This is a genomic window from Pseudoruminococcus sp., assembly GCF_047012705.1.
Lineage (GTDB): Bacteria > Bacillota > Clostridia > Oscillospirales > Acutalibacteraceae > Pseudoruminococcus.
Window position 1 is genome coordinate 1 of sequence record NZ_JBKXNW010000014.1, and the last position, 57,671, is coordinate 57,671.

The following is a 57,671-nucleotide window of genomic DNA, read 5'->3' on the forward strand; positions in this document are numbered from 1 at the left end:
TAAAGCTCTGTTCCTTAAACTTCATTTTTCATGTCATCCCTACAAACTGGAATTTGCCTTTTAGTTATCTGCCATTTTCTTTAATTCCATATGTAATACACAAGCAAATACTACTTCAATAATACATGCAGCAGCAGCAACCGTCGTGCCATTTAATGTGCATCCTAAAATCAAGGAAATAACCGGAATTGAAATTGCAACAACTGTATATCCCTTTGATTTATACAACCATGAATATGGAAACAAATGTGCTCCAAACACCATGGCGTATACCATAATCATCTTTTCCGGAACCGCACTAAACACCCACATAACGATTAATAAATAAATCATTTGATTTAAGGTAAAAATGAAGCCTAACTGTCCTAACGGGTTTTCTTTTGAAAAGATATCCACCTTTATTAGTTTACCAATTATCCAGGACAGCGGTAATAATGGGCATGAACAGCAAAATACCAATAAATTTTTCATATTCATATTGATATCCAAAATTGATACAAGCAATATCAGCAGCCATATAATCACTGATGTCATGATAAACGGTAATCCTTTTTTCTGCTGAATTGCAATTTCTTTTCTTAATTCATTCACAATTTTCTCCTCCACAAATTCCGATTTGTCTTTTTCTTTCTTAAAATGGGCAATCCCGATTGGAACTGCCCATATAGGGCGTTACTGTTTGGGTACAAAATTTACTCAAGGTTGATTTTGCCAATCTCTTTGTAATAAATATGTACTTGTTGACTGCGTTCGTTACCGTTTTTCGTAGCTTCGCAAATCTCAATTTTGTCAATTAAGTCAATCAACAAATCTCTTGATAACTCTGAAACGGGATTATTATAAGATTCGAGTTTTTTCAAAAATCCACAAATTGATTTAGAGCGATTTTCAAGATTAACCTTAATTTTAGATTGCTCAAAAATGACTTTATTGAGTTCTGCTTGCTCTCGTAAATAATCAGATTCCAACTTTTTGAAAGTTGCGAGATTTATGTTTCCAAGCACTTTATCTTCATACAAATTTTTGAGAATTGTGTCAATTTGCAAAATGCGTTTTTTCGCATTTTTAAGATTTTGAGAATTTGCACATTGTGCCGTTTTGGTGTCAATGTGCATTTTCTCTTTTGCGAGTTTTATAACAATCCCTTTGTTTTTAATGAGCTTGTTAATGTCGCTTTTGACACAATCAATAAGTTTGTTTTCATTGATATAGTGCGAGGTGCAACCTTGCGTTTTTCTTGCTTTTGAACAAGAATAAGAAGTTGTTCCGTGGTAACGGCGTTGTGCATACATTCGACTTTTGCAGTCGGCACATAATAACAAGTCAGAAAAAAGCACCGGTTCGCTGTAATCGTGTCTAACTGGTTTTCTGTCTAATCGTAATTTCTGTGCTTCAGCAAAAATCTCTCGACTTATAATCGGCTCTTGTCTGTCATGGAATATTACAAGACTGTCAACATCCGAACGCTTGAAGTTAATCATATCGCCGCAGTAATCTTGACAAGTCAAAATTTTTGCAACGGTATCTTTAGACCAACGATATGGATTTTGCTCCGGATTGAGTTTTGGCAATCCAATTGTCGATGGTATTTTAACTTTGTTCGCAAAAAGATAATTTGCAATACTTACCGGACCGTAACCTTTTAGGTACAAGTCAAATATTTTTTGCACAACGGCAGCTGTCGGCTCATCAATTAACCAATCGCCGTTTTCGGCTTTTTTGTAACCGTAAAGCGGACGAGTTGCCAATCGTATACCTGAGTTGCCTTTGCTCTTAACTACAGCTCTTTGCTTCCTTGACAAATCTTTGGCATACCATTCATTCATAATGTTTTTAAATGGGATAAAATCGTTTAATTCATCATTGACCGATGTGTCAAGGTTGTCTGCAATAGAAATAAAGCGGACACCTTTTTCCGGGAATAATACTTCTGTGTAGTACCCAACCTTAAGATAGTTTCTGCCCAATCTTGATAAGTCCTTTACTATAACTGTTTTGACTAAATCGTTTTCAACATCGGAAAGAAGTCTTTTAAAATCCGGTCTGTCAAAATTTGTTCCCGTAAAGCCATCGTCAACATAAATCTCTGTCGGCGTCAAGCTGTGTTTAAGTGCATAGTCCTGAAGGATTTGCTTTTGATGTATAATACTGTTGCTGTCGCCTTTTAACTCGTCATCAGACGATAGGCGGCAATACAGGGCTGTAAATCGTAAATTTTGTTTGTTTTCCTGCATATCTGTTATTCTCCTTTTACGCAGGCAACAATTGATTTACCTCCATAATACCACCTTGCAAAATCAAGTCAAGACTTCGTGAGGATTTTTTCCTCTATATATATTCCGTAAAAAACGGGTTTTCGCACCCCTAAAATCCAAAAAAATTTAAAAAATTTTTAATTTTCTTAATACTCTGTGATATCTTGCTCTATAAGTATGCGTAATTTGTGCAATGTGCGATTGAGCTTACGAGAATACGCCTGTCTTGAAATATTATGCTTGTTTCCAAGCTCTTCGAGTGAGGGGCGTTTATCAGGAGAAAAAAACACCTCATCAATAATCAGTCTTTCAAGGTCGGTCAATTCATCTAAAGCCACAAGCAAGCATTTGTGCAACTCCTGAGCTGATAAAGTTTTCACTATGTCAGATTCAGTATCAATATATACATCCGACTTATCGTTATAATCGCTCAGCGACTCAATTCGCTTTTTGTGTTTGTTCTTATCATAAGCTTTTTCGAAAAACATCCATTTTTCCTGTCGGGCAGTTTTTCGCTTATAAGCTTTAAGCAAAATGAGCTGATTATCACTTTTTAAATTTTTTGAATTTTCAAGGTGCGTGCTGTTCATCGTCATTAAAAAAACACTCCGTTCTTTTAACGACTGAACAGACAACTATTGATATAAACATATTATCACAATATATTAGCGTTTTCAAGATTTTTCTTCTACAAGAAAAATCTTTTTTTAATTTTACCCTGTTCTAAAATCAGAAAAAATTTAAAAAATGAAAAAATTTTTTAAAAGCAGGGGTGCGAAATTGCAAAAATTACGGAATATATATAGAGGGTATTTTTGCTATTAGACCTTAGAGGGAAAATATCCCCGCAGGTCTAATAGCAAGCACTGCGGTGTGTCGGACATTTCGACACAAACCGCCAATTTTTCAAATCCGTAAAATTTGAAAAATTGCTTGTTAAGGGATACCCCTAAAACCCCGTTTTTTAGAAAATTAAAATTTTACAGAAAGGCATTTTTATGAAAAACATTGAAAACAAAACTATCAGAATCAGCGTAAGAGTTTCTGAAGAAGAATTGAAAATTATAGAAAAACGAGCTTCGCTCACTAATGAAAAATCGCTAAGTTCGTTTTTGCGAAAACAGGCAATAAAAGGATTTGTCATCAATGTGAATTTTTCAGAATTTGACGATTTGCGAAAAAACATTACTGCAATAGGAACTAACATAAATCAGATTGCAAAACGGGTGAATTCAACAAATCGCTTTTACGATGAGGACATCGAATACATTAAGAAGGTGCAAAAAGAAATATGGCAATCACTAAACTCGGTTCAGTCAAAACTACGCTCTCTGTAGCAATTGACTACATTCTAAATCCGGAAAAAACAGAAAATCAAAAATATGTGTACTGCTACGGTTGTACCGAGGATGGCAAATCGGCAGAACAGGAATTTTTGGCAATCAGAGAATTTGGAACAGGCAAAGGTGATGTTCTCGCTCAACATATTAAGCAATCGTTTAAAGGACAGGAAGTTACACCTGAACAAGCACTTGAAATTGGAATAAAAACCGCCGAACGCTTGCTTGAAAATAAATATCAGTACATAGTAGCGACACATACGGATAAGGACAACATACACAACCACATCATTTTTAATAATATTAATTTTGAGAATTTCCGTACTTTTGAATGGCAGCAAAATCGTGGCGGTAAGTCTTGGAAAAAACTCCGTGAAATAAATGATGATGTATGCAGAGAATACAATTTATCTGTAATTGAAAAACCTATCAATCCGGGCAAATGTTACTACGAATGGCAACAGGATTATTTGGGTAAATCTTGGAAGTCAAAATTAAGATGTGTGATTGATGAAACAATAATGCAATCGACATCTTTTGAAGATTTTTTAGAACAGCTTAAAAAGAAAAATGTTGAGTGTATTTATACTCCCGAAAATGTCATAAAGATAAAATTTCGCTTGCAGGGACAACAGCGTTTTTCAAGAGGTCGCACTCTCGGTTGGTATTATGACGAACCTCAATTACGCAAACGCATTGAGCAGTATCAATTCTTAAAAACCGGTAAAAGCGGAAAAATATACAGAACCCGAATTATTGATACAAGCACAGATGTATTTCAGACTTCCAAAGGATTATTGCATTGGGCAAATATTAAGAATATGCAAGAGGTTTCAAAGCTCATAAATTTTTTGTCTGAAAACAATATGAGAAGTGAGTCGGATATAGAAAACAGAGCTGCAGAAAAATACAATGACAGAATGGTTATTGTTTCCAAACTTAACAGAACTCAAAACCAAATTAACGATATTGCAGATGTAATAAAGCTCATAAGGACATATGAGAAGTACAAGCCTTATCACAAAAATCTGATGACTGCAAAAAATCAAAAACAATACAAAAAAGAAAACATCACCGCACTTGCAAAGTACGATGATGCAGTTGCTAAATTATTAAGTTTGTATCCCGACAGAAAATTGCCGACAATTTCAACTCTTGAAGAAAAACGAAAAAAATTAACTTCCGATGTTCAGCAGATGAATGAAGAATACAAGGCAATTATTGATGAGCTTAAAAAGATTGAATATGCCCGTCAAAGCATTAACGATTATCTCAGAAACAATGACAGGTCACAAAATAAAAGCTTGGAATAATTATTATTTATATTTTTCTTCTTCACGGTCAATCTCTTCCATAAATAATTGCATTGCATAATTATATGCCTTGTTAAGATTTAACCCTTTGTCTTTGACCCAATTCTGCAATTTTTCCTTTTCGCCCTTCGGCACATAAATATGGATTATGTCATATAAGTCCTTCGGCTTTACCGTAGAATTTTTAGGATAAACTCTCTTCTTTGCACATTCCTCACAGATTTTCTGACTGCCGGATTTTAAAATGAAGGATTTTCCGCAGTTCGGGCATATCTGTTCCGTGCCGACTCTTCGTGCCGTTCCTGCTTTTTGTTTTTCCTTGTGTGCCTGAATCCGTTCGAGCTTCTTTATTTCTCTGCACTCAGGACAATATTTAGCGTGTTTAGCGGTGGTTTCAAATTTATTTCCGCATCGTTCGCAGGTAAATTCTTTAATTGTAACCATCAGACCAATCCCTTTCGCTATACTTTTGCTACTACTATTATTTTATCAAGTATAAACGAATTGTCAATACAAATTGAAAAAAATGCCGTTTTTGAACAAAAAATTTAAAATTACACTTGACATTACCCCTAAATGAAGTATAATATAATCAGAAATAGTTTAGGAAATGATTTCAAGTGTGAAAAGTTAAGGAGGTAAAACAAAGATGAAAACAGTAAGAGTAGTTGAATATATCGACCTTGAGGGAGAAAATCACACCGATGAATTTGAAGAATCAGCCGATGCGGTTAAATTTTTTATGAGGATTACATCGGAAAAGCTCGTAAAAAGAGCTGCGTTATATGACAAAGTAATTGAAAATTAACTTGTGCCCCAACGGGGCATAAGTTGCAAAATACAAATATTTTTAAAGGAGTTAAAATTATGATTCGCAATGAAGTAAAACTTATCGGCAGACTTACCGCCGACCCTGAACTCAAATACACAAAAGAAACAAACAAAGCTCTGTGCAATGTAGTGTTAGCTGTAAACAGTATTTACAGTAATGAAGCAGAGTATTTGCACCTTGTCTTTTGGAACAAGACGGCTGAAAATCTTTGCAAATATAAAGGCAAAGGTGATTTGATTGCTGTTACAGGATACCTTAAAACGAGGAGCTACATCGACAAAGAGAATATTGTCAGAAATATTGTAGAAGTCATTGTTGAACAAGTTGACTATCTCGGTTACACCAAAAGAGGAGTTGACAAAAGCGAACCAATACCGAAGCTTGACCCTGACCACAAGAAACAGGAAGAGTATCAGATGATACACGATGCACTGTGTGCTGACGAAGATTTACCGTTTTAAGGAGTGATATAAATGAAATTTAAATACAAGGTCGAAATTGTTATTGATGAAGAAAAGGTTATCAATGACGATATTTACGACCCTAAAGAAATGTATGAATTCATCAGGAATATGTTTAAACGCTTTGACTTAGCTGAAATTAAAACCGATAAACCCTATCACTTGATTTTTGCAGATAAAGGCAGAAACAGAGATTATGGAGCATTGGGAAAAGCAATGCTTGATTTGTATTACTCAGACTGGTTTTTAAACTACGCAAAAAAACTTTTTTGGCACAATAATGTTAATGAAAGCGTTGAAGATGTTCTTAAGCAACTTGGGAATAAAACTTGAGGTGATTCTCAATGAAGAAAGCACTTGAATCACCTGAAAACAAGAAATGTATTAAAGCAATAAATTTTGATTTAGAAACCAAAAGAGTGAAAGAGATTTTTCATTCAAATAGTCCTTATATTTACTTAAAAGCCTATCAACTGGTATCTAAATTTTTAAAAAGCAACGATTTTAAGCATAGACAATTTTCAGGATACATTTCAAGTAAGAAAATGTCAGATGCTGAAATTCTGAATATTGCGTATAAACTCAACGATGAGTTACCTTGGTTCAGTAAATGTGTCAAAAAGTTTGATGTTACCGATGTTGGAGAACAACACGATTTGATGTACATATTTCAAAAGCCTGAAAAATCAAAGTTGCAGTCTAAATCGGTTGAAACTAAAGAAAACAAAACTAAAGGAAAAGCTCCAATTTCCCGCAAACAAATTAAGAATAACGCTAAAATAATCACCCAAAAGAATACAGTCAGCAAAGAAAAACAAACAGATAAATCAAGATAACGGAGGTATAAATTATGTGCAAAATCATTTCAATAGCTAATCAGAAGGGCGGAGTCGGTAAGACAACAACAGCTTTTAATATAGCAACCGCTCTCGCCCTCAAAAACAACAAAGTGCTTGCAATAGACTTTGACCCACAGGCGGATTTATCCAAATATGCCGATTTCGACAATACAGACGGCAATCCTACAATGAGTGACCTTCTCATCGGCAAGGTAGGTATGAGTAAGGCAGTCGAAATTAAAGACTGCATCAGACATAACGAGGTTAATAATCTTGATTACATACCTTGTGATATTAACCTTGCAAATGCAGACTTATTCCTTGCAGGAGTTTTGTCAAGAGAAACAATACTCAAGCGTATCCTGAACGATGATACAGTTAAACAGTATGATTATGTAATCATTGACTGCAATCCCTCATTAGGGGTGTTGCTGATGAACGCATTGACTGCCAGCTCAGGAGTAATTATACCCGTACAGGTACAGGATTTTGCCTTTGGCGGTCTTAAAACGCTTACAGGAGTTATTACACAGATACAGGAAACAATCAATCCGGATTTAGAGATCCTCGGTGTGCTGCCGACAATGGTTGACCGTACCAACGCAAGCAAGCGTGTTGTTGAACAGCTTGAAAGTATCTACAATGATACTCTTTTCGGCATTCAGATACACCGTGCTACACAAGCAGTTGAAAGCACAAAACAGCACAAAGCATTATGCTTGATTAAGGGCAGCAAGCTCGGAGAGGAATACATAGCTTGTGCCGATGAATTGTCGAAAAGAATCGGTGCGTAAATTACGGAGGAATAACAATGACAGGCTTTAATTTTGGGGCTATGCTCTCACAAAATAATCAGATAAAGCAAATACCGCTTGATATGCTTGTACCGTTTCACAATCATCAGTTTTCTCTTTACGACGGCGAACGCAGGGATGATATGGTTGAATCAATCCGCAAAAACGGAGTAATGACACCTATTGTTTGCAGACCAAATCCTGATGGAACAGATACATACGAAATCTTAATCGGTCATAACCGGTGGAATTGCTCTAAAATAGCAGGTCTTGAAACAATACCGGCCATTATTAAAGAGCAACTCACAGAAGAGGAAGCTCAAACTTATGTTGATGAAAGCAACCTTATTCAGAGAGGTTTCAATGACCTCAAAGTATCTGAACAGGCAAGAATTATTGCAAGACGATATTCTGAAATGTTTTCTCAGGGAAAGAGAAATGACATCATCAATGAAATTCGTGTGCTTAACGGCGAAGAAACTTCTTCCGGCAACAGCCGTGAAAAGGTTGCAGATGAGTACGGATTAAGTCGGAATACTATTGCAAGACTTGTGCGAATAAGCAAGTTATCTGACGGTATTCTCGGTTGGATTGATAAAGGTCAGCTTGCCGTCAGAGCAGGTGTAGAATTATCGTATTTACTGGCAGAGGAACAGGAAGAATTATTTGAGATAAACTCGGCTGACGATGATATGCTGATGAAAATATCCGAAGCTCAGGCAAGAGATTTACGAGTTTTGTCTGCTGACGGTGTACTTGATGGAGATGAAGTGATGAAAGTTTTATCCGTCAAAAAGAAAAAGCCCGACAAAAAAGTATCTATTGCCCCAACACTTTACAAAAAATACTTTGCAGGTCTTAGCAATGAGGAAATTCAACAAATAGTTGAACAAGCTCTTGAAATGTTTTACAGCGATAGAAAGGAGCATACATAATGAGTAATGTTTGGGATAAATATAAATCAACGGTCAGAACACATATCAGTGTTCCGGAAAGTAGGACTTTAATTACTGAAAATCAATGGAAAGCAAAGCACTTTATAAAGATTGACGAACAGAGTGGTAAGTATTTATGGGTTAATGCTAATTGTCCGTCTAAAAAGCTGTACTTGTGGGACGAGGAAGTTCGCCATATGACTGAGCAGGAGCTTGCAAAATACCGAGCAGACGAAAAAAGTAAGCGTATAGCTCAGAGAAAAGCTCTTCTAAAGCGAAAAGAGGCGAAAAAACAAGAAGAATTACAGTTGTTCAAAAAAGAGTTCAAAAAAGAAATTACTCAGAATATTATACAAAAGACTTTCAGCGTTCCGTATAAATCCGAAATTATCTATGACGAAATAGTCATAGATACCGAAACAACAGGTCTTAATCCTTATGACGATGAGCTGTTACAGGTGTCAATCATTGATGGTCAGGGCAACACTCTTTTCAACAGCTATATTAAGCCGCTTTATACAGATAATTGGAATAAAGCTATGGCGGTTAATAACATAACCCCCGAAACGGTTGCCACTGCACAGAATATTCTTGAAGTGAAGCAGAAAATCAGTCGTATTATCAATTCTGCTCATACTATCATAGGGTTCAATGTATATTTTGATTTAGGATTTCTTTCCAATATAGGGATTAAAAATGAAAACGCTGCTATAGTAGATGTTATGGAGGATTTTGCTTATATATACGGAGAATGGAGCGAGCAATATGGCTGTCACGAATGGCAAAGACTCACTAAATGTGCAGAATATTACGGATATGATTGGGGAACAGACATTGCTCACGATAGTTTATCTGATTGCAGAGCTACTTTGTATTGCTACAAAAAAATGAAAGAACAAAAGGAACTGGAATCTTAATGTTACAAAGAAGTATCCGTAATGGTTGTAACGGATAAGTATAAGAGTATAGCCGATGCAGAGAAACACTATCCAAAATTGTTAGGAGGTAATAATTATGACAATTGAATTTTTTGAAAAAATGTGCGATATAGATTCCGATAAAACATATGTGAGCAAAGCAAAGCTCAATGGCACAGAGCTTCCGTTGTATGCAGTTGAAGAAAAAATCAATATTTGTAACGAAAAGGAATACAAATACTACAGCTACAATCAGAGAACCAATAACTACAGTATGAGAAGCTTGTTGTGGGACGAAGCTGAATATATTGAATTTTTGTATAATCACAGGACAGATGAGCTTCAGAAGCTGATTGACTCAGGAAAGCTGTACAGAACAGTAATGCAGAGAGTACACAAGGCAAACAAACTTATTGACAGCACATTGCACGAATGGGAATCACAGGACGAAGAAATTATTCTTGCAAAAAAGTCAGGAAACAACGAAAAATATCGCAAGCTCCTTAACTGCTTGCGAATGACAGCACAAACAGAAATTTACAGGGAATATTTGTTCAGATGAGGAGTGTAAGAAATGTTAGTTATAATTACCGACATTGTATTCTCACTTTAATTTTCATTTACAACAGATTTTTCGGTTGATATGAAATAATGAAAGGAAAAACTCTATGAAGTTTGAAATTAAAAATAATAAAATTTATAGAAAGGGTGAAGAAATCAAACCCGATACAAGCGGTACAAATGGAAAGGTTGTAAGCGGAATGTCGGCACACGGCTTATGGTTTTCAGCTTCAACAAGTACCGAAAAAATTACAATTTATAAAAAGGACATCATTGACCTTGCCCCAAACGCCCACGAAGTTTTTATGAGCTATATAATTTGAAAAAACAACAAAAAGGCAGATAACATCTTTTTTGATGCTATCTGCTTTTACTTTTGTCCTTGTTATGTTGTGATTGATTTTCTCGTTTGTGGGATATAATTTTTGAATTTTTCTTTATTTGATTTCTTGATAAAGGAAATTTTCGTGAAACTGTTTTTGAATTAGATTGTGCATTAGACAATCTTTTTGATGATTCTAATATATATTGTGCTAAATCAGGTGCTTTCCTTGCTTGTTTAAGAAAAATTACGGTATTAATTATTTCCTTGTATGAACTGATTTCATCTTCAGACCACGCCCCGAACAACTTGTCTTTTTCAACCAGTACGGGAGATATTCCGTCTTTGATACTATATAGGTTATTTCCTTCTCTGTCATAAAGTTTTATATCATCAAAAATATTTTCTTTGAAAATTATATCCAAGTTGTCACAAATTGCATCAACCACTTTATCGTGGTGTTCTTTAGCGGTAGCTCGTGGTATCATACCAAATCTAATATTGTTTTCATATCTTAGTATGGTGCTTTCGTAAGAGATATCCTTTTTTACTGAAATCAAATATAATTCAACTTTATAATTCTTATTCTTCAATAAATGACAAGTATTGAGCGGAACATCAGCCGTCCTCAAAGTTCCTTCAATAATCAGATTATATTTCATATCACTTAAATCTGAAATAAGCCTTTCAACAATTTCATTGATGAAAGGCTGTGTATATTTTGGAGAGTCATCACCGAATTCATCCTGTATGCTTTCAAAACGAGGGTGCGATTGACGGTAAGCATCGGCATTTATGGCAATGACATTTTTGTTTTTACGAAGAATAATCTTCTGAAGTTGTGTTTTTCCTGCTCCCGGTTGTCCGCCAAGAATGTAGGCAATAGGATTTTGTACAGGAATTTTATCAAATAAAATACGCTTTAAAATTTCTTCATAAGCTAATTCAAATTCAGCATTAGTATAATTCATACCAATGCTCCAACGGAAATAGCTGACGGTATATGCTCAATTATCCACTCATATTCTTTTACATTGCTGTATAGGTCATCTAATTCAGATTGGTTATCACAAAGAATAATCTTTGTATTGTATGAGCATAAATCCTTATACATCTTTTTCACGCAATCCAAAGCTGAGTCAGAGCGAAGATACTTTTCATACTTTGCCATAACGGCATTTGCATATTCTACCAAAACTTCACATTGAGCGGTTACAAGATAATTAGTTTTCATATACATACTCCTTTCAGTCTGAGCAATAATAATTAATTGCAATTTGTTTTATCCGATTGAAAATACTCAGTTTATTCGGTTTAATTTTAAGATTATCAAATGATTCATTGTTGGCGAAATAATAATTGCTCAATGCTTCAAGAAAAGCAAGCTCATCTATGTTGTCATAATCAGAAAGCATATCGTTTATAGTCTGATTAACAGTTGTACATAAAACACCGTCAAAATTGAGATACTCTATATCGTCAAATGAATTGACAATATGATATTCAATGTTATCAAATTGTCCCTCGTTCTGAGCATACACCTGTATCTTAGATTCATTGACATAACCATTGAATAATTCAAGGTACTCAAGTGCCGAAACTCCGCACAGGATTAAATCCGTACCTTGAACCACATCTTGTAACCAATCGACATTAGAAAGATATCGTGTACTTGTAATTGACATCATAAATATCACCACACTTCATTTTCTTTACATATTATTATATGTCAAAATCGGCAAATTTGCAAGTTTTAAGGACAACAAAAAAGAGCCGTCCAGAGCCATCTGAACGGCTGCTTTTTAAATTAAATAAAAAATATTTATCTACCGCAAAATCGGAATAAAGAGCTGTTTAAAGCCGTTTCAAGCTATTATAATCACAACTCTTGTTCACTCCTTTTAGGTTCTGATTTCATAACTTCATTGTTCTGTATTTGCTTTGATGATTTGTTTTTTCCAAGAATAAAATCCTTACCAAAATAATGAGTCTTTTTGGGTTTATCTACTTTGTGTTCTGACATATCAATGTTTAAGGCAGTTGTCAACTCATCAAGCCTTTTTGTACTGTTGTTAAGTTCATCCTCAAACTCAAACGGCTTGTGAAGCATATTCTGTGCAGTCTTATAGTCAATATCAAGCTTATTGAGTTCTGATTTTTTATCATTCAGAACATTTTCAACCTTAAAAAGCAAGTTCTCAATCTTTTTAAGATTTATAATACTTGATACGCCCAGTTCAACTGAATAAGTATAATTACCACGAAGAGTTGCGGTTATTTTATCAAGGAAATATCCGTCATTGATTATCTCAACACCAAAGTTGCCGAGTCCCCCTATGGCGATTCTCTTATTCTTGTTAGCATCCCCTTTGACCTGTGCTACAGCGTTAGTTAATGCTTTTGCAGCTACTTTTCTTGATTCATCATCTAAGAGTGAGTAAGCATCTTTTCCTATAGTAATCTTAACCCGATAACTTTCAGTTTTGACATCAAAAGGTATGTTTTTTACCGTTTCCATATCCTTGCTGATATTGCCTATATCAAGAAGTAATTTTTTGCGTTCTTCGGGATAAGCGTTCACCTTGTCCTCAAGTTCGTATCGTGTGCTGTTGTATTCAGACTTGAGTGCCTGCAATTCTTTTACTCTGTTTTCAAGAGTCAGCTTTTCACGGATACGCTCATCGCCTGTACAAAGAGCCTTGATTTCAGAGTAAGTCAATGCAGCTTGGTCAACATCTGCACATTTTCTGCCGGGCTCTTTCGAGGTCATAATCTGACTTATAAACTTCTGCTTTTTCTCTAAAAGCTGATAGCTGTAGGCATCAAAAGTTCCTTTTGTAACATAACGATAAAGATGTACCTTATCGTTGATATTACCCTGTCGAACCATTCTTCCTCGTCTTTGTTCAAGGTCGGACGGTCGCCACGGAACATCTAAATCGTGCAGAGCAATGATCCTGTCCTGTACATTTGTGCCTGTTCCCATTTTACCCGTAGAGCCGAGTAAAATTCTCACCTCACCGCTTCTGACTTTTGCAAAAAGCTCAGACTTCTGGGTTTCACTTTTAGCGTTGTGAATATAAGCTATTTCATCAGCCGATACACCTTTTGCAATCAGCTTATCTCTAATATCATCATACACACAAAACTTTCCTGACTCTTCAAGCGAGTCAAGTTCTGCCACACTTTTTGTATCGTCATCTTTATTGCCATCAGCAGATGAGTTTTTGCTCGGAACACCCAAATCACAAAATACAATCTGTGTCAGCTTTTTGTCGCTTGTTTTTTCGTAAATATCAAAAACATTATTGACACAAACATTAAGTTTTGTACCGGGATCATCTTCAAATGACGGATTGATAAGTCGGGGGTCAAGACCGAGCTTTCTGCCGTCACCGGTAATTTTGAGCATATTATCCTGTGACGGATCAACGGAACCGTTGTTGACCTCATCAGCTCTGTCTGATAATTCTTCAACAAGTTCAGTCTGTAATTCTGTAGGTTCAACATCAACAATGTGTAATTCACAGTCAGGCACTTTAAGGTTAAGAGTATCAGCCGTGCGGACATCTGCAATCGTTTTAAACATTGACATAAGTTCCGGTAAATTTGCATATTCTGCAATGCGTGTGCGTTCCTTGAATTTGTTGCCGGCAGGAGCAAGCTCATATTCTTTTTTCTGTACGCCAAATGTAGATACCCAGTTGTCAAAGTTTTGCATATTATTATGACTTGCAAGGAAATCATAGTTGAGATATCTCATCATTGTATGTAGTTCTGTTACACTGTTAGAGAGAGGAGTTCCTGTAGCAAATACAACACCCTTACCGCCGGTTTTTTCGTCAAGGTAACGGCACTTAGCGAATAACTCTGTTGCTCTCTGAGATGCCCTCGAAGAAATACCCGAAACATTTTGCAGTTTTGTTGTACAGAACAAATTCTTAAATTCGTGTGCTTCATCGACAAAGAGTTTATCAATACCGAGTTCCTCAAAGTACACCGTGTTGTCTTTTTTACTTGATTGTAATTTTTCAAGTTGTTGTTCAAGACTACGCTTAGTTCGTTCCATATCCTTGACCTTAAAAGAATTGCCTTCTTGGTATTTTAGTTCGGCAATACCGGCAACGATATTATCAATCTGCTCTTTGAAAATATTTTCCTGCCTTTCAGGTGATAACGGTAGCATTTTAAGTTGAGTATGACCGATGATAACCGCATCATAATTGCCTGTCGCAATTTTGCTCATCAGTCTTTTACGATTTTCAGCCTTAAAATCATCTTTTGTTGCAACCAATATGTTTGCATTGGGATAGAGCTTCAAAAAGTCTGCTCCCACCTGTTCTGTCAGATGATTCGGTACAGCAAACAAGGATTTGTGGCACAAACCGAGCCGTTTACATTCCATAGCCGTTGCTATCATTTCAAAAGTTTTGCCGGCTCCGACTGAATGAGCAAACAGAGTGTTACCACCGTAAATAGCGTGAGCTATTGCATTTTTCTGATGTTCGTGCAGTTCAATATTTGAATTCATTCCCGGAAAAGTAAGGTGTGAGCCGTCATATTCTCGTGGTTTAATACAATTAAAAGTACGATTGTATGTATCAACTATATCGGACCGTCTTACGGGATCGCTAAACAGCCAGTTTTTGAACTCTCTGCGTATCTTATTCGCTTTTTGTTGAACAACCTGAGTTGCCGGCACATCAATCACTCGGATTGGTTTGTTATTTTTATCAAACATAATCCGTCCGTACTCGTCAAGCTTATCTTTGTATACCTTTGGCTCTGATAAATTAAGAGCTGCTTCAAGAATTTGATATCCCGAATAACCGCAAGCTCCGTATGTTTTTGTTACAGTTACAGATTTATCTGCTGCCTTGTGTGAAATAAACCATTTACCGGAATATTCAGAGTATTCTACAGATATTTTACTGTCCTTAAAAATGCCGTCAGAACGATTGAAAAGAGGTGTTTCAAACAACTTGTACATAAATTGCTCATAGTATTCTGGAGCAATCCAAGTAGCTCCGAGATTAACATCAATATCTCCTGCTTTAAGCGGAGTAGGTAATGCTGCTTTAAGAGCAGTAACATTAGCTCTATAGATATTATTGTCAACAGCAGCATAGGATTCTGCTGTATCAAGTTTAGCATATATATCGCCTGATAGATATTCTGATGCGGTCTGATATGTATATTCATTATTTTCCGTATTCATAGGTATAGGATATATTTCACCGTTATTACGCAAACTTTCTTCAAGACTTGCTTTGTCAATATCGGTAAGATTACTCATATAATCAAAGTCAATATATCCTTTTTCGGCGATACAAACGGCAAGAGCTTCCGATGCAGTATCAATATGTTCAATCTGCGGTTTCGGAACATTTACACGCTGAGTGAAAATATCCGATTTTTTAATCAAGGTATTTTTATCATAGTCCTGCTCAAGAGATGCCACAAGCTGATACGCTCCGTCAAATCCGAGAATATTACGGTTGTATCTGCTATGTATAAGACCGTACTTATCATAAAAGTTGTCATAGATTGTGTTAAGCCTATGCTGCAATTGTTCGACTTCCGCATCATTGTTATCGTGCTGTTGCACCTCAAGTAGTTCTCTTAAAGTATCACGGATTTCCATAAACGCAGTAAGTCTGTCAATGTTTTTTGTTGTGTACTTTTTATCAAGTAAATCCTTAGCCGACACAGTAACTAATTCTCCTGCGGAATTGCTGCCGTAAAAATAAATCTCGTTGCCTGATTTATAGTAGCTCTGTGAACGAAGTCCTTCGGGTTTTGATATAACAGCTTCTGTTTTAGAAACAGGCGATATTACCTCTTTTGCCGGTGAATAGGTAAATACAATATTTTTTACAGCTTCAGGTAACAGTTCTGATAATGGTCTACCGTCAGCAAACGGTACACACATTGTATCATCTGTTCGTCCGTAGAGCTTGTTGCCTTGAACAATATCACCGAGAACCATTTCAGGATGTTCAATAAAATAATTATTGATTGATAAACTGTTTTCGGTTGTTCCCACATTTACCCAAGATGGGATATTTTCAAGTGGTGCAGCACGCTTTTGGAGAAAGATAATATCGGGAGTAACTTCCGTTCCTTCTGATTTAAAAGCATTATTCGGCAGTCTGACAGCTCCGACTAAATCCGCTTTTTCCGCCAAAGCTCGGCGAAATGAGCTGTCCTTTTTATCGAGCGTACCTTTGGATGTTACAAAAGCAACAACACCGCCGTCACGCACTTTATCAAGTGATTTCACAAAGAAGTAATCGTGAATTTTGAGATTTTGAGAACTGTATTTTTTATCAATTACTCCAAAATCACCGAAAGGAATATTACCGATTGCAACATCGAAGCTGTTATCCTGAAAATGAGTATTTTCAAATCCGTCAATCGTTATGTCAGCCTGCGGATACAGCTTTTGAGCTATTCTGCCCGACAGACTGTCTTTTTCAACACCGTATAACTTGCTGTTTTCACGCAATTCCGAGGGCAGTCTGCCGAAGAAATTACCGATGCCCATAGCCGGCTCAAGTATATTTCCGCCTTTAAAACCTGCATTTTGCATAACTTTGTAAATGCTGTCAATGATTACGCTATCGGTAAAAAATGCGTCAAGTACAGATGACCTTGCTGCGGTATATTCGTCATCAGTAAGCAATTCTTTCAGTTCGGAATATTCATTTTTCCACTTGTCATTATCTGATTCAAATGCATTAGCGAGTCCGCCCCAACCGCTGTATAAGGAAAGCTGTTTCTGTTCTTCGGGTGTTGCTGTTCTGTATTCAGCTTCGATTTGTTTTAAAACTTTGATAGCGGTTATATTGTTACGGTACTTAGTTTTAGCACCAGTAACAGATTCTCTGTCTTCAAGTACATAGTTTTCGTGAGAGGTGGTTTCATCAGATGAAACATCTGATACAGGCATACTGTCAAACAAGGTGGGTTGAGAAGTTACCGGAGCGTATTCGTCTGCCGATGTCCAAATAAAATTGTTTTTACCTACAGAAGATTTCTCAGAAGCTGACTTTTCGTCATTTTCAAGCTGCATAGCAAGCTCATCAACACTATGCAACTCTGTATTGTTGTTGATTTCTTCTGCTGCACTCTCTTTTTCAGGATATTCGGCAGCCTGTTCTTCTTTTATACTGTTGAATGTATCGTAGAGATATTTGAAATAGTGTGTACCTAAAGTATCCCAGTTGTAAGCTTGAAAAAACTGACTGTTTTGAATTGACACACCATCACTTGTAATCTGAATTTCATAATCATCTGTAATTTCAGCACTATTAAGATTTGTGTAATGGTTTATGAAATGCTTTGCAAGTTCAACATCAATATTATCACCGTTTCTGTATTTTTCAGCAATTTCAGAAATTCCGTCATCAACATTATGCCACGCCTTTTCATAGTCAAAAAACTCGTTGACTATAGCAACTTGCTCATCAAAAGCAAGTAATGGTTTCAATAACTCATTACTACGATTTTCAAATGCAATATCATCTTTAAGCAATTTAACAACAGCAGAGTACTGTGAATACTGCTCAAGAAAATCAATCACACCGCCAATGCCGTCCCCGATGTCCTGCCGTTCGGTGTATTTCGTACCGTTCGGCATATTAATAATAAATTTCGTTTTTTCATAACCAAGATGAATATTGTCAAGTTCACCGTTTCTGTATGCTTCTGTAACCGCATTTTCACTGCCGTATTCCTCAATTTCAAGCTGTCTTTGCTCAACCCATTCGTCATCGGCATTTTTCATAAGTTTATCAAATTCAGAAACAGAGTATGTTTTGCCGTTCTCAAATACCGGACTTTCACTCCAATCACAAGTAATTGTCGGACGAATTATTTCCTGTACAGACTCAGTTTGTTCAGGCTCGTTTATCGGGACGATTTCATTTTCTGAATTAAATTGATTAACGATTTCTTCTGAGCTGACATTCAGAGCACCGGCATAGTTTCTTACCTTGATGTCAAAATTGTTCTGATAAAAATTACGCTCGGCATCGGATTTTGCATTATCAATATGGTATAATGCACGCTTTAAATCCTGTTTAACAACAGAATTATAATAGTCGTTTTCCGCAAGCGGAACAGTCCTATGCTCTTTCGGCTCTAATTGTGCAAGCTCATCATCAGATAGGTATACAAGGTCATCAAATGATAAAGAGTACAGGCAGTTATCAATCATATCTTTAAGACTTGAATATGTTTTCTCTTTAAACAATTTATCGTCAACATAAGTTTCAAGCCTATAGTCAACAAGATTTACAACAGCTTCAACAGTATGCTTGCTGTCTTCTGTTGTTGTGTATGCCACTCCGACTTTTTTTAAGTCTGAAAAATCCGCTTCTGAATCAAACTCGTCATTACAATACAAATTTATAAGCTGCTTTGCATAAGCAAGCACAGAGTCACGAACAATATTGTCAATCGTAGAGTGAGTGTATGTAGCAAAATCAATCTGATTGTTGTGAAGTGTATTTTTTAGTTCATCATCAATTACTATACTTTGTTCCAAGTTGTGTATTCTGCCTTCTTCTTCAAAGGCTGATTTATCTCGTTCAACAAAATAATTGAAATTATCATATAGAGTATAAATTTTCTTAACATTTTCGCAATAAGTAACATAATCATTTGTACCTTTATCTTCGTTAAGGTAGGTATTATTAAGCAAAACAGGTGAGTCCGTCAAGATAAAATCGACTTTACCATACAGACGGTTAATACGCTTCACTTGTTCCTTGAGAATATCAAATTGATGTTCATAATGTCCGTCAAGCATAATAAGATTGTTGTCATATACAAGCTCTTTGGCATATTCCTGTACATATTCCGTAACAAATCCTTGCTTTTTCAATTTTTCGGCTACTTCAAGACAAGATGTTGTTTTTCCTGCACCCGGTCCGGCAAAAGCATTGATAACTATTGTATGCTTGTCTGACACATTGCTCGTAATTTTTTTCTGTTCAGATATGAGTTTGTTAAACTCATTCGAGAGATCTACAAGTCCCTCATATTTGATATTCACAGTAAATCCTTGTGTTTTAAGAAGTTCAGTATTATCATTCAGTTTAAAATCAGGGAATCCGACTGTATCAACTGAAGAACCGTTAATGTTTCTTGTTGTAGAAACAAGGTCGAGAATATCTGCAACGGTTTTTGCGTTCTCACCTCTGACTTCATAAAAATCACCGACCTTTATAAGTTCTATTTTCCGTACTTCAGGTAATTTGATTTCGGGAACTACTGCAAGCTCAACGAGCTTGTGCTGAATATCTGCATTAAGACCTTCGGCAAACTCCGTACCGCTGTAAAACTTTTTAACAGCGGTTCTGAAACTTTCGCTGCCGATATCAATTAACCTTTGTTCGCCTGTTGTATCAAGAAAATCAAAGAATCCTGAAAAATCATCTCCGTATTCTTTGTTAGCTTCCGCTATCTGTTTGTAAGATACCTCGGTAATTACAAACTGACCGCCGGAGTATGCGTCAGGATTATAGTACATATATGTAATACTTTCGGCTTCGGACTCTTGAAAATAAAGGGTTTTCTCAAGAGTGTTAAAGTCGGGTAAAGCAGGGGTATATGTACCGTCAGAAATCATACCTTCCACTTCACTTCGTGTAACACCTTTGACCTTAGATACAAGATTTATAAGAGAATCATAATCACTGCGACTGTATGCACCTATGAAAGTTTGCATTTCCGTAAGCGAAAAAGTATAATCAAGCAAATTGATTGTGTCGTAATCTATACCCATATCAACCATATCTCTTATAAGTTCTGACTGGGCATATGAATACCCATGATTTTCAATGAGCTTATCGGCAAGATTTGTGTTGATGAACGACTGCTTAATTTCGTTGAAATCAGCAGTATTCGCAAGAATCAATTCAGAATCCGAAAGACCTGAGTATGTCTTGACAAAATTCATAGATAACATATTTAACTGTTCAGGCTTAAAGTCAGAAGTATCTTCAAACATCGTACTGAATGTGTCAATCAGCTCCGGTTGGTTGTTGAGCAGTTCAACCGTAGAATTCAAAGACTCCAACTGATGTGCTTTATAGTGCAGTACCGAAAGAGCATTAAAAAGATTTTCCGTGTTATCTTCTTTGGAAACTGTCACGCTGTTTTTAACCGTTGCAGACGGTTCGTTTTTTTCGACTGCTTTATCATTGTACAAAAGCTCTCTTTGCTCACGAATTTCGTGAGCAATTGCGTTGATGGCATCTTTGTATATATTGTCAACCGTAATAGTTGTATTTTTACCGAATATTCTGCCCGAAAACGGAATATCCTGCTCTGACAGTCTTTGAGCAACCTTGTAAGCGAAATCAGTATTATATTTGCGATACATCTTATCACCAATATCATTGTATTTGGTTGTTCCGATGATATTGTTTGTTACATATTTCCTGTTGTTGGAATCGACTATTGAATCATAACTGATATTTAACTTTTCAAGATTCGGAACAGTAGCTCTGCCAACCGCAACATATGATTTGTTCTTGTTAATATAGCCACAGTAATTAAGTCCTGCGTTTTCGAGAGCATCGGTTATGCTCTCAAACTGGCTTTCAGAAGCTATAATAACCTTTTTATACTGATTCGGAGTGTTGCTGTTCCATATCTCATTTCCATATAATTTAATCATTTCATTCACCTCTAAAGCAAAAGGAGCCGTTACACTAAATGCAACAGTCCCTAAATAATATTCATAATTCCTGTTCTTTCGATTTAGTGTTGTTAAGCTGTTCGTTATGTGTATGTGCAATTTTGTCCGCATTCTGTTTTATCTGACTGCGAGATATTAACGGCTTAATCTGAGCTTTCGACCTGGGTTCTTCAATCTTCTCAACCCGATTGCCTCTTTTGTCAAGCTCATATCCTGCGGCAAGGTCGTTATAAATATCAATTATCCGTGTCTTACTTGCTGTTATGTACACGGTATCTTCTTCTCTTCCGTCAGGATGATATAAATCACGCTTTTTTTCGCCTGTAACAGCATCGTATGCTTTTGCATTACTTGCTTCAATCGTGTGATTGCTTACACGATAATTCTTACCGTTTAGCATAAAATAATAGCTGTCATTGCGAAGACTTCTGTCAATACCGTTTTTGTTGCAAAAATCTTCAATTTCAGTCATCTTGTTTTTAAACTCTGCCTTTGCGGATTTACTGGGATGCCACTTCCTTTTGTACATATGATCACCTTTCCTGTTTTGCTTCCCGTCCCTGTTCACGATGTTCTGATTTTGCAATCTTGTCCGCATTCTGCTTTATCTGACTGCGAGAAATCAGGGGCTTTTTCGGTTGCTTCGGTTGTTTCTCGGCATTATGTTCCTTATTTGGAGTTTTTGCCGCTTTGTCATACTCCTCTTGCTTATTGCCGTTATTGATAATACCGTCAATGCTGTCATAATCGTCCTCAATCGACATTTCGGCATTTTTGAGATAATTTTCTTCGGTCACAGCTTTTGCAGCAGATAAAACGATTACATCAGCCTGCTTTTTTAAATCCTGTGGGTTGGTTGTAAACTCATCAACAATGTTCTGACAGCTCTTGCTGATAATATTGTCAGTTTCCTTATCGGGCATAGTTTTAACCGATTCAAACTTATCTGACCACTCATTAAGAGCCTTGAGCTTGTTTATCAGCTTAGCTTTCTTGTTGGTGAGCTTGTCGATTTGTTTTCGTAGTTTGAGTTTTTCGGACATATAATGAGTTTGACCGTATGCTTTTAGTGCAACATCAAGTTTGCTCTGAGTATTATCAAATTTTTCAGAGGTTGTCCTCATTGCCATCGTCCTGTATTCCTGCATACCTTTGACAAAGTTTTCTTTCCTGCCGTCAGGGAATTTCATATTATCAAGAAATTTATTGATTTTTTTGCAGTTATCAGCACGGCTTTGCTGCTTCAAAATCTTCTGCTCATTCGATTTGATGTTCAGCTTATGAGAATGGATTTTCTCATTGATATTTACTATTTTCTGTCGCCTTTCAGCCGACAGAACAGACAATGCCTTATACACAGGCATTGGTACAACATTCCTCATTGATTCAACCGTTGAAACAAATTCGGCACTGCGAACCTTTTTTATGTTGAGCTTATCGTTTTTAAGGTTAAGCTCATCAATCTTAAGATTGCACCTGTCATACAACTTTGCAAAAATCGGTATTGAAAATTCTTTGCTTTTCGTTTGGTCAAGCAATTCAGGTTCGGATTCTGCCTGTTCGGGTTGGAGATTGTCATTATTGACATCTTCATCTCGCTGTTTTCTTTCATCGGTATTTGGATTATTATCAAAATCATTTGTAATATCAGGCATTTTACTTCCTCCTTCGTTTATTTTTTATGGACACAGCAATTACTAAAATTGCCAAAATTGCGGTTATAACAATTACTGCAATAATAAAATCAAAACTTCCGTTATTGTTGTTTTCGGTTTTTGTTGCCGTATCAGATGCAGCTGTATCCTTTACTCTTTCAGCAGTCACAATAAGTCTGTGACTGTTTACACCGTATGGATAACAAGTTATAAGGCTTAATAAGTCTTTTTCTTCGTCAACTGACAGTAACGATATGTTGTCGGGCTTAACAATGTTTTTTGCTGTTACAGCATAGGTAAGCGTTTCATCAAGTACGGATACCTTGATTTCATCACCGATTTCAAGCTCGTTGAGATTGTCAAAAAACACTTGCGTTGGATAACCCGTATGTGCAGACAAGACAGAATGATTGCCCACACCTCCAATAGGAAACGCTGTATTTGGCAGATGAGCAACACCTTTTTCCAACACTTTGTCTGTATCACCGTGGTAAATCGGCAGTTTAACATTGATTTTTGGTATATCAATGTAACCTATAAGTCCATCGCCAAAATTAAGAATATCGTCATATCCGTCAATCACGCTGTCTGTATCGTAAGAAAAGCCATTGATAAGTTCTGATAAATTGTTGTTATATTCAGCAGCAGCCGACAAGTACTGTGACCTGTCGGCTGCTGAAATGCTGTCAAGAGATGCGGCATAATTGTTAATTGTGGCTGCGGCGAAAAAACTATTGACAGCATTTGATGCAGAAGGGTACAGCACAAAGCAGAGTGATGCAGTCATAAAAATTATTCCTATTATCAAGGTGCATTTGCTTCTGCATTTTTTCAATGTGCTGTACTCCTTTCTGTTTAATGTGAAATTACTTGTTTGTAGCTTTTACTCTTCTGCGAATGAGCAATGTTGCAATACCGCCGAGTGCAAAAGCTGTGCCGAGAATGTAGAACATAACTGTTCCTACACCGCCTGTCTGCGGAACAACAACCTTTGTATCCTTAACATCAACGCTTGCTGTACCGTCTGTCGGGCAGTTTGTGATGTACGAACCGTCAACAAATGTTGCACCGTATGTAACATCAATAGTTACCGGAATAACCTTACCGTAGATGTTGTAGCCTGTAGGAGCTTTTGTTTCGACAATATAATATTTACCGCTTGCAAGTTTGATTTCTTCTTTACTTGTGTTGTAGTAAGTAACCTTGCCTGTCTTGTCTGAAACACCGCTTGCAATGGCATTTGTAAGAGCAGTTGCATCCTCTTCTGTTTTAAAAAGGCTGAATTCTGCACCTTCGAGAGCCTTGCCGGCTGTATCTGTCTTGTTAGTTGTAACTGCAAAAGAGTAAACATAAACTGTATTACCGTTTACTTCTGATTCAACACCGTTCTTGTTAGAATAAACGAGCTTTGTTTCTGTATTTGGGTTGCCTGTCTTTCCTGTTACAGCGTACTTATTGAGCTTTGCTGAATAAGTTACAGATGTATAAGTAACACCCTCTGCATAAAAGTCATTTTTCTGGAGATAAGTGTTTGTGAGAGCTACATTAAATGTTGTAGCTTTACCATCAACTTCTGAGGTTACATTGAGAGTGTAATCAGATGGAGCAAGGTCTGTTTCGTTTACTTTCTGTCCCTGTGCGTTGAGAAGTGCAACCTTTACGCTGTCTTTATCAAGAGTAAGTCCTGCTGACATTTCATCATATACGGTATATGATTTAAGTTTCATTTCGCTTGAACCGGCAGTCGATGACTTGATTTCAAAATTTACTGTGTCACCAAGGCTTACATCGGTAAAATTAACATTATCCTTTGTGCTGTTAGTGATAGTCTTGCCTGTTACAACATCACCGTCATTTACCTTTGTTGCAAGGTCAATATCATTGATACTGTAAACCCAACCGTTATTGTAGTATGGGAGCGATACAACAGAGTTTGTAACACTTCTTACACCGGCAGGAAAGTTCGTAGCCTTAATGTAGTACAAACCCTGAGCAAGGCTTGAAAAAGTCTTTTTTACAGATGTTGCCGAAGTAGTAAATGTGCCAACGGTTGAAGCAGTTGACGGGATTGAAGAAAGACCGTCAAGAGCTGAGAGAACATTCGATGTCTTTCCGCTTAAAATCTCATCAGATATTGAAGGAATGAGTGAATCATAGCCTGTCTTATACGGATTTTCAGTTGTTTTGAGTTCCGCTACCTTGTACACCGTAAAGGTATAGCCGGGCTTAGAACAATTGAGCGTGAATGAAACCTTCTTTGTTTCATCAAGAGCGTTGTTGTTTGTTGCGGCACTTGCAAACGGAATTGCAGTAAATACCATCATAACGGCAAGTACCATAGCTGTCATAATTCGTGTGATTTTCTTTTTCATTTTTGATTTTCCTTTCGTGATTTTTTATATTTCTTGCTACCGTGTTTATGGTAGTCATAGATGAAAATTATAGCCATTGCTCCGAGTGCCACGGCAACGAAGTAAAACGGAGCAATTCCACCGCCGCCTGTTTGGAATAACACGGATTTGTTATCGGCAACGGTTAAAGACATGTTAAGTGTGTTTTCATTGTCGGCTGAAATTGTAAATTCAACCTTTTTACCGTATGGCATATAGCCTGACGGAGTTACAGACTCAACAAAATAGTAATCTCCTACCGGCAGTTTACGGATTGACAGAGTGCCGTTTGTTGCCATACAGTCAGTTGCAGATTCAGATTCAGAGAGGTACATATAACTACCTGTGCCGTTTTGAATGCATCTGACGGGTGTGTCATCTGACTTGTAGAGCTGCCAACCTGATCCGGCAAGAGCTTTTGTGCCGTCTGTTTTTGTGAGCTTAACCGAGCCTGTTTTCAGCGTGTTTTTGATATTTGCAAAAACTACGGTATCTGAATTAAGCGTAACTGTTACGCTTTTTGGCTTGTTGTACTTATACGGTAAAGAATAAGTACCATCCTCGTTAAGCTCACCGAGTTCGGTTACTTTATATTTAAGCAATTCGTCATTGCTGTTATAAATCGGCAAATCTGAGATTTCAGGACTTAAACCTTCAAGGTCGGTGCTTACTTTTTCGTTAAACCTTGTATCAACACAGCTTATTTCAAAATACAAACCGTCCACAACATCATCTTCAGATGTTTTTTGAACCTGTAACGAACCTGTTTTTATGGTGTTTACACAATCATATGTATAGTTGTATTCATCGGTATCATAGATTGTAAATTCAACTGCATCTTTCAGTTCATAACGGCTCGGAAACTTGTATGTTCCGTCTGACTGTTTAATGCCGATTTCGGTAAGCCTGTAAGTAATTTGAAAACCGTTTTGATTGAATACATATGGCAGAATTCCGTCAATTATATTACCGTTGACATCATAGAACTGCTCATTGTCTGTACTTGCTTTACCGTTCGCATCGGTCGTTAAAATCAAGCTTGTAATTTCGTTGCCGTCTTCATCATAAGCCATAGGGGTAGGGATAAGGTCATCGCCGTATTCTCGTTCATCGTCAAAAGACTCAAGCTTAAAACTCAAACCCTCGATAACTCCGTCCTCGGAAGTCTTATTGATGTTAATACTTCCGGTTGCAGGAGCGTTGTACACGGAATAATTAAGCGTTGATGTTGTTCCGTATTTGTTGGCAGTCTTAAACTCTGATTCAGCCTTTTCAAGGTAATTTTCGGGGAAGTAGTAACTGCCTCCGCCGAGAAAACCTTTTTCGACAACTTTATATTTTATAGGGATACAAATTGCTGAGTTCGGAACGGTCAGACAGCTTTTGAGTTTTTCGCCGTACCTGCTGTAATAATTAGCTGTTCCGGTAGAATCTGTAACAATATCGCCATAATATTTGCCGTTTTCGTCCTGTACCTCAAACCACACACCTGATACTTTGCCGTTGTAGGAAGTTTTCTTGACGGTCAAATCTGTTTCGGGAACTGAGTTTTGGAAGCTGAATGTAACGGTTTTGCTCTCGTCAAGTGTAAATGACTTACCGTTAGCGTTGGATTTTGCTTCTGATGATTTGCCATAGTAGTATCTTGAATAAGCATTCTCACAATTGCTGAATACGGCATTTGAAACACCTTCATAATATGAGCCTTTGTAGCTGATTGCATTTTCTTTCTTTATCGTCCAAGTGTAACCGCCATAGCTGTGAGCACCCAAAGTAGTCTTAAAGCCAAGCTCTTTGACGGTATAGGTTATCTTGTTGCCTTTATCGTCATATACCCTCAAACCTTTAACAGTCGCTTCGCCGTTTTTGTTGGTTGAAACTGCGTTGTACTCGTTGCCGAGGTTATCTGATATTGCAAACCACAAATTTGAAACAATACCGTCAGTCGATGACTTCTTGATTTTGAGGTCAGCTTTTACGGCATCTTCGTAAATCGTCTGAATAACGGCTGTTTCAACGGTTGAGTTTTCCTCATTTGTAATGACGGGATAAACAGTTTCGTCAAGCTCATAGCCTGTCGGAGCGGTTATTTCTTTGATGTAATATGTTTTGCCGACATCTACTGATTTTGCAAAAGTACCCTTGCCGTCAGCATTTGTTGTGAGCTTGTCATACAAGCTTGCACAAGCTGAATCAGAGTACAAGCCATATACAGCATTTGCAACACCTATACCTGACTGATTAAGCTTGTTAATGCCCACATATGCCTTTGCAGGCATTTCATTAATCGGTACATTGATAGGGGTGTTTGTGTCCTGTGCAAACTTTGCACCCTCTTGAGTAATTACTCTGTAAAAAGCTATATTACTGAGAGAATAGCCGTCAGGAGCTTTGACTTCCTTGATAACAATTGTTCCTATGGGAATGGTGATTAGCTCTATTCCACTTATAATGGTTGTAAAAAAATCATCAGAGTTGTACTCCGAAGCAAGATATTTTTTGTTCAGGTCACAATATCCATCTTCATCAGTCTGAATATACCAAGTCCTTTTAAGGTTTTTGCTATCAAGTGCAGGAGCGGTTTCATCTGCTTTGACATCATAGTCCTTGTCAATTTCCTGTGCGTAATATTCAATGCTAAAAACTGCACCGCCAAGACCCTGAGCTGTTGTTTCGCCTGTTACTGCGTTTTTCTTTTGGAGAATAATGCCGACAGGGTCATTTACGGGGTCGTCAGTACAGCTAAAGCTATAAATTTTTGTACCGTCTGCGGCTTTTTTGCCTGAATTCACAAATGTATAAACAGTTTCGTCAAGCTCATAGCCTTTTGGTGCTTTGGTTTCTTTGGCATAGTAAGAAGCTGATGCGTCAACATATTTACTGTAACTGCCGTAACCGCTTGCATTTGTTGTAATACTGCCGATTTTTTTGGTACAAGCTTTGTCTGTGTATATGCCATACTCAGCTCCCGACAAGCTGTAACAACCGTTGCCGGCTGTAAGCTCTTTGTTTGATGATGATTTGTGAAGTTGCAGCTTGACAACATCTGGAAATGTCAACTTAACATATCCGTCTTTAACTGCATAATTAGAACCCTGAGCAAAAGTCTGATATGATGCATAGGTATTACTTGTAATTAAATACAAACTGTTTTTGTTCTTGATTCCATATTCCTTCAAAAAAGAGTTTTTCATTGTCACATTAACTGTCGTACCAAGATTTTTGGAACAAGTGAATGTAATCTTATTTCCGCTTACGCTGACCTTAACATTTGAATTGCTGACGATTACATCGGATGCTTTAGTTACTGAAGCGGTACCGTTCTTATCAGTCAAAGTGATTGAATACTGTCCGTTTGATTGATTATATGACATTTGATACGACTTAGCAGAACTGAGTGATGATGCTGTATATGACGGATTTCGCACCGACTTTTTGCACCAAGACACCATATTGTTGTATGCTGTTGTGACATTCGCAAGCGTAGTTTCTGCCGAACTCGTAGCCGTCATTGTATTTGCAGGTGTAAGTAACGGCTTACCGGTAACCGCTTCAAAAGTTGATGCGTTACGCTTGCCTGCAACAATCTCAAAAATCAAGAGCTGCGTTGCATAGTAGTAATGAACCTTCTCTTTCTTTGCAGCTTCAAATCCGCCAAAGCCCCAAGCAAGTATCAGATTAACTGCATTTTGCTGTGCAGTAGTTAGCTGTTTCCAAGCTGCTGATTGAGATGTACTTTTTACAGTAGCAGCACTTTGTGATTCAGATGCTTTATCCGGTTCAATACAGTACGCTCTTTGTGTGTAGTCTAAAAAATTCAAGGCTTTTCCGGATGCAGCAAAAAAATGAACCTTAAAATTTTCCCAACCTTCATAATGCTGACTATGCTTTTTCCCGTTTGCGTCTGTATAAGTATATTCAGCTGTTTTTTTGTATTTAAAACCTTTGCCGTCTGCACCACGAGTACCTTTAACCGTGGCAGCACTTACGGAAAACAAACCGACAGACAATGAGCCGATAATTACAGTCAAACATAAGAACACCGACAGCATTTTTTTAATTAACTTCATTCAAATTTTTCTCTCCTTTCATCTAAATATTTAAATATTGAAAAAGAAAAACTACTGTATTCTTTTGGGTGATGCACGAATCATATTTACCTCCGAAAATTTATATTATTAACCACATTAGTGGGAATTGTAGGAGTGCATCAGACAAATTAATGCCCGATGCAAAGAAGAATAACAATGAAAACTTAAAAAGTCTTGCTGTCAAGTGAACAGTGAGAGTCATAAAACAGAAAGTTGTAATCAACTTCCAATGTTTTCGCTAATTCTCTGATATATGCAAAAGTCGGTTCATAATTATCGTTTTCCCATTTGGTATAGGCTGACCGTTCTATATGCACGGCTTCTGCAACTTGTTTCTGTGTCATATGCTTGTTTTTTCGAGCAATAAGCAACTGCTTTCCAAACGACAATTATTTCACCTTCTCAAAAAGTTGTTATCAATTTAAAATGTTAAGGTCATATATGTAGTTAAGGTCAACATTTGTTGATATGCCGTTAATTCTACCGTTATCTGAATACTGCCACACATCACAAGTGATTGACGGCTTTATATACCATTCTGCGTTCCAAATGGAAATGCCGTTATTTTTTAAGGTTTTGCGATTGAGCAGATAGTCATAAACACTTGCTGAGGAATACACACCCGATTTAAAGCCGTTGCTTTTGAGTTTGTTACAGAAATTGACTGCCATTTTTGTATAATTGCTGTTGCTTGTACTCATTGCAGGCTGATATTCCATATCGTAGTAAACAGGAAGTTCAAACTTTTTACCCTTGATACAACTAAGGCAAGCATCTGCTTCTGCTGTTGCCGTTGACGGTGACATTGCATAGCTGAACCAATATGCTCCGACTTTAAGACCGGCGGATTTTGCCTTTTTGTAGTTTGTTTCAAACATATTGTCTTTTTGGCTTTTTTCTTTACCGTAGCCTGCACGGATAATCACATAGTCATAACCGGCTGATTTTACCTTGTTAAAATCTATTGAGCCTTGCCAAGTTGATACATCAATACACTTTGCGACACTTCCCGAAACAGTCAGCTTGCACGATGCGGTTTTTCCGTTGTAGGTTTTGTATGTGATTGTTGCTGTTCCTTGAGATTTAGCGGAGATTTTTCCGGTTGAATTAACCGTTGCAACATATGTATTACTGCTTGTCCAAGTACTGCGATAACTGTATGCATTATTGTTGAGCGTAGCTTTAAGCATTTTACTCTGTCCGACTTTAAGGGTTGCAGATTTATCAGAAACAGTAACCCTTGAAGGTGCAGATCTGACTGTTACCTTACAAATCGCTTCCTTGCCATTGCTGAGCTTACATCTTATCGTAGTAGTGCCGGCTGTTTTTGCAGTAACAAGACCGCCTGCCTTTTGGACGGGAGCAATTGCGGTGTTATTCGAGTAATAAAGTCTGTAGTAGGCTGCTGTATTGTTCGGAATACTGCTGTTCAAGTCATACTGTTCACCAACACCTAAAGTAATACTTGTTTTATTAAGTGTGATACTGTCAGCAAGTTTTTTGACTGTTACGGTACAGCTTGCAGTCTTGCCGTTATATGTTTTGGCTGTAATCTTTGACGTGCCGACACCGACAGCAGTTATTTTTCCGTTATTGTCAATACCTGCAACCTTACTGTTGTCAGTTGTAAACGACACCTGTGACAGCGTTCCGTTTTCAACCGTAGTTTTTAATGTGTAGGTTTCAGTTGTGCCAAGTGTGATACTTGACTTGTCAAGTTTTACACTTTTAGGTACAGTAGTAGGCTTTGGAACAGTTGTAGGTTCTGTAACTGCTTCCGTTGTAGGCTCTGTTGTTGATTCTGCTGTTGTCGGTTGTTCTTCTGTTGGCTCTTTAATCAGACCTACGATAATCTTCTGTACAAGTGTTGAATCAACAACGGTAATCACACCGTCTTTATTAAGGTCGTACAGCTTAATTTGTTTTTCATCAAATGTTGTCATACCTACAACATTCTTCTGAATAAGCGTTGCATCTTCGATTGAAAACTTTTTGTCTGTGCTTACTGCTCCTGCACTAAAGGCACAAAGGCTCACAAGAGTAGTGGCAGTAAGTAAGCCCGAAATAATCTTCTTTTTTATCTTCATAACTTCCTCCTAAAAAAAGGTTTCTATATTTATTCCGTAAAAATCGGGTTTTCGCACCCCCTAAATTGAAAAAAATTTTAAAATTTTTAAATTATTTTTAAAATTTCTTTGAAGTTCGGCGATATTATTCGCAAAAAGAAAAATGCTCCGTTCAGGAGCATAAAAAAGGGCAAAAAAAAGACAGAACCGAAGCTCTGTCTGAAATTTGTTATGTAGTTTTATCGTCCCTTGCTCTTATCCTGAGAGTGTGGGGAGTGTTTCTGCTGTGAAATTGTGTTAGCATTTTTCTTTATCTGATTTCTTGATAAAGGAGATTTTTGTTTTGATATATATCGGTCAAGCACTTCTTCTAATTTTTTGAAGTTACAACATCTTTTTGCAAGATATTTGTTATCATCAGCATTTTCTGTAATTATATTATAAAGAGAATTAGCACGCTTAATTATGATATCAGAATTTGTCTGACACCAAGTAAGCTGATTAGCCATAAGCTGTTTATAAACTACTGTCTTATGATTGTCAGTCGGTTTAATCGAAATATCAATTTTATGTATTAAGGACAAATCGACAGGCAACATATTATTTATATTCAACCCACCGATAACTTTATTAGCACCGTTTTCATCTTTTACCGACGGATGACGAATTTTCAAAAAATCAATTGAGTTCTTTTTATTTTCAAATTTTTCCTTCGGAGAGGTTAGAGGAACACAATACATTCTGTCATTTACCAACACAATAACACCGACAAACGGTCTGTTAGATTTATGAATTTGGGGTGAAGTGGACATAACATTGCTGTCCTTTTGAGAAAGGTTTCTCACATACTTTAAATCAATCGAATAAAAATTAAGTCTTTGTTGCTTCATAAAATCACTCCAAAAAATAAAGGGACTGAAAAACAGCCCCTTTACAGATTAAAAGTTTCCACTTATACGGTAGGACTCACCTCTTGTAATGCTTCCACTTATACGGTAGGACTCACCTCTTGTAATGCTTCCACTTGTATGGTAGGACTCACCGCTTTTTACAGAAATCAAAGGATTTCCATACAATAGGACTAAAGCCTATCACCACCTATATTATACACTAATCCGAGAATTATGCAAGCATTTTTCTTTCACAGTTTAAAAAAACTAATGGCTAATTCACCTAATCCGTCCCCAATGTTCTCAAACCAATCAGCAATTGTTTCTCCAAGAGTAGAAATAATATAGGTTGACATAGCAAACAGCCACAAAATACCGATTACTACACATCCGTCAAGCAACGGAAAAGTCCCGTTTTGTATCCATCCTACCACAACTACTGTTCCGCTAACCGCAAATATAGTGGCAAAAACAGAAATAGCAATATAAATCATTCCGCTTGCTACAGATACAAAAACTAACAAATAAGAAAGCAGATAAAACGCTCCTTTTAATAGGAAAGCAATTATCAGAACTGCAAGTTTTACAGGAAACAGCAATACTTTAAGAAATATCAGAAGTATTACTTTTGCCATATTGCACACCCCTCAGTTAAATCAATAATACTCAATCTCTCCGCATTCGGTACACTTTCTGCCGACAACTTCGGTTTTAGTTTCATAGTGAAACTTTTCAGGGACTTCGACAGTTTTAGTCGAAGTGTGCCAACCCGCATTTTCACCATTTAATGCGTGTTGTTTCATATGTTCAGAAATTTGCTCGGAGGTGTATCCGGATAAGTCGTTTTGACAAGTAGGTTCACTACATACTACAGTTTGCATTTGCTTAACAGTAGCTTTCTCATCAACAACCTTTACTTTTGTTTCGTTAGTTATATTCTGCCAAGTGTGGGTATGCTCCGCAGGAGCTGAAATATATTTTACGGATTTGCCCTTTGAATCATATCCGCTTGTGAACTTAGTTGCAGATGAGTTGATGCACCTTACCGTGTAGGTGTAATTTTTGCCTGATGAAACATCCTTATCAATATATGAGGTTGAAGTTGTATCGACCATTCTTGTCCAGCCTTTACTGCCTTTGTAGTAAACTCTGTACTTTTCTGCACCGTTTGATTTGTTCCAACTGATTTTTACACCGCCGTCTACGCTCTCGGCTTTGGTAATCTTCGGAGCTGAAATATATTTTACGGATTTGCCCTTTGAATCATATCCGCTTGTGAACTTAGTTGCAGATGAGTTGATGCACCTTACCGTGTAGGTGTAATTTTTGCCTGATGAAACATCCTTATCAATATATGAGGTTGAAGTTGTATCGACCATTCTTGTCCAGCCTTTACTGCCTTTGTAGTAAACTCTGTACTTTTCTGCACCGTTTGATTTGTTCCAACTGATTTTTACACCGCCGTCTACGCTCTCGGCTTTGGTAATCTTCGGAGTTGAAATATATTTTACGGATTTGCCCTTTGAATCATATCCGCTTGTGAACTTAGTTGCAGATGAGTTGATGCACCTTACCGTGTAGGTGTAATTTTTGCCTGATGAAACATCCTTATCAATATATGAGGTTGAAGTTGTATCGACCATTCTTGTCCAGCCTTTACTGCCTTTGTAGTAAACTCTGTACTTTTCTGCACCGTTTGATTTGTTCCAACTGATTTTTACACCGCCGTCTACGCTCTCGGCTTTGGTAATCTTCGGAGCTGAAATATATTTTACGGATTTGCCCTTTGAATCATATCCGCTTGTGAACTTAGTTGCAGATGAGTTGATGCACCTTACCGTGTAGGTGTAATTTTTGCCTGATGAAACATCCTTATCAATATATGAGGTTGAAGTTGTATCGACCATTCTTGTCCAGCCTTTACTGCCTTTGTAGTAAACTCTGTACTTTTCTGCACCGTTTGATTTGTTCCAACTGATTTTTACACCGCCGTCTACGCTCTCGGCTTTGGTAATCTTCGGAGTTGCAAGATTAGAGCTGACTGCTCCGACAACCGTAGATGATACTGCTGTTGCCGACAGAGAAATTACTGCCGCCATAGCTACTGATAATAATGCCTTTTTCATTGATAATCCTCCTTAAAAAAATTTTGTTATTTCTTCTTCTTTTTTACAGCCATAACACCGACCGTTCCGCCTCCGATGACAATCAGACCTCCGATAATTGACAATACAACTATTTGTCCTGTACTCATTCCGTTGTCATCTGCTGTAGCTTCGGCTTCTGCCGTTGTCGGCTGTGTTTCTGCATCTGCTTCAGTTTCTTCTCCGATAACATCAGAGCTTTGTTCGGCTACCGCTTTTTCATAGTAGGTTTTATCCTGTTTCTGTGTAGTTGATTCTGTTGTAACGGGAGCTTCGGTTGTGAGATTTTTTTCATAATCAGGATGATACCTGTCATACGATTCAATTACTTTGCCGTCAGAATCTGTTCTTGTAAACTTATCTGTTTCGGCATCATAAGTCCACAGATATTTACTGCCGTCTGTATATGTTTCATAGATTTTTCCGTCATCGCCGTAATCTATGGTATCAACACCTTCAAACTCTTTCTTCATATACTCAATAAATTCATTGGCTACATTTGCAATTGATACACCGTGATTAAGAGGAGTATAGTCCTCAAGATAATTTTTAAGATAGAATTTATCACGAGAAGCAATAACCGCAGTAATGTCATCTAACGGTTTACTGTGGTCGTGACCGTTTAAAAGCTGTAAATCAGCGTAAACATTCCACACCTCGTTGTAAAGCTCGTCTTTGGTACATTCGTATGCTTTTTTGTACGGATGTGACTTTGCGGAAACAACAAAGGTTGAAATTACCGCAAGCATTACCGCAACAGCGATAACGCAAATTCTTTTTTTGTTTTTCATTTGCTGCCATCCCTTTCATTTTTAAGGATTCTTAAACCCTTTCTGATTATATTATACATCATTTAGGGGTAAAGTCAAGTATTTTTGGAATTTTTTCAAAAAAAGTTTTATTTTTTCTGCCAACGGTCAAAGAAGAGTACATTTTCATATTGCAAGATAAAGCTTTGTGTTGAATGAAAATTACCGGGTGTGCTGTCATAATAATCCTTTGTACACATATAAAACAGCCTGTGCCTGACCGCAAGGTTGTTATCATCGAATATGTATTTGACAGCATTAACTGCGTTCTGCGAACGGTTGGCAGTTGAGCCGACATATCCCATACCTTTAATTACAGCCGATACGGAAGTATAGCCGTCATACACTATGGCACACTTGATTGACTGAGCAATAAGGCAAGAGCCTACATAACTGCCGCCAAATTCGCCCGTAACAATTCGTTCAAGCATATCCCTGTCCTTATCCGACAGCTTTACCATAGGTAATTTAAAGTCTTTGTTATCATATTTTGTTTTGATAAGATAGCTTGTTTTGTTATTATAAGATTTATTGATAATATCAATATTCCTGTTACCTTTAACTATAATCTTATCGGTCGGATATGTCAATACTTGTTGCTTAATACATTTATGTGATATAAGTTCGCCGTTTACATATTTATCCTTATATATGTATTCTGTACTGCCCGGTTTGCCTTTTTGGAGCATTTTGGTTTGTCCGACAAAAAGTTTGTCCGACTCCTGTTCAACAGTTTTGTATGGGATAGATTTGTATATCGGATAGCAAGCATAATTAACACGGTCAATTTTAATCTTTTGACCGAGATAGACCGTGTCTGATAAATCAGCATTTAATATATCATCATCCGAGAGTGATATATTAAGATAATTTAGTGCATTGCTAACTGTCCCCATAGGCACATAATAATCTTTGCTTACATCATCTACGGTTATATGTATTCCTATTTCGGGATTTATAAGTCTGTTATCAACAACAGACTGCCCATTATGAGCAGTCTGTGTTGTTGCACCTGCTATGGGTGCTGTATTGAGTAACGCTGTCATAGATATTATGACAGACAAAAAGGAGAGCTTAATTGTTGTATGTATAAATTTGTTCATAATCCACCTAACTGTTATTATTCCTTGTTATGTTTTCCGGTTGCTGACGGTCATATTGTTTTGATTTATCGTTGTCGGCAATTGTTCGTGCATTTTGAAGAATTTGATTTCTGCTCAATAAGTATGACCGTTTGTTTTTTCGTTCCGTGACTTCGGTTTGCCGTAACTCATTGTCAACAGCAGTATTGTCCTGTTGCTTTTCAATCTCTTTGATACCCACCTCATCAATATCAAGATTGACTATACCGTTCAGAGCTTCGGCAACATCATCCTTGCCAAGCTCACAATTGTTGATGTAAGCCTGACAAAGGATCTGTTTCATATCGGATGGGTACTGCTCAAGCTGAGAGATAGATATATTAAGAGCTTCTGCTATTTGTGGATACAGCTTGTCGGTGTCGGCAGTCTGTTCCTGTCTTGAGCGTTCTCGTTCCATAGTTTACTTCCTGTAAGATTTTTTAGACTTTGAAGAGCTTGAAGAAAACACAAACTCTGTTTTATAATTGGAGTTAAGTTTAATAGCTGCGTCAAAGGATTTGCCTGATTTGGACTTCAAGCCTTTGAGCGTGTCCGTCTTGCCTTTAGTTAAGAGCTTTACAGCCTGTGCCGATGAAAGGCTCTTACCGCATATGTTTTTCCATATGACAAAATCACACTCTTTATTTTCACAAGCGTATGACTTTGGATATGCAAGAACTTTCTGTCCGCATTTTGGACAAATGCCGACTGTTTCCCAACGGGTAAAATGCTTGCTGTTGTCAACCTCGCTGTATGTATCAACAAGATACTTTACGCTGTCCTCAATCTGATTCATAAATTCATCGGCACTTGCAGCACCTTTTTCAATGTGTTGCAAAGCGGTTTCCCATACAGCCGTCATTTTCGGAGATTTGACATCATCGGGAACACAGTCTATGAGCTGAATGCCTTTTTCGGTCGGCAAAATTTTCCTGCCGTCACGCTGTATGTATTGTCGCTTAACAAGGTTTTCGATAATGCCTGCACGGGTTGCAGGAGTACCGAGTCCTTTTTTTTCAACATTGCTGTCTTCAACATAATCGGTATTTCCGGCTGTTTCCATAGCAGACAATAAAGTAGCGTCCGTATATTGCTTTGGCGGTGAAGTGAAGTGTTCTGATACGCTTGCAGGTACGGAGCAATATTTACTGTTACGCTGTATTTTATCAGGCACTTCATCTCCGCAACACAACTTATCTACTTCGTTTTTATCTTTTTCTTTAGCAGATATGTCAATAAATTTCCAACCGAGATTAACGGGATATGTTGCTTTGGAAACAAATGGTTTATCGCTGTTATTAGATTTTAATTCACAAGTGAATGTACAATATATATAATCTTCACCTGTTGCAACACAAAGTCTGACTGCAATCATAAACAATATGTTGTATTCTGCTGTCGGCAATGACGATAAGTCATAGCTTGTTATCTGTTCTGTCGGCAATACAGCATGATGGTCTGATACTTTTGCATTGTTAATACACTTAGTAACATCTGTAGGCATATGCGGTATTTTCTCGTACACACCATAAACGCTTTCAATAAGCTTTTTGGCGGTATCAGCCATATCATCAGTAATATAGTTACTGTCCGTGCGAGGATATGTAGCAAGCTTCTTTTCGTAAAGCGACTGCAAATAATCAAGCGTTTGCTGTGCGGTATAACCGTAAATGCTGTTTGCATCACGCTGCAAAGCAGTTAAATCATAGAGTTTTGGCGGAGCAACAGACTTTTGTTGCTCCGTTAAATCAACAACCGTAAAATCCGACTTATCAACACATTCAGCAAGCTTGTCAGCTTCATACTCCGACTTAAAGTCATCAACGCTTGTTGCCTTAAAATCACCGCAATCAATATCAACCTTGTAAAACGGCTCTTTCACAAAGTTTTTAACCTTGTTGTTTCGGTCAACAATCATTGCAAGGGTGGGTGTTTGTACTCTGCCAATGTTGAGCAACAAACCGTACCGTACAGAAAACAGCCTTGTGGCATTCATCCCAACAAGCCAATCGGCTTTAGCTCTTGCAAGTCCTGCACGGTATAGATTGTCATATTCCGAGTCATCTTTAAGCTCGGAAAAAGCCTTTTTAATAGCTTTTTCCTCAAGAGATGAAACCCACAATCTTTTGACCGGCTTTGTACAGCCCGTTTTGTAATACATATAACGGAAAATACATTCGCCTTCCCGTCCTGCATCGGTTGCACATACAATTTCATTTACATCATCTCGTTCAATCAGGCTTTTCAGAACATAATACTGAGATTTTGTCGAACCGCCAACCGAAAACTTCCACTTTTCAGGGATAATGGGTAGGTTTTCAAACTTCCACGGTTTTTCGGCAAACCTATCCCCGTAGGCAACCGGGTCATCAAGCTTGACAAGATGACCCAAACACCACGATACGATATACCGGTCATTGTATAAATAGTTTACACCTTTTTTATTTGCACCGAGGACAGTCGCAACAGTATTTGCAACTGACGGCTTTTCGGCAATAACCAATACTGACATAATTATTTACTCTCCGATTCTTCATCTTCGTTGATTTCAGGCTGATAATCAAAATCTTCGTCTGTGTATTCGGATTCATTGTTTGACGATTTTTTACCGCCTTTGCCCTTAAGCTTATAAAAAGCAAAGCCAATACCACCGAGAATTACAATGCCTATTACAAGATAAATCATATACTGATTGTTGCCTGATGATGTACTGTCGGTATTATCTGTTGTCTGTGCTTCTTCATCGGGAGCGGTTGTAGGCTCTGAAGTATCCTCACCTCCGCTTGATACATTGCTGTCATCTTTTGCAAGCTTATCAAGGTCGGCTGTATCAACCTCGTTCAGAAAGTAAACATTGTTTTCAGTTTTTGTCTTATCAATAATGACATAAAACACATCATCATCTCTTGTTGTTACGGCAATAAGCTGATATGTACCGTTTTCCATCACGATTGTTTCATCTGCGGCAAGATTTGCGTTGCCTGTTGTATTCTTCGACCAATCGTAATTTGTTTTGTTGTCATCTGAGCTTGAACTGCTTTCGCTGTTGTTTGATGATGAATTGTCTGCATTATCAGAATGGTCGGAATTATCCGATGTATTACTGCTGTCGGAAGCAGATGATTCTTCACCTTTAGTTGTTTGTGCGGCAGAAACCGATGCCATACTGCACAATGACATAGATAGGCACATAGCTGCCGTCATAAGGACAGCAAGTAATCTTTTATACGGTTTGCGTTTCTTTTTCAACATTTGAACCTCCTAATTCTCTGATAATATCAATAATATCCTGTTCGGTGAGATTATTCTCTTTGAGAAGCTTAATTATTTTTAAATCCTCATTTAAGGTTGATACCGTACAGTTATTAGCTTTGATAATTGTCATAAATTCTTTTTCCTCTAATTCGCTGATTTGCTTTTCAAGGGATTTCTTTTTTGCAATCAATGAATTGATTTTTTCAGTAAGTGCATTTAGACTTTGCCTAAGTGTATCAAGCTTTTGAACGCTGTTTACAGGCATTTTATTTCCTCCTTCAACTTATGCCCCAACGGGGCATAAGTTATTATTTGTTTTCACGGTAAATCAAAAATTGCGGGTCAACATCGTGCCACACCAGACCGTACTTTATTTGCACACCTAAATGCAAATAATTTTGATTAGCCTTAGTATCGTTACCGTCACAATGCTTATAACTATCAACTTTGCCGATATAATCTCCTAATTTAACTTTACTGTCCTTTTTTAAGCCTGTTTTAGGAGTTATATTACCGTATGTCAGTTTAAATGTTCGTGCGGTATCGTTTTCATACCATATGTTACGGTCTTTCTCGGTGACAATAACAATAGTATGATTTGATGTATCAATACTTTCGACTTTGCCGTCCATAAGTGAATACACATTAGTACCCTTGCTTGCAACAAAGTCTGTGCCGTAGTGCATAGTATTTTGACAATGGCGATTATACCAACTTACTACATCGTAACCGAAGTTGTTATATATTTGGGCATTGGTAAAATTGCCGGGCAGGGGATTACACTCAAAGGACTGGTGCAAGCCGTATGTTGTGGCTGTATTACCGTCATCGTCCTTTTCCTGACAGGATAATATTTGATAATACTGCTTACGCTGTGCATAATCCTCTTTGATTTTTGTTTGAGAAGAATACAGACTTTGACTTTTGGAGTTTAAGACTGCATAAATTGCGTCATCAAAGCTTCTGACTTGTTTGACATTAGTGTAAAGACTGCAATCGGTAATATAGGTATCACGCTTGTAAAATCTGACAGCTTGCCTGTCTTTATCGCCAAAGCGTGTTTTTACATCATCATCAGCCATTGCCCAGTCAAAGTTTTTGCCGTCTGCTGTAAGCTGAGTTTTTCGGTACACACTTGTTCCCGAACCACGAAACCCCAAAAAGCTTTCACCGTCTTTGTTGACTGTTGTATAAAAAGCCGGTATTATACCGTCATCAGGAGCTCTGACCGCTTTGCTCAGATTTTGAAAATAATATCCGGTCTTTGCATAGCTTTTTTTGCTGTTTTTGATTTCACCAGTTGAGTTATCAAAATACACCATCGTACCGCTCGCATATGACTTAATTGCATTCGGTACTCCCAAAGAGCCAAAATCAATATATCCGTATTTCTTACCGTTAGCTGTTGTTACACCCGACCCTTTACAGTAATACAAGTCATCGGACGCATCACCGGGATAAGCATCGTAGGAGCTTAACTCAAGCCAATAAGAACCGTTGACATACTTGTATTTAAAGCTGTATTCTTTATCGAAAAGGTCTTGTAGAATATCATCAAACTTGTCATCATCATAACTCCAACTTTGCTCTTTATCGTCCGCATCGGTAAAATCATAAGTATAGGCACACATAAAAGCAATTAGTTTGTTTGCATCAAAGTCATACACAGGTTCGTAGTTCTGAACGATATTTTTGCCGTAATAATATTTAGTTGGTGTATCGTCCATACTGTCCGTATTGACTTTAAGGCTTTTAAGCCCCTGACGCCATTCGTTTTTGCTTTTGCAACGAATGAGGTTGCTATTATACTCATAAGCAATATTAGTGTACGATTCAATTGCTCTCGACATATCGTAATCATTGCAGTAATAAGTGCCGAGAATGGCAGAGTTTTTTGAAGCTCCTCCGCCGAAAATCATCAAAATTAAAGTAAAGAAAAAAATCACAATCAACAGAGGAGCTGCAACCGCCGCAAAAAACTTAAATATGAAGCCTACAAACTTCTTTGCAATTTCAGCTACCTTTTGAGAGGTTTTAGGCTTTGTTTTTGGTTTGGGTTTTTTGTTGCGTTTTTTGATTTGTTGCTGCCTTTGCAGTTTGCTCTGCCGTTGTTTAAGTTTGTTTTGCTTTTTATTGAGCTTTGGTGTGCGTTTTTGGGATTTATTGATTTTATGGGCTTTAACAGCTTTTTTTACCTGATTACCCTGTTTTGCCATATTGACAACTTTTTGTCCAGCTTTGACAAAATCGTTATCCTGAGCTTCCTGAGCAATTCGATTGCTGAAACGGTATATTCCGCCTTTAGCCATACCGCCCACCGCCATACGCACAAGGCTTTTCGGCTTTGTCAGCTTTTTGAGCTTTTTATTATTTTTAAACTGCTTTTTCGGAATTTTACTGAGCTTTTTATTTAGCTTTAATTCTTTTTTTAGCAGTTTTTTCCTTTTGCCGACCTTACGGGTAATCTTGACTTTTTTCTTAATAACAATGAATTTGCCTGATGATTTACCTTTGATAACCGTTGTACGCTTAAAGCTTCGTGAAACTTTTTTCAGCTTTAGTTTTCGAGCCGAAACAGCTGATTTATAATCCTTTTTCTGAGTCTTAAATTTACGCTTAGCGGATTTATATTTCAGCTTATTCGACTTTGCGGCAAGCTTATATCCCTTGAATTCCTTTTTTTGAGTATGGTGGGATATTAGAGTCTTACGAATATTGTTAAGCGTTCTTACTGTGGTTACGGAAGCAAGAACAGCCTTGCCGGTATCAATCGTATCCGCATTGTACCTTAATTTTTGCTCAAATTTATTCTGAACTAAATCCTTAGCGGTCAGAACAACTGTTTCAGAAGCAAGTGCCGTTCTCCACGCAGCTGATGTAGTGAATTTACGGACTTTATTTACAGCCTTTAAGGAAACCTTTGCACTCTTGCCGAATGTACTTTTCGGACGCATATTGTTAATGCGTTTTGTAATCAGAGGAGGTTTGTCACCCTCAATTCTTCGAGATAAATCATCAATTTTATGCAACAATCCACGCTGTTTGAACGCAGGAGCATCAGCTCTGACTATTTTAAGATGAGTATGATGTGTTTTGATTAAGCGACCGGGCTTTCGCTCAAGTTTTAAATGAAATTCTTTACCGGTCAAGCCCATACCATCACCTCACTATTTCATCTTTTCCTTAGGCGGTTTTAATGCCTTTTTTCGCTTGGTTGGATCTGTGTTCAGCAATTGGAACATAAGGGTATCTTCCGGGAATTCGTCCTCAAACGGAAGAATTGTATCTCCGTAGAACACAAGACCGTGACCGGGCTTCGAGCCTTTAACATACTTGATTTGTGCATTCGATATTTCAAGCTTATTCTGTAAAATCTGACGGTCACCGTCAGATTGATTGAGCATATAAATAAAGTCGGAGTTATCAAGAATGTTTTCTATTTCTGCCGATGACAACAAGTCCTTAACATTTTGTGTAATGCCTGTCGGCACTCCGCCCCATTTACGAAAACGCTTCCACATTTCTACTGAATATCTTGCTGTCTGTTCTTCTCTCAAAAGCAAATGAAACTCATCTATGTAGTAGCGTGTGGTCTTTTTGTTTCGGTTCAGAGCAACTCTGCTCCAAACTTGGTCTTGAATAATGAGCATCGCAATCTTCTTGAGCTGACTGCCGAGCTCTTTAATGTCAAAGCAGACAAGTCTGTTACTGATGTCAATGTTGGTGCGGTATGAAAATACATTATGAGAACCCGTTACATACATTTCGAGCGAGTTATGTACCCTGCTTAACACATTTATAACATCGGGTGCAGTAAATTCCTTGTTAAGGTCTGCGAGTGTCGGCATATTCTCCTTTGTCGGATTATGCATCAGATAATCGTTGTACAATCGCCTTGTACATTTATCAATCGCCGAACGCTCCTCCGAGGTTAATCCGTACTTATCAGCCACAACAAGCTCACACAGAGAAATGATAAAATCCGATTTTGTGGAGAGTGGATTTTCACCCTCCATATCGTCAATCAGATTGATGTCAAGCGGATTTATGTGATGAGGACTGTTGGTAGATATTTTTACAACCTGACCGTCAAGATGTTCAACAAGGGGATAATACTCACCTTCAGGGTCGGTAATAAGAATATCGTCACTCCTCGTCAGGAATATATCTGTAATTTCACGCTTAACCGAGAACGATTTACCTGAACCCGGTGTACCGAGAAACAGACCGTTAGGGTTTTTAAGTTTGAGCCTGTCGGCTAAAATCATATTTTTTGTGACTTGATTAAGTCCGTAATAACAGCCGCTCGGTTGAAAAATCTCCTGTGTAGAGAATGGTATAAAAACGGCAACCGAACTGGTAGGAAGGTCACGCACAATCGGTACAGCATTATAACCGAGCGGCAGAGATGAAGCTAATGCCTGTTCCTGAAGATAATCAAGAGATATGAGCTTGCAGTTATTTTTTTGCGTTATTCTTGACAGAGTTTCAAGTTGTAACGAAGCTTGATTTTTGGTCATTGAATAATTACGAATTGTGACTGTAATCTCAAAAAGTCGTTCGTTCTTGCTGTTAAGCTCTTCAAGCATTCCCTGTAATTCTTCAAGATATATCTGTATGCTTTCGGGCAAAATATCAGAATCGTAGCCGCTTTGAAAAGCCTTTTTTTGTTCATCAATTTTCATTTTTTGAACATCAGACAGTTTTCCACGAATGTATTTTAACGCCTTTAATTGGTCAAAAGGCTTGATATGAAAATTTAGAGAAGCAAGACCCTCGGTGTTATCGAGGAAGTCTGAGATAATACCGTCAGATAATTCGCCGGCAAGAATGTTAATTGATGTAACGCAACCGTAAGCGTTGTTAATTTCAAACTTGTTTTTTCCGGTGAACTTAACGGATGCAGGGGCAATAAAGTCTTTGGTGTTATATCCTTTTTTAACAAGCTCCCAATCGAACAAAAACGGCTGAGTTGTAAACGGGTTGAGTGATTGGTACATTGATTCCAATCGTTGCTCTCCGTTCAGCTTTTTTGAGCGTACCTTCATATCGCCAAACAATCTTATAATTTCCTGTGATACCGTACTTAATTTTGCTCTTGCTTCACGAATATTTTTCGCTTCGGTTGTAAAAGTCAGATATTTCTTCACGCTTCTGCCGTTTTTACCGCCGAGCAAATTATTAACTCTAATATCCGAATATTCCTTACGAACATCGTTAAAATCATCGTCAACGGAATCAATCTGTACATACTGAATCATTGACTCCTTGTCAATAACCTGATTTTCATAGGTATTTTGAAATTCGATTGTTTCATCGAAATAATTGAGAATATCACACCAAGCCGAAAATTTACTGTCCTTTTCTTCATATGTTGCAAGCTGATAATTTGTATCATAAAATTCAACTGTCTGTGAATATTTTTGACCGCCGATGTGACAGGTGCCGTCAGGAAACATTGTTTTGTACGGCAGAATAGCCTGAGTAGATGAGGAATCTTCTTCATTTTCTTTTTTAAGCCTTGCCATCCGTGCCTTAATCGACTGTATTTCTTCCTTTGTTAAGGTGTTTTTTTGATTTTTACTGTTTTTTGATTTTGAGTTTGGCAATAATGCTCACCTTCTTCGTATTATTAAACTCTGATATATCAACCCCGGCGGCAATGAGTTTGCGTTTTAATTTGCTGTATTCGATTTGGTTCAGAATCATTGCCATCGGAGATTTACTCTGATATGTTCTGACTCTCGGTTGTCTCATAAACGAGATAAGCAACTTGAGATACTCCTCCAAGTACATACCGTTTTTGGTGAACAAACCGCAGGCGATGCCCGGAAAAGCAAAGATTCCGAGAGCTATGACAGCTACGGTAATGTTGCTTGTTACCGTCTTAATTATGAAAAATGCAGGAATACCCATTGCAAGACCGATACCAAAACACATTGCCTGTCGTTTTGTCAAACCAAAAATAAATTTTTGCTTGATTAAAGACAAGTCTTTTGGTATCTTAACGAAATTTTGTTGCATAAAAAACTCCTTTTAACTTGTGCCCCAATGGGGCACAAGTCAGTGAATTTGGATTAGTGTGCCGCAAAAGCAGACTTCGAAATGCTTGATGTTCGGAATATTGTGAAGATAAATGCAACAACAAAGCCGAGTAAGGTAGCCATTGTCATTACAACATCCTGTCCGCTCATCATATTTTTCAAAGTGTTATTGAACAAGGTCTTGAATATTGCAAGTGCAACGATAATGAAAAATCCCTGAAAAGCGAGAGCAAGCAGATTTCTCAGCCAATTCTTGCCGATATCGCCCCAATCCTTGTTCATCATAGTAGCCATAGGAATAGGGGATATTGAGAGCATCATATACACATCAATAATCCTTGATGCAAGCACAATTACAATTGCCGCCAACAGAACAAACGAAACGATGAGGATAACAAAAGCAATAATCAGCGTAGTTATCAGCGTACCTATATCCTGCGACATCAAAGCCTGATGAAAACCGGACGAATTAACAACATCAGCCGAAATAAATTTGCCTGTGCCAAACAGCGTATTAAGCCCCGAATTGACGGCATCCGTGCCGAACACAAAAATACCGGTCGCTATGTAAAAGACATTGCTTACGAGTAATATTCCGCAGAACGATTTTAATATCCAACGAATAAAAATTGAATCATCAAAATCTCTGAAATTATTGCCCTCAACAACCATTGAAAAAAGCTCATAGCACACAACAATCATCAACATAAACGCACCTATCGGTACGATTACATCGTTCGACAGCTTTTCAATCGTTGTCCATATACTTGTACCGCCCGAACCGGTAGTACCTGTAAAGGTTGTCGGGTCACCGAGAAACTGAGAAAATATTCCGTTTAATCCGGTATCATCGTTGTTGTTGAGTGCACCCGACAGCATATCGTTGACTGTATTAAGACAGCCTTCAATAGCTCCCGAAAGGATTTCCTTGAACCAATTTTCGAGAGCGTTCATAAAGTCCTCAACAATCCAGACAATCGCCCTCTTTCCGACTTATGCCCCAACGGGGCACAAGTTTATTTTTGCTTACTCTCATTATTTACTCTGAGCCTGATTCATCATCTGACCGAGTACCGGCACGAGAAGTACGCCGGCAGCAATAAGTGCAATACCTGCCATAAGCTGCTTCATACCCTGTGATTTTGCTCCGGGGTTATCGTTGCCGTAGCCTTCAAGCAAGTTAATAATGCCCCACACAGCCAGACCGGCACCGATAAGACAGATAACGGCTGTGAGTACAGTCTGAGCTGTGCTGATAAAAGATGACGCATTCACTGCGGCAAAGCAGGACATACAGCTCATTGCGGCAATTGATGCGATTGCTGTAAGCACGGCAACAGCCTTTTTTGATTTCTTACATCTTCTTGAGAGCTTGTTAGGCTCTGTTTTTGATAAAAAGTTCATAGGTTTAGCTCCTTTATGTATTAATTTACCGATATTCGGTATATTGTGTGTTTTGTAAAACAGCAGCATTTTTTTGACGGCTCTTAACAAACCTTGCAACATCAAAATAATTTTTCTTGTCGCTGTCAAACAGCTTGCCGTAATTCTTGTGTTTTGTTATGTCAAATTTCTTCGACATAAACGGGTGCAAGCCACGGATTTGCAGAATACATTGAGAGTTATCCATAACACTCAATTCGTCCTGTGACATCAGCTCTTTGCCGAGTTTTTGATAATTTACTCCGTAGCTTTCCTGCGTACCTCTACTTCGGGAAGTATTGAACATATAAATCGTTTCCTTACCGAGAGATTCGGATATATCCTTGAGCGTGGTTTTCTCTTTTCCGCCGAGAAACAAGAGTGAATCACAGTTACCTTCAATTGTTTCTGCATTGTCTTTATACAAGGACTTGAGCTGAGATTTGGTCTGCAAAATGATACTTGCAGATATTCCACGGCTTCTGATTACCGAAATAATCTTTTCAAACTGAGGTATCTGCTTGATATTTGCAAATTCGTCTATCAGACAACGCACGGGATATTTCAATCGTCCCGAACCGTTAGGATTATTGTCAGCCTTTGTACACAGTAAGTTAAATAACTGCGAGTACATCATCGCAACGAGAAAATTGAAGGTGTCGTCCGTGTCGGAAATTATGATGAACAGAGCTGTCAGCTTATCGCCGATTGTGTCAAGGTGCATTTCATCGTAGCTTGTGATTTCAAGCACCTTGTCAATTGAAAACGGAGCCAATCTTGTGGCACAGCTTATCAAGATTGATTTTGCAGTTTTTCCTGCGGCAAGTTTATAAGCCTTATACTGTCTGACTGCAAACCTACCAAGAGAAGCTCTCCAATCGTCAACCTCTGCGTCTTTGAGCTCGGCATAATTTTCATTTTCCTCTGAAAATTGTTCGTCCTGCTCCCAAGCGTTTTCAATCCACCGTTCAAGATAGTAAAATGCCCAATCAATAGCGTTTTTGAAGGTTTCGTTATCTTCACGGCATTCCGAAGCGTTTACAAAATCAATCAGTGTTTCAAAGTTCCACTCTTCTTCCGGACACATCGTAATGATGAGTGCTATGTATGAGGTGTATAACAGCTTTTCCGCTTTGACCCAAAATTCATCTCCGCCTTTTTGGTCGCCCGTTGTGTTTGTGATAAGTACCTCAACCGTGCGGAGAATATCCTGCTCACGGCTTTCGGGTCGAATATATGCAAACGGGTTGTAGTGCATTGATTTTGAAAAATCAATTGTATTAAAAACTCTGATGCTGTACGGTGTATATCCGATGATTTTTCCGTTTTTAACAACCGGCTTTCCTTTTTGGAGCATTTTGCCGCACTCAACAAGAACCGTTCCTTTAGGGTCTGTTACAACATAGCTTGAGTGCATTTGCATAAGATTCGGCTTGACATAAAAGCGTGTTTTACCCGAACCTGAACCGCCGACAACAAGTACATTCTGATTTCGTGCATACTTGACATTTGATGGCTTACCCATCGTAATGCGTTCGGTTTGCGTGAGAAGCACATTGTTATCGAAATTCTGCCTGTCCATATACGGCTCAATATCCTTGGGAGTACCCCAACGAGCTGAACCGTACTCCTTGTCCTCGGCATATTTTTTTCGGTGCTTACGCTTGTATTCAAGTACAAGTTTTGCAATGACAGCAGTCATAAAGCCGACAAATGCGTCAAGCGGATGAAGAGAGGGAAGAGGATTTGTCAAAGCGTTGCCGAGATTTGTAAAAAAAGGCATTGCCTTAACGCTGATATTTCCCGATATACCAACAGTGCGGTATGCACAGCAAACTTTGTCGCCAATCCAAAAAAACAGCAGGCAAGGCAAAATGAAAATGATTGCTTTTTTTATTTTATCCGTATCTACACGCACCGACATCACCGTCCTAAATTTGACTTGTTGTGAGATTTTTCTTTGTCAACAGCAGCTTGCTTTTCGGATATGACTTTTGCATTTTGCTTAATCTGTTCTCGGTTTACAACCTGAGTGACAGATTTTTTATCAAGTTTTTTTGAAGTACCAAAGGCGTATTCCTTAAAGGCTTTCTGAAAATTTTCTTCTTTACCCGACTGAAAAAATATGCGATATGTAGGCGGTGATGTTGACTTGTCCCGTGTAAGTGCAAAGTCAATATCGTACTTTTTCGCAGTCGATAAAAAATCCTTGATGTTGTTATCGGTAATTTCTATACTTTCAAGAACACCTGTTTTTGCAAGCTTGTTGAAACTCTTAAGACCGGATTTTTGTTTTTTGCCTGATAAGTAATCACGCATTATCTCTTTGAGCAAGTCGCTTGATACGCAGCTTGTCTGCACCAAAAAGTCCATAATCTGTGACATTAAGCATTCACTTCCTTGGACTCAATGACCGGTTCGGGCATCTGAAAGACCGTTTTCCCGGCTTTGAGCGTTTCAATGAGAGCAAGCAGTACATTTTCGCACTCAGTCGTATTGTTATAAATGCCGAGAACAGTATCGCTGTCGCCGCTAATCTCAGCATCATCTGATGATGCCGATTCAAATCCAACGATGGCATACACCGTTGTTCCGTCAACTTCGCCTTCGTACATTGTCACTTTAGCGAGTTTATCGAAGTTGATAAGCTCGTAGTCTTGACTTATGATTGTCATTTTGTTTTCTCCTTTCAACTTCTGCCCCGTTGGGGCACAAGTTTGTTTTTATCTGCTGTTGTGCAGGTCATAAGCGACTTGCAGGTCGGTATCAAGCTCCATTGTTGTCGGAGCGTTGTAAAGACAGCTCAATAAATAACTTCTCGGATTTTTGATTTGCTTTGTATTTGCGGATGCATCAATTTTTTCAAAAAGATATTCAATATGAGATTCATCTATTGTTTTCAAACGGTCGGCAACAATACCGATTGATGTTTTGATACCGTTAATTATGACAGAGGTTGTAGGATGAGTGTAAGCCGACACATATACCTCCGCTATCAGGCTGACAATTAAGTCAAGATAACCTTTTTTGCTTTGATGATTGGTGAGTAAGTACATATACGAGATTTGGAGCTGCGTTTCTGCAACGGCATTTTTGTAAATTGAAATTTCTGAGTTCGGGTTGCTTCTATCTATCAATCCATCAGATGATGGGTTTTCAGACTTCGGTTGTGACTTCCCATTAGTTTCTGTAATATGATAGATAGATGGATAAGTATTACTATTCTCAGTATGGTTAATCTCAGTATGGATATATGACTGATTTTCAGAAGTCAAGACTTCTGCTTTATCGAAGTCCAGACTTCGGTTTTTCAGAAGTCTTGACTTCGGTATGGTACTGCTACAATCAAGTTCAGACTTCGGTTTTTCAGAAGTCTGAACAGCTGTTTTAGAAGTAATGCCAGAAGTCTTATTTTTAGACTTGCACTCGGTCAAAGACTTGATTCTTTGCAATACTTTGGTGTTGCTTTTAGATACCGGCTTTGAAAAATTCATAACATAAATTTTTGTAGGCTTTCCCTGACCTTGCTTTTTACGGATTATCAAGCCTATGTTTTCAAGCTCAACGAAAATCTTAACAGCTTTGTCTTTGCCAATGTTCAGACTTTCCTGTGCATTTTCCTGCTTGTAGAAAACATAGGTTTTACCATCAGCATCAACCCATTTGCTTTTTTTAGATAGGGAAGTCCTATCGAGCAAGAATCCATAGAGTAATTTTGCTTCACAGGAAATGCTCTTAAACCTGTCATCGGTAAAAAGCACTTGAGGTACTCTATAAAACTGATACTGTTCGCTGTCGCTGCCATAGAAAAAATCAAACATTATGCACACGCTCCTTTTCGTTAGCCTTTTTCAGCTCGCCCTGAAGTGCGTTGATTTCAGCTTTTCCAAGCTGATTGATTAAATCTGCTACATTCATTACAGCCGATGCAGTAACAGAGTTGCTCAAAATCATTCCAAAGAGCAATTTCGTTTCGGCAGAGTAGCCGTTGTATTCGTTTGTCATAAGTTCTTTTGGCAGATAAATGCACTGTCCCATACTAATTCCCATCTTTACTTTTAAATTTCAATCGTTGCCTGCTCAATCGCTTTTTGCCAAATAAAAAAAGCCAATCTCTTTCGAGATTGACTTTAGTCAGTATGAGTATTTAATTTTGTACCCTCAGCGTAACGACCTATATCTTGAAAATTATGCGATTTTTCCTTGCTTGCACCGATTTCTGCATCAATCTATTTTGTAAACGGTACATTTTTACATCATCTTAATAGAGCTTTGCACCTGCGGGGATATGGTTATCGACCATGAGGAGGTGGAGCTTTTCTTCGCCTTCTTCTTCATGAACTGCACTGAGGAGCATACCGCAGGAGTCAATGCCCATCATTGCTCTCGGCGGAAGATTTGTGATAGCGATAAGAGTCTTTCCAACCAGCTCTTCAGGCTCATAATAAGCGTGAATACCGCTTAAAATTGTGCGGTCTGTGCCTGTGCCGTCATCAAGAGTGAACTGTAAAAGCTTCTTCGACTTCTTAACAGCCTCGCAAGCCTTGACCTTTACTGCACGGAAATCTGACTTTGAGAATGTTTCAAAATCAACATATTCTTCAAACAAAGGCTCAACTTTTACCTTTGAGAAGTCAATCTTTTCTTCAACAACAGCATCCTTGGTTTTCGGAATACCCGACGGCTTCTTGTCGGAATCCAAGCTCTTCATTGTTGGGACTTTCTCCGACACAATTCCGAAGCCACTCATATTCCTGAGCAACTCCCTACTTTGCTTTTTTCAACCAGATAAAACGCCTTGTTTACCTTTAAAATTGATTACTTTCCGCATAAGCAGTTGTATTATTTGATGTATTTGATGTAAATCCCGATTGAGAGAATGGGTTCTTCAATCGGATTGCTTACTAAATTATAATCTTTATTATTGAATAAGTCAATCAGACCAAAAAAAGCAGCGTACCAATTTTCATTTTAAAGTACGCCACTTTTTCCTACGCTATTGAATTATTAAAGTATTTATCCAGTCCATCAAACTCGGTTCTTTTTAGTTCCTTTGTTACATCAGTATAGATATTTAAGGTTGTTGTTATATCCTTATGTCCGAGTGTATCCTGAATAACTTTTATATTTACACCTGCTTCACACATTCTTGTTGTAAATGTATGTCTGAGCGAATGACAACTAAAATGTGGTAAAAGCACTTCTGGGTTTTCTGTTTTCAAAAACTGCTCATCGTTGCAATCACGGATTATGCGTCGGATTGCCTTATTCAAAGTCGATTGATGTTGTGGCTGTCCGAAGCGATTGAGAAATATAAAATCTGTATATCCATCTATGGTCGCTTCGCAGTGAACCCCTAGCAGTTCTTGTCTTTCTTTTTCCATAACAAATGCTTCTTTAACAAAATCGAGCATCGGAACTTGTCTATTTCCTGCTTCTGTCTTTGGAGTATTCACATTGAAATAGCAGCCCTTTTTTCCTTCAGAAGTTCTGTGGTCATAATAAACCAACGTGTGATTAACATCTATAATCCCATCTTCCAAATCAATATCACACCATCTGAGTCCAGTAACTTCTCCAACTCTTAACCCCGTTCCAAGCATTACTGCAAACACCGGATACCAATACACTGCTGTATTAGAGTTCTTCAAATAATCCATAAACAATTCCTGCTCAGGTCGAGTAAGTCCCCTGCGTTTCTCTGTCTTGAAGCAATGAGCTTTTTTCAATTCCCTTAAAACATTATTTGTCGGATTGTTTCTGATATAGTTATCATCAACCGCCATATCAAATATCTGATGAAGAATGTTGTGGACACCATCAACCGTTGCTGGCTTCAATCCTCGCTCATCAACCAGATAATTATAAAATCTCTTAATATCTGATTTCAAAAATGTTGAAACTCTCTTAGAACCGATTTGCCGACGTACAAAGGTTTCATAAATATATTTGTAATTCTCAAAAGTGTTGTTTTTCAATCCTCTCTTCAGGTCTTTCCACAACTCATATAAATCATCGAGTGTAACATATCGTGCTTCCGCTTTTATGCCATCACTTTTGTCTTTCTCAATCGCTTCCTCTTTAATCCTGAGTGCTTCAAGCGTTTTTGAATAGACATATCTTCTTTTATGGTTTTCATCAGTCCAACTGTACTGATAACTTCCATCACTTCTTTGAAGTTCTCCCGTGCGAAGAACTGTCCTTGTTTTATCTTTTCGTTTTGGTCTTGCCACGGCTGTTCCTCCTATATTTCATTCCTGCTATTTAAAAATTCCACAAATTTGTCAATGATGACATACACCTGATAACCATCTGTCGTCATAAAATTGCAGTCTTTCCTTTTCATCAACTCTCGTATTTTTCCCCTTCCGATACCTGTATAAGCGGCTGTTTCATTTACCGACAAACATTTCTTTTTCCAAAATGGCTGCTCTTTTTTCTTTTCTATAAGACTTTCCCGATAAGCAATCATTTCTTCATCTGCAAAATCCACATTCATCGTTCCACCTCCTAAATCTCATACATTTTTTCAATGTACTCATCAAACAATTCTCTTTTTATCATTCGGCGTTTTCCCACCCATAACACAAATGGACAGTCAGCAAACCTTGTCATTTCACGAAGTTTTTCTCTGCCAATGCCGGTATAGGCAGTAGCTTCATCAATGGTCAGATACGGCTTATGCCATATTGGTACTTCTAATCTTTCTTTTTTTACTGGATTACTCACAATAATACCTCCTCATATCGAATACTGCTTTTTTATAAATTCAACAAATTCTTCTCTCTTGATAAGTCGCTTTGAGCCATTCCATAAAACGAACGGACATCTTTCATTATCGGTAAGCTGTCTGATTTTTCTGCTTCCAACACCTGTATAAGCTGCGGCTTCATCAATTGTAAGCATTACTTTCTCCCAAAGTGGGACATTATAGATTGTTTCATCTTTTTCGTTGTTCATATGCTGTAACCTCCTTTGCGTGGTTACAGCATACTTAAAAATCTACGCTGAGCCAACGATGCGAATTTGCTCATCGCAGATTTGACTTTTTCATTAAATAGAATACTGATTTGCAATATATTCCTCAAAAATTTTTCGCTTTATCATTCGGCGGCTTCCTATCCAAAGTACAAACGGGCAATCTTGCTTTTCCGTCATTTCATAAAGTTTTCCTGTTCCAATATTGGAATATATGGATGCTTCTTCAATCGACAAATTAGGCTTATGCCAAAGAGGTACATTATAACTCAGCTTCTTTACACTGCTATTAGACATTCTTACACCTCTTTTCTTTCTTTGATGAATATCTGTCGGTAACAACATAATCCCAACCATCTCCATCACACTTATCACATCTGTCTTTTCGCTTTGCAAATGGGTCAAGTCGCCTTACAATATAGTCCGGATTGTGGATGTAATCATTCAGGCACTTCGGGCATAGACAACGAATATTTTCTTTCCCCTCCGGCTTGTAAACCCAAAGTCCAAAAGTCTTTTTCAAAGTTGCGTTTATCTGCCTGAAAAGTTTATCGTCATCTACCGTACCTATGTATTCACGCAAATCCTCTCTATTGACTGTCCGTATCTGCTCCAGAAGAACCATTGACGGTTTCTTCAGTCCAAACTCCTCGCCAAGAATAATGTGCGATGGCAAATATCTTTTCTTGATTACACTTGTAACCGCTGCAACAATAATCGTTGGAGCATTCTGGTTATAATCGTCTGCCTGAACGACAAGCACCGGACGCTCTCCGCTTTGTACTGAACCACTGTTATCTCCAAAGTCATAGTAGAATAAATCCCCACGACAAATCATTTTTTCTTTCATATACATAACCTCACAAGAATCAAATTTTTAAAGTGTCATTCGTATCCGGAATGAAATAACCCCTTCACTCATTTGGACAAAGGGTGCTGAAATGCACACCCAAAATCAGAGATTTTCATAAAATTTGATAAAGTTTTTCTTTGCCGCTGCAATAGACTTATCTACGGAGCTGTAATATACGCCCTCCTGCTTTGCAATCGCTCTGGAACTCAGACCGCAGCACACATTCTTCATAAGGCGTTCCCTTTGAAGTGGCTGCAACATTGAAAGTGCTATTCTTGCTTTCCTGATTTCACACTGGCGCAATTCTTCTCTTTCCAGTTCAAGTCTTTCTTCCTCTGCTCTTTCAAATGGGTCGTCAAACATAATTGCAAGTTCTTTATGGAACTGTGAGGACATTTCATCGTCATATCCATAGCAGTCAAGTGTGCGACTGCTTCTCTTTGCATACTTGTCCTCATTTCGGTTTGCATCGTCAATTACCTCTCCCTGTGCAATGGAAAGATGAACAAACGGAGAATATCTTTCTATAACAAGTGGATACTTCTCCCAAAGCTCTTTTACCGATAATTCCGTAATAATCGCCCATCTTTCATCTCCGGTATAACCGTTATATTCGTATTTAAGGTTTATCAGTTTACAATCCTTTGCAAATAATTCTTCTTGTTCTGTTAATGTAAGTTTGTTTGTCATTTCCGTAATCTCCTTTGAATTTTGAAAAATTGATAAGTTTCAAAATTCGGAGATTACGGGTACTCAGCTATCTGGCACTGCCATGCGTTATAAAACATAAAAGTCCTTTCCCAAGTAAGGGAAAAGACCTAATACTGCACGAAGCATAATCGAATAAAACAGCAACAAAAAAAGCACCGTCGAATCTGGACAGCAAAGAATACTTCTATTCTTCACTTATCCGGCTTCGTACGGTGCTTGGTAGTTTAGCAAATAAATTGCTTATCTCCGCTTACTCGATTAGAAATCGTTTCGATATTTACTTGTAATCTTCATCGCCTGCAATTCCTGCCATATCCGTTCCTGCGGATTCTGCGGAAGTAAGCGAGATTTAAGATATGGACATTCTTGCATTTCTGACACTTCACACTCAAATGTCCGGTTGCGTCTGAAAAAACTCTTTGTATCCTGAACCCACAAGTCGGGCAGAGAATATCACGCTCTTTCAGACTTTCTGCTTCTACTCTTGACAGAAGCAATCTCTTTTGTATTTCAGGTGCTACCTGAGTCTGTAACCTCATTGTGAAACACCTCCCAGATTTAACTCATTGGAAATGTACTCAAGGATATTGTGATACTCAAATAGCCCCATATCTCTCAATCTGATAACCAAGGCTGTATAAGATACTCCGATATAAGCTGCCATTCTGCGGATAACTGCTTTATCCTTTGAAGTAATGGTATTATCGCCATAAACTTTTATCGGATTTGACTGATTATATTTCGCCAAGGCATTTTCAATAATTCTTCTCGGCATAAGAAGCGAAGCTCCCATTGTATCTGCCTGCCACTCAACAGACGCAAACATCTGAGCCAGTTCCTCTTTGGAATAACTACGCTCACTGTCATACTCTGCATGAAAGCGTCCTTCACTCGGCATTGCATACATCTTACTCAAGATATGATGTGACGCTTCGTGTGCCATTGTAAACCTGCGACGTCCCTGCTCCTTTTCAGCAAGAAGAAATTTATCAAGTACGATGGTATCTTTCGGGAAAACAAAGGGAATAATTTTTCCGTCCTGATGTACCAGCAGTGGTGTTGCTCCATCTGCCAGAAAACCAATCCTGCCTGCATCATCTTCTGCGAAAGAAGCGTATTCAATTCGTAACATAAGAAATTCTGTAATGAAATGTTCTATGTCGATGGATTGAATCACTCGATTGCTAAACTTATTAGCATAAGCTGTTATCAAGCCTTCGCTGATTTCTTCCAACTCGGCTCTTGACATATAAATACTCAAGTTGTGTCCACCTCCGACTCCACCTTGTCCGGCGGTGCAACTCCTCCGGCAAAGTTCTGTTGTATTTCCGCACTATCCAAATTGATTAGATAGCGAATTCCTTCAAGTGTTCTCATTCGTCTGTCCTCTGTTATAGTTCTTTGATGATGTGACAAGCCACACCCTGAATGCAGCACTCATCTACAATGATGTCTTTCATCTTCTTATTTTCCGGGTGGAGAATGATTTTCTTATTCTCATCATCTCGGAAGTAGCGTTTCAATGTATTCTGATTATCCACAAGGGCAACTACTATATCGCCCTCTTTGGCTTCTACCTGCTTTTTGACAACCACAAGGTCGCCGTCATCAATCCCTGCTTCAATCATAGACTGACCGCTTGCTCTTAATATAAAGAAATCTCCTTTGCCGAAAATAGCAGTAGGAAGTGATACATATTCTTCAATATTTTCTTCCTCATACTGAGGACTGCCACAAGGAATAGAACCTACAATCGGTGTCTGTGTCTGTTCGCCACTGTACTTACGGGTCACATTGGTACGAATCTCCTGCCCGTCATACTCAATCATATTCTTCTCAGCCATCTCTACCAAGTATTTATATGCTGTACCTCTGGCAATGCCAACAGCTTCAGCAATCTTTGTAGTCGATGGGGATTGTCTGTTTTGCAGGTAATAATCCTCGATATACTTTTTTATCTCA

56 protein-coding genes (1 of these 56 running past the window's edge) are annotated in these 57,671 nt (G+C 38.0%); 11 read left to right on the top strand and 45 right to left on the bottom strand.

The window, feature by feature from the left end; translation table 11 throughout:
* Nucleotides 1-60: 60 nt before the first annotated feature.
* The 3 genes from ACLU24_RS12300 to ACLU24_RS12310 all read right to left on the bottom strand — a co-directional run bounded on the left by ACLU24_RS12300 (nucleotide 61) and on the right by ACLU24_RS12310 (nucleotide 2,851).
* Nucleotides 61-591, bottom strand: coding sequence for a DUF7010 family protein (locus ACLU24_RS12300; protein ID WP_181979549.1), 531 nt, complete (start codon nucleotides 589-591; stop codon nucleotides 61-63).
* Nucleotides 592-692: 101 nt separating this feature from the next.
* On the bottom strand, nucleotides 693-2,234 hold the full coding sequence (locus ACLU24_RS12305; RefSeq protein WP_118101892.1) for a recombinase family protein: 1,542 nt from the start codon (nucleotides 2,232-2,234) through the stop codon (nucleotides 693-695).
* A 167-nt stretch (nucleotides 2,235-2,401) separates the two neighbouring features.
* Complete coding sequence (locus ACLU24_RS12310) at nucleotides 2,402-2,851, bottom strand: sigma factor-like helix-turn-helix DNA-binding protein (RefSeq protein ID WP_117952210.1); 450 nt, start codon at nucleotides 2,849-2,851, stop codon at nucleotides 2,402-2,404.
* Between the two features lie 402 nt (nucleotides 2,852-3,253).
* On the opposite strand from ACLU24_RS12310, the gene ACLU24_RS12315 reads away from it, so the two are divergent.
* Nucleotides 3,254-3,592 (top strand): plasmid mobilization protein, encoded by a 339-nt coding sequence (locus ACLU24_RS12315; protein ID WP_294036459.1) that lies wholly within the window; start codon nucleotides 3,254-3,256, stop codon nucleotides 3,590-3,592.
* Entirely contained in the window at nucleotides 3,547-4,908 is a 1,362-nt protein-coding gene (locus ACLU24_RS12320) for a relaxase/mobilization nuclease domain-containing protein (RefSeq protein WP_303665800.1), read from the top strand. The genes ACLU24_RS12315 and ACLU24_RS12320 overlap by 46 nt, the downstream gene beginning before the upstream one ends.
* Before the next feature lie 3 nt (nucleotides 4,909-4,911).
* On the opposite strand, the gene ACLU24_RS12325 is transcribed toward ACLU24_RS12320, so the two are convergent.
* Nucleotides 4,912-5,352: a hypothetical protein gene (locus ACLU24_RS12325; protein WP_117952195.1), complete on the bottom strand. Its 441-nt coding sequence runs from the start codon at nucleotides 5,350-5,352 to the stop codon at nucleotides 4,912-4,914.
* Between the two features lie 205 nt (nucleotides 5,353-5,557).
* On the opposite strand from ACLU24_RS12325, the gene ACLU24_RS12330 reads away from it, so the two are divergent.
* From ACLU24_RS12330 to ACLU24_RS12370, 9 genes are all read left to right on the top strand, one after another.
* Complete coding sequence (locus tag ACLU24_RS12330; protein WP_178085379.1) at nucleotides 5,558-5,716, top strand: hypothetical protein; 159 nt, start codon at nucleotides 5,558-5,560, stop codon at nucleotides 5,714-5,716.
* Nucleotides 5,717-5,775: 59 nt separating this feature from the next.
* Nucleotides 5,776-6,201 carry a single-stranded DNA-binding protein gene (locus ACLU24_RS12335; RefSeq protein WP_117979536.1) on the top strand — a complete coding sequence of 142 codons (426 nt, stop codon included), beginning with the start codon at nucleotides 5,776-5,778 and terminating at the stop codon, nucleotides 6,199-6,201.
* A gap of 12 nt (nucleotides 6,202-6,213) precedes the next feature.
* Nucleotides 6,214-6,534, top strand: a complete 321-nt coding sequence (locus ACLU24_RS12340; RefSeq protein ID WP_117952157.1) for a hypothetical protein — start codon at nucleotides 6,214-6,216, stop codon at nucleotides 6,532-6,534.
* 11 nt (nucleotides 6,535-6,545) lie between these two features.
* Nucleotides 6,546-7,037 (top strand): VapD family protein, encoded by a 492-nt coding sequence (vapD, locus tag ACLU24_RS12345; RefSeq protein ID WP_118101887.1) that lies wholly within the window; start codon nucleotides 6,546-6,548, stop codon nucleotides 7,035-7,037.
* 14 nt (nucleotides 7,038-7,051) lie between these two features.
* Nucleotides 7,052-7,834, top strand: coding sequence for a ParA family protein (locus ACLU24_RS12350; RefSeq protein WP_303787398.1), 783 nt, complete (start codon nucleotides 7,052-7,054; stop codon nucleotides 7,832-7,834).
* Nucleotides 7,835-7,851: 17 nt separating this feature from the next.
* Nucleotides 7,852-8,769, top strand: coding sequence for a ParB/RepB/Spo0J family partition protein (locus ACLU24_RS12355; RefSeq protein WP_309372313.1), 918 nt, complete (start codon nucleotides 7,852-7,854; stop codon nucleotides 8,767-8,769).
* Nucleotides 8,769-9,686, top strand: coding sequence for a 3'-5' exonuclease (locus ACLU24_RS12360; RefSeq protein WP_309372312.1), 918 nt, complete (start codon nucleotides 8,769-8,771; stop codon nucleotides 9,684-9,686). The genes ACLU24_RS12355 and ACLU24_RS12360 overlap by 1 nt, the downstream gene beginning before the upstream one ends.
* A gap of 97 nt (nucleotides 9,687-9,783) precedes the next feature.
* Nucleotides 9,784-10,248 carry a hypothetical protein gene (locus tag ACLU24_RS12365; protein ID WP_412612983.1) on the top strand — a complete coding sequence of 155 codons (465 nt, stop codon included), beginning with the start codon at nucleotides 9,784-9,786 and terminating at the stop codon, nucleotides 10,246-10,248.
* A 106-nt stretch (nucleotides 10,249-10,354) separates the two neighbouring features.
* Nucleotides 10,355-10,570, top strand: a complete 216-nt coding sequence (locus tag ACLU24_RS12370; RefSeq protein WP_117979542.1) for a hypothetical protein — start codon at nucleotides 10,355-10,357, stop codon at nucleotides 10,568-10,570.
* A 37-nt stretch (nucleotides 10,571-10,607) separates the two neighbouring features.
* Here ACLU24_RS12370 and ACLU24_RS12375 read toward each other — a convergent pair whose 3' ends face one another.
* From ACLU24_RS12375 to lexA, 41 genes are all read right to left on the bottom strand, one after another.
* Complete coding sequence (locus ACLU24_RS12375; RefSeq protein ID WP_412612984.1) at nucleotides 10,608-11,540, bottom strand: zeta toxin family protein; 933 nt, start codon at nucleotides 11,538-11,540, stop codon at nucleotides 10,608-10,610.
* Entirely contained in the window at nucleotides 11,537-11,803 is a 267-nt protein-coding gene (locus ACLU24_RS12380; RefSeq protein WP_412612985.1) for a hypothetical protein, read from the bottom strand. The genes ACLU24_RS12375 and ACLU24_RS12380 overlap by 4 nt, the downstream gene beginning before the upstream one ends.
* Nucleotides 11,804-11,816: 13 nt before the next feature.
* Nucleotides 11,817-12,257, bottom strand: a complete 441-nt coding sequence (locus ACLU24_RS12385; protein ID WP_147337491.1) for a hypothetical protein — start codon at nucleotides 12,255-12,257, stop codon at nucleotides 11,817-11,819.
* 191 nt (nucleotides 12,258-12,448) lie between these two features.
* The gene (locus ACLU24_RS12390; protein WP_412612986.1) at nucleotides 12,449-21,259 is read right to left on the bottom strand and encodes an LPD25 domain-containing protein; all 8,811 of its coding nucleotides are present in this window, start codon (nucleotides 21,257-21,259) and stop codon (nucleotides 12,449-12,451) included.
* 61 nt (nucleotides 21,260-21,320) lie between these two features.
* Complete coding sequence (locus tag ACLU24_RS12395) at nucleotides 21,321-21,809, bottom strand: hypothetical protein (protein WP_303665706.1); 489 nt, start codon at nucleotides 21,807-21,809, stop codon at nucleotides 21,321-21,323.
* Nucleotides 21,810-21,813: 4 nt separating this feature from the next.
* On the bottom strand, nucleotides 21,814-22,935 hold the full coding sequence (locus tag ACLU24_RS12400) for a DUF4316 domain-containing protein (protein WP_412612987.1): 1,122 nt from the start codon (nucleotides 22,933-22,935) through the stop codon (nucleotides 21,814-21,816).
* 1 nt (nucleotide 22,936) lies between these two features.
* Nucleotides 22,937-23,770, bottom strand: coding sequence for a class C sortase (locus ACLU24_RS12405; RefSeq protein WP_412612988.1), 834 nt, complete (start codon nucleotides 23,768-23,770; stop codon nucleotides 22,937-22,939).
* 31 nt (nucleotides 23,771-23,801) lie between these two features.
* Nucleotides 23,802-25,307: a SpaH/EbpB family LPXTG-anchored major pilin gene (locus tag ACLU24_RS12410; protein WP_118101877.1), complete on the bottom strand. Its 1,506-nt coding sequence runs from the start codon at nucleotides 25,305-25,307 to the stop codon at nucleotides 23,802-23,804.
* Nucleotides 25,304-29,395, bottom strand: coding sequence for a SpaA isopeptide-forming pilin-related protein (locus ACLU24_RS12415; protein WP_412612989.1), 4,092 nt, complete (start codon nucleotides 29,393-29,395; stop codon nucleotides 25,304-25,306). Before ACLU24_RS12415 ends, ACLU24_RS12410 begins: the two co-directional genes overlap by 4 nt.
* A 185-nt stretch (nucleotides 29,396-29,580) precedes the next feature.
* Nucleotides 29,581-29,805, bottom strand: a complete 225-nt coding sequence (locus ACLU24_RS12420) for a helix-turn-helix transcriptional regulator (protein ID WP_117979550.1) — start codon at nucleotides 29,803-29,805, stop codon at nucleotides 29,581-29,583.
* 27 nt (nucleotides 29,806-29,832) lie between these two features.
* The gene (locus ACLU24_RS12425) at nucleotides 29,833-31,503 is read right to left on the bottom strand and encodes a GH25 family lysozyme (protein ID WP_412612990.1); all 1,671 of its coding nucleotides are present in this window, start codon (nucleotides 31,501-31,503) and stop codon (nucleotides 29,833-29,835) included.
* Between the two features lie 218 nt (nucleotides 31,504-31,721).
* Nucleotides 31,722-32,372 carry a type III toxin-antitoxin system ToxN/AbiQ family toxin gene (locus tag ACLU24_RS12430; RefSeq protein WP_303665850.1) on the bottom strand — a complete coding sequence of 217 codons (651 nt, stop codon included), beginning with the start codon at nucleotides 32,370-32,372 and terminating at the stop codon, nucleotides 31,722-31,724.
* 251 nt (nucleotides 32,373-32,623) lie between these two features.
* The gene (locus tag ACLU24_RS12435) at nucleotides 32,624-33,007 is read right to left on the bottom strand and encodes a hypothetical protein (RefSeq protein WP_118101874.1); all 384 of its coding nucleotides are present in this window, start codon (nucleotides 33,005-33,007) and stop codon (nucleotides 32,624-32,626) included.
* Nucleotides 33,008-33,028: 21 nt separating this feature from the next.
* Nucleotides 33,029-34,498, bottom strand: a complete 1,470-nt coding sequence (locus ACLU24_RS12440) for a fibronectin type III domain-containing protein (RefSeq protein ID WP_412612991.1) — start codon at nucleotides 34,496-34,498, stop codon at nucleotides 33,029-33,031.
* A gap of 26 nt (nucleotides 34,499-34,524) precedes the next feature.
* Complete coding sequence (locus ACLU24_RS12445; RefSeq protein ID WP_412612992.1) at nucleotides 34,525-35,307, bottom strand: hypothetical protein; 783 nt, start codon at nucleotides 35,305-35,307, stop codon at nucleotides 34,525-34,527.
* A gap of 107 nt (nucleotides 35,308-35,414) precedes the next feature.
* A complete protein-coding gene (locus ACLU24_RS12450; protein WP_412612993.1) occupies nucleotides 35,415-36,428 on the bottom strand; it encodes a G5 domain-containing protein in 1,014 nt (337 codons plus the stop codon).
* Between the two features lie 7 nt (nucleotides 36,429-36,435).
* Nucleotides 36,436-36,864, bottom strand: a complete 429-nt coding sequence (locus ACLU24_RS12455; protein ID WP_021883144.1) for a hypothetical protein — start codon at nucleotides 36,862-36,864, stop codon at nucleotides 36,436-36,438.
* Between the two features lie 3 nt (nucleotides 36,865-36,867).
* Complete coding sequence (locus ACLU24_RS12460) at nucleotides 36,868-38,958, bottom strand: type IA DNA topoisomerase (protein ID WP_412612994.1); 2,091 nt, start codon at nucleotides 38,956-38,958, stop codon at nucleotides 36,868-36,870.
* Between the two features lie 2 nt (nucleotides 38,959-38,960).
* On the bottom strand, nucleotides 38,961-39,698 hold the full coding sequence (locus ACLU24_RS12465) for a CD1107 family mobile element protein (RefSeq protein ID WP_117952161.1): 738 nt from the start codon (nucleotides 39,696-39,698) through the stop codon (nucleotides 38,961-38,963).
* A complete protein-coding gene (locus tag ACLU24_RS12470) occupies nucleotides 39,670-39,966 on the bottom strand; it encodes a hypothetical protein (protein WP_117952164.1) in 297 nt (98 codons plus the stop codon). The genes ACLU24_RS12465 and ACLU24_RS12470 overlap by 29 nt, the downstream gene beginning before the upstream one ends.
* 43 nt (nucleotides 39,967-40,009) lie before the next feature.
* Nucleotides 40,010-42,856 carry a M23 family metallopeptidase gene (locus ACLU24_RS12475; RefSeq protein WP_412612995.1) on the bottom strand — a complete coding sequence of 949 codons (2,847 nt, stop codon included), beginning with the start codon at nucleotides 42,854-42,856 and terminating at the stop codon, nucleotides 40,010-40,012.
* Between the two features lie 12 nt (nucleotides 42,857-42,868).
* Complete coding sequence (locus ACLU24_RS12480) at nucleotides 42,869-45,229, bottom strand: VirB4-like conjugal transfer ATPase, CD1110 family (RefSeq protein ID WP_309372277.1); 2,361 nt, start codon at nucleotides 45,227-45,229, stop codon at nucleotides 42,869-42,871.
* A gap of 52 nt (nucleotides 45,230-45,281) precedes the next feature.
* Nucleotides 45,282-45,725: a PrgI family protein gene (locus ACLU24_RS12485; protein WP_303793202.1), complete on the bottom strand. Its 444-nt coding sequence runs from the start codon at nucleotides 45,723-45,725 to the stop codon at nucleotides 45,282-45,284.
* A 53-nt stretch (nucleotides 45,726-45,778) separates the two neighbouring features.
* Entirely contained in the window at nucleotides 45,779-46,699 is a 921-nt protein-coding gene (locus ACLU24_RS12490) for a VirB6/TrbL-like conjugal transfer protein, CD1112 family (RefSeq protein ID WP_412612996.1), read from the bottom strand.
* A gap of 81 nt (nucleotides 46,700-46,780) precedes the next feature.
* Complete coding sequence (locus ACLU24_RS12495) at nucleotides 46,781-47,038, bottom strand: Maff2 family mobile element protein (RefSeq protein WP_298762914.1); 258 nt, start codon at nucleotides 47,036-47,038, stop codon at nucleotides 46,781-46,783.
* 136 nt (nucleotides 47,039-47,174) lie between these two features.
* Nucleotides 47,175-49,085: a VirD4-like conjugal transfer protein, CD1115 family gene (locus tag ACLU24_RS12500; RefSeq protein ID WP_412612997.1), complete on the bottom strand. Its 1,911-nt coding sequence runs from the start codon at nucleotides 49,083-49,085 to the stop codon at nucleotides 47,175-47,177.
* 5 nt (nucleotides 49,086-49,090) lie between these two features.
* On the bottom strand, nucleotides 49,091-49,552 hold the full coding sequence (locus tag ACLU24_RS12505; RefSeq protein WP_117952061.1) for a PcfB family protein: 462 nt from the start codon (nucleotides 49,550-49,552) through the stop codon (nucleotides 49,091-49,093).
* Nucleotides 49,552-49,842: a hypothetical protein gene (locus ACLU24_RS12510; RefSeq protein WP_117952063.1), complete on the bottom strand. Its 291-nt coding sequence runs from the start codon at nucleotides 49,840-49,842 to the stop codon at nucleotides 49,552-49,554. The genes ACLU24_RS12505 and ACLU24_RS12510 overlap by 1 nt, the downstream gene beginning before the upstream one ends.
* A 48-nt stretch (nucleotides 49,843-49,890) precedes the next feature.
* Complete coding sequence (locus tag ACLU24_RS12515; protein WP_412612998.1) at nucleotides 49,891-50,988, bottom strand: replication initiator protein A; 1,098 nt, start codon at nucleotides 50,986-50,988, stop codon at nucleotides 49,891-49,893.
* Nucleotides 50,981-51,205 carry a hypothetical protein gene (locus ACLU24_RS12520; RefSeq protein WP_021882671.1) on the bottom strand — a complete coding sequence of 75 codons (225 nt, stop codon included), beginning with the start codon at nucleotides 51,203-51,205 and terminating at the stop codon, nucleotides 50,981-50,983. The genes ACLU24_RS12515 and ACLU24_RS12520 overlap by 8 nt, the downstream gene beginning before the upstream one ends.
* A gap of 223 nt (nucleotides 51,206-51,428) precedes the next feature.
* A complete protein-coding gene (locus ACLU24_RS12525) occupies nucleotides 51,429-51,917 on the bottom strand; it encodes a methionine--tRNA ligase (protein WP_412612999.1) in 489 nt (162 codons plus the stop codon).
* A 241-nt stretch (nucleotides 51,918-52,158) separates the two neighbouring features.
* Nucleotides 52,159-53,400: a tyrosine-type recombinase/integrase gene (locus tag ACLU24_RS12530; RefSeq protein WP_022146408.1), complete on the bottom strand. Its 1,242-nt coding sequence runs from the start codon at nucleotides 53,398-53,400 to the stop codon at nucleotides 52,159-52,161.
* Nucleotides 53,401-53,411: 11 nt separating this feature from the next.
* The gene (locus ACLU24_RS12535; RefSeq protein ID WP_024853349.1) at nucleotides 53,412-53,666 is read right to left on the bottom strand and encodes an excisionase; all 255 of its coding nucleotides are present in this window, start codon (nucleotides 53,664-53,666) and stop codon (nucleotides 53,412-53,414) included.
* 11 nt (nucleotides 53,667-53,677) lie between these two features.
* On the bottom strand, nucleotides 53,678-53,896 hold the full coding sequence (locus ACLU24_RS12540; protein ID WP_022146406.1) for an excisionase: 219 nt from the start codon (nucleotides 53,894-53,896) through the stop codon (nucleotides 53,678-53,680).
* 12 nt (nucleotides 53,897-53,908) lie between these two features.
* Nucleotides 53,909-54,127: an excisionase gene (locus ACLU24_RS12545; protein WP_022146405.1), complete on the bottom strand. Its 219-nt coding sequence runs from the start codon at nucleotides 54,125-54,127 to the stop codon at nucleotides 53,909-53,911.
* A gap of 93 nt (nucleotides 54,128-54,220) precedes the next feature.
* On the bottom strand, nucleotides 54,221-54,442 hold the full coding sequence (locus ACLU24_RS12550; RefSeq protein WP_022146404.1) for an excisionase: 222 nt from the start codon (nucleotides 54,440-54,442) through the stop codon (nucleotides 54,221-54,223).
* A complete protein-coding gene (locus ACLU24_RS12555; RefSeq protein WP_066559579.1) occupies nucleotides 54,435-54,995 on the bottom strand; it encodes a type II toxin-antitoxin system PemK/MazF family toxin in 561 nt (186 codons plus the stop codon). The genes ACLU24_RS12550 and ACLU24_RS12555 overlap by 8 nt, the downstream gene beginning before the upstream one ends.
* 105 nt (nucleotides 54,996-55,100) lie before the next feature.
* The gene (locus tag ACLU24_RS12560; RefSeq protein ID WP_024853351.1) at nucleotides 55,101-55,688 is read right to left on the bottom strand and encodes a hypothetical protein; all 588 of its coding nucleotides are present in this window, start codon (nucleotides 55,686-55,688) and stop codon (nucleotides 55,101-55,103) included.
* A 311-nt stretch (nucleotides 55,689-55,999) separates the two neighbouring features.
* Nucleotides 56,000-56,248 (bottom strand): hypothetical protein, encoded by a 249-nt coding sequence (locus ACLU24_RS12565; RefSeq protein WP_002594701.1) that lies wholly within the window; start codon nucleotides 56,246-56,248, stop codon nucleotides 56,000-56,002.
* Nucleotides 56,245-56,970, bottom strand: coding sequence for an ImmA/IrrE family metallo-endopeptidase (locus tag ACLU24_RS12570; RefSeq protein ID WP_008789352.1), 726 nt, complete (start codon nucleotides 56,968-56,970; stop codon nucleotides 56,245-56,247). The genes ACLU24_RS12565 and ACLU24_RS12570 overlap by 4 nt, the downstream gene beginning before the upstream one ends.
* Nucleotides 56,971-57,100: 130 nt before the next feature.
* Nucleotides 57,101-57,671, bottom strand: partial view of a transcriptional repressor LexA gene (gene lexA / locus ACLU24_RS12575; RefSeq protein WP_024853352.1) — the 3' portion only. 29 nt of this gene lie beyond the right edge of the window; the window shows 571 of its 600 coding nt (coding positions 30-600); its start codon lies off the right edge, out of view; the stop codon is at nucleotides 57,101-57,103.

Bases quoted from the DNA above. Each gene is read 5' to 3' on its own strand.
- ACLU24_RS12430 (WP_303665850.1), bottom strand. From the start codon at position 32,372: ATGAAGCAACAAAGACTTAATTTTTATTCGATTGATTTAAAGTATGTG.
- ACLU24_RS12365 (WP_412612983.1), top strand. From the start codon at position 9,784: ATGACAATTGAATTTTTTGAAAAAATGTGCGATATAGATTCCGATAAA.
- ACLU24_RS12550 (WP_022146404.1), bottom strand. From the start codon at position 54,442: ATGTCTAATAGCAGTGTAAAGAAGCTGAGTTATAATGTACCTCTTTGG.
- ACLU24_RS12315 (WP_294036459.1), top strand. From the start codon at position 3,254: ATGAAAAACATTGAAAACAAAACTATCAGAATCAGCGTAAGAGTTTCT.
- ACLU24_RS12370 (WP_117979542.1), top strand. From the start codon at position 10,355: ATGAAGTTTGAAATTAAAAATAATAAAATTTATAGAAAGGGTGAAGAA.
- ACLU24_RS12515 (WP_412612998.1), bottom strand. From the start codon at position 50,988: ATGTTTGATTTTTTCTATGGCAGCGACAGCGAACAGTATCAGTTTTAT.
- ACLU24_RS12380 (WP_412612985.1), bottom strand. From the start codon at position 11,803: ATGAAAACTAATTATCTTGTAACCGCTCAATGTGAAGTTTTGGTAGAA.
- ACLU24_RS12455 (WP_021883144.1), bottom strand. From the start codon at position 36,864: ATGGAACGAGAACGCTCAAGACAGGAACAGACTGCCGACACCGACAAG.
- ACLU24_RS12360 (WP_309372312.1), top strand. From the start codon at position 8,769: ATGAGTAATGTTTGGGATAAATATAAATCAACGGTCAGAACACATATC.
- ACLU24_RS12355 (WP_309372313.1), top strand. From the start codon at position 7,852: ATGACAGGCTTTAATTTTGGGGCTATGCTCTCACAAAATAATCAGATA.
- ACLU24_RS12520 (WP_021882671.1), bottom strand. From the start codon at position 51,205: ATGGGACAGTGCATTTATCTGCCAAAAGAACTTATGACAAACGAATAC.
- ACLU24_RS12560 (WP_024853351.1), bottom strand. From the start codon at position 55,688: ATGACAAACAAACTTACATTAACAGAACAAGAAGAATTATTTGCAAAG.
- ACLU24_RS12350 (WP_303787398.1), top strand. From the start codon at position 7,052: ATGTGCAAAATCATTTCAATAGCTAATCAGAAGGGCGGAGTCGGTAAG.
- ACLU24_RS12390 (WP_412612986.1), bottom strand. From the start codon at position 21,259: ATGATTAAATTATATGGAAATGAGATATGGAACAGCAACACTCCGAAT.
- ACLU24_RS12480 (WP_309372277.1), bottom strand. From the start codon at position 45,229: ATGGCAAGGCTTAAAAAAGAAAATGAAGAAGATTCCTCATCTACTCAG.
- ACLU24_RS12450 (WP_412612993.1), bottom strand. From the start codon at position 36,428: ATGAACAAATTTATACATACAACAATTAAGCTCTCCTTTTTGTCTGTC.
- ACLU24_RS12325 (WP_117952195.1), bottom strand. From the start codon at position 5,352: ATGGTTACAATTAAAGAATTTACCTGCGAACGATGCGGAAATAAATTT.
- ACLU24_RS12495 (WP_298762914.1), bottom strand. From the start codon at position 47,038: ATGTCCTGCTTTGCCGCAGTGAATGCGTCATCTTTTATCAGCACAGCT.
- ACLU24_RS12465 (WP_117952161.1), bottom strand. From the start codon at position 39,698: ATGTTGAAAAAGAAACGCAAACCGTATAAAAGATTACTTGCTGTCCTT.
- ACLU24_RS12435 (WP_118101874.1), bottom strand. From the start codon at position 33,007: ATGGCAAAAGTAATACTTCTGATATTTCTTAAAGTATTGCTGTTTCCT.
- ACLU24_RS12310 (WP_117952210.1), bottom strand. From the start codon at position 2,851: ATGACGATGAACAGCACGCACCTTGAAAATTCAAAAAATTTAAAAAGT.
- ACLU24_RS12395 (WP_303665706.1), bottom strand. From the start codon at position 21,809: ATGTACAAAAGGAAGTGGCATCCCAGTAAATCCGCAAAGGCAGAGTTT.
- ACLU24_RS12510 (WP_117952063.1), bottom strand. From the start codon at position 49,842: ATGACAATCATAAGTCAAGACTACGAGCTTATCAACTTCGATAAACTC.
- ACLU24_RS12425 (WP_412612990.1), bottom strand. From the start codon at position 31,503: ATGAAGATAAAAAAGAAGATTATTTCGGGCTTACTTACTGCCACTACT.
- ACLU24_RS12445 (WP_412612992.1), bottom strand. From the start codon at position 35,307: ATGAAAAACAAAAAAAGAATTTGCGTTATCGCTGTTGCGGTAATGCTT.
- ACLU24_RS12470 (WP_117952164.1), bottom strand. From the start codon at position 39,966: ATGCCTGTAAACAGCGTTCAAAAGCTTGATACACTTAGGCAAAGTCTA.
- ACLU24_RS12475 (WP_412612995.1), bottom strand. From the start codon at position 42,856: ATGGGCTTGACCGGTAAAGAATTTCATTTAAAACTTGAGCGAAAGCCC.
- ACLU24_RS12440 (WP_412612991.1), bottom strand. From the start codon at position 34,498: ATGAAAAAGGCATTATTATCAGTAGCTATGGCGGCAGTAATTTCTCTG.
- ACLU24_RS12340 (WP_117952157.1), top strand. From the start codon at position 6,214: ATGAAATTTAAATACAAGGTCGAAATTGTTATTGATGAAGAAAAGGTT.
- ACLU24_RS12555 (WP_066559579.1), bottom strand. From the start codon at position 54,995: ATGAAAGAAAAAATGATTTGTCGTGGGGATTTATTCTACTATGACTTT.
- ACLU24_RS12490 (WP_412612996.1), bottom strand. From the start codon at position 46,699: ATGAACGCTCTCGAAAATTGGTTCAAGGAAATCCTTTCGGGAGCTATT.
- ACLU24_RS12460 (WP_412612994.1), bottom strand. From the start codon at position 38,958: ATGTCAGTATTGGTTATTGCCGAAAAGCCGTCAGTTGCAAATACTGTT.
- ACLU24_RS12410 (WP_118101877.1), bottom strand. From the start codon at position 25,307: ATGAAAAAGAAAATCACACGAATTATGACAGCTATGGTACTTGCCGTT.
- ACLU24_RS12375 (WP_412612984.1), bottom strand. From the start codon at position 11,540: ATGAATTATACTAATGCTGAATTTGAATTAGCTTATGAAGAAATTTTA.
- ACLU24_RS12385 (WP_147337491.1), bottom strand. From the start codon at position 12,257: ATGATGTCAATTACAAGTACACGATATCTTTCTAATGTCGATTGGTTA.
- ACLU24_RS12505 (WP_117952061.1), bottom strand. From the start codon at position 49,552: ATGTCACAGATTATGGACTTTTTGGTGCAGACAAGCTGCGTATCAAGC.
- ACLU24_RS12565 (WP_002594701.1), bottom strand. From the start codon at position 56,248: ATGAGGTTACAGACTCAGGTAGCACCTGAAATACAAAAGAGATTGCTT.
- ACLU24_RS12335 (WP_117979536.1), top strand. From the start codon at position 5,776: ATGATTCGCAATGAAGTAAAACTTATCGGCAGACTTACCGCCGACCCT.
- ACLU24_RS12415 (WP_412612989.1), bottom strand. From the start codon at position 29,395: ATGAAGTTAATTAAAAAAATGCTGTCGGTGTTCTTATGTTTGACTGTA.
- ACLU24_RS12485 (WP_303793202.1), bottom strand. From the start codon at position 45,725: ATGCAACAAAATTTCGTTAAGATACCAAAAGACTTGTCTTTAATCAAG.
- ACLU24_RS12545 (WP_022146405.1), bottom strand. From the start codon at position 54,127: ATGAACAACGAAAAAGATGAAACAATCTATAATGTCCCACTTTGGGAG.
- ACLU24_RS12320 (WP_303665800.1), top strand. From the start codon at position 3,547: ATGGCAATCACTAAACTCGGTTCAGTCAAAACTACGCTCTCTGTAGCA.
- ACLU24_RS12525 (WP_412612999.1), bottom strand. From the start codon at position 51,917: ATGAGTGGCTTCGGAATTGTGTCGGAGAAAGTCCCAACAATGAAGAGC.
- ACLU24_RS12330 (WP_178085379.1), top strand. From the start codon at position 5,558: ATGAAAACAGTAAGAGTAGTTGAATATATCGACCTTGAGGGAGAAAAT.
- vapD (WP_118101887.1), top strand. From the start codon at position 6,546: ATGAAGAAAGCACTTGAATCACCTGAAAACAAGAAATGTATTAAAGCA.
- ACLU24_RS12535 (WP_024853349.1), bottom strand. From the start codon at position 53,666: ATGAATGTGGATTTTGCAGATGAAGAAATGATTGCTTATCGGGAAAGT.
- ACLU24_RS12400 (WP_412612987.1), bottom strand. From the start codon at position 22,935: ATGCCTGATATTACAAATGATTTTGATAATAATCCAAATACCGATGAA.
- ACLU24_RS12305 (WP_118101892.1), bottom strand. From the start codon at position 2,234: ATGCAGGAAAACAAACAAAATTTACGATTTACAGCCCTGTATTGCCGC.